Raw genomic sequence first — 52,854 nt, 5'->3', positions numbered from 1 at the left:
GACCGCCGCCCCACCCGCGTCCACGCACTCTGCACCCAACACGGCATCACAGCAACGGCCTGACCCAGATCAAATACTTCGCCAGCAGAGTCGGCCGGCCGACTTCCTGCGCGGTCGGGCGTCGGGCGGGCTGAGCCGACTCCTCTCGGAGGCGAGGGGTTCAGTTGACCGGCAGTCCGTCGTTCTCCCGCCGGGAGGCCGCGCCGAGCAGTGTGCGTGCGACGTCTGCCAGCTGTCCGAGCAGCGGGTTGGGGTCGTCGGCGCGCGTGACGAGCACGACCTCGCAGGGGTCGATGTCGATGACGGGCACCAGGGCGATGTCCTCGCGCACAGCGGCGCGTCGATCGCCGGCAGGGAAGATCGCGACACAGTGGCCGGTGGCGACGAGTTCCAGCTTGTCCTCGAAGCTGTCGTCGACCGCGGGCGGGGGTGGTGCCGGGCGGTCGCCGACGGGCCTGGGCGTGCTCCAGAGGACCGGGGTGCTGGCGCAGGCGATCAGTTCCTCGTCCGACAGGGCCCGCAGGCTGACGGTCCTCTCGTTCGCCAGGTGGTGACTCGTCGACGTGACCAGGACCCGCGGCTCCTCGCGCAGTTCGGTCACCCGGAAGCCGTCCGTGGGCAGGGGCAGGGGCCTGTACGCGACGAGGGCGTCGACCCGCCCCTCGGCGAGGGCGTGCGTGTCCCGCCAGTCGAGGTGCCTGGTACGGACCCGGTCGTCAGGGTGCCGGCGGCGCAGTTCCTGCACACAGGCGGTGATGACCAGTCCTTCGGCGTAGCCGACGGTGATGGTTCGGGGCTGGACGGCGGCTCTGGCCGTGTGAGCGGCCTGCTCGGCCTCCTGGAGCAGTATCCGGGCCCTGAAAAGGAAGGCCTGGCCGGCGTCGGTGAGGCTGCTGCCCTGCGGCGAGCGGTCGAACAGCCGGACACCGAGCTGGGTCTCCAGCCGCTGGATCTGACGGCTCAGCGACGGCTGCGCCAGGTGGAGCCTGGTGGCGGCCCGGCCGAAGTTGCCGTACTCCGCCACGACCGTGAAGTAGCGCACGAGCCGCAGGTCGAGGTCCATCCGCCCAGGGTACGCCGCGCGCCGTCATGCGCCTGGGGCATGGCGGCATGCGGAACAGGTCTTGGACGGGGTGTGCGGGTGGGCGTTTGGCTTGGGGCATGACCACTTATGACGGCAAGACGTATGACGGCAAGAAGATCGTGATCACGGGCGGAAGCAGCGGCATCGGCCTGGCCGCGGCCCGGTTGTTCGCGGACGGTGGGGCGCACGTACTGATCACCGGCCGTACCCGAGCCACCCTGGACGCCGCGCTGGAGTACTTGGGGGACAGGGCGATCGCCGTCCGCAGCGACACCGCGTCCCTGAGGGACATCAAGGCGCTGGCCGGCACGGTCCAGGAGCGGTTCGGCGCGGTGGACGCGCTGTTCGTCAACGCCGGCGTCACCGCCTCCGCGCCGTTCGACTCGACGACGGAGGAGATGTACGACGCGCTGTTCGGCGTCAACGCCAAGGGCCCGTACTTCACGGTGCAGGCGTTGGCGCCGCTGTTGCGCGAGGGAAGCGGCGTGGTCCTCACCACGTCGGTGGTGAACGTCCTGGGCCTCGACGCGCTCAGTGTCTACTCGGCGAGCAAGGCGGCCCTGCGGTCGATGACGCGCACCCTGGCCCGTGAGCTGCTGCCGCGCAAGGTGCGCGTCAACGCCGTGAGCCCCGGACCGATCGACACGGGCATCCTGGACCGCTCCGTGCCCGCCGACGCCATCGAGACGACGAAGGACGCCTACCGGAGCGCGAACCCGATGCAGCGGCTGGGGGCGCCCGAGGAAGTGGCCGCCGCGGTGGCGTACTTGGCGTTCGGCGCGACCTTCTCGACGGGAGCGGAGTTCCCCGTCGACGGAGGGGCCTCGCAACTCTAGGCGCTCCGGGAGCGGGCGGCCCCGCGCGGAGTCGGAACCCGGGCCGGGAAGAGACCGACATGGGTCGAACTCGCCTTCCAGTGCCGCAGCAGGCAACGGTTGCCCTGTCGTGACATCCCGTCCGGCTGTCGTGCCGGCCGGGTGTGCGGGCGCCGGGGCGGGAGGCGGGCCGGAAGTGGGGGCCGGGGCCTCCCTGCCCGGGGCGGGCCGAGGATCGGGACGAGGTCGTCCTCGGCGGTCGTCTTTGTGATCAGCCGCCCGGGTCCGGGTTCACGTGGGCCGGAGTGGACACGGTGGAGCGCACCGGGGGAGGGTCGTACGGGTTCGCTGCTCTGATGCGGTGATCTGCCCAGGGTGGTGCGGTTGCGGCCGGGGACTGTGTCAGTGCCACTGCGGGCGGACGTGCGGTTGACGGGCGCGACCGGTGCCCTACGGCCGTGCCGCCTGGGCGGGTACGCGATCCTGCGGTGGTCACGGCGCGCTCCGGCGGATGTGCCGGGAAGTGGCGGCCCTCGTTCGCAATTCACTCGAAAGGGCTACTGTCGGACATCTGGCTCCGTGACGGATCGGCCACTTAACGTGGTCCTGGCCGACTTCCCGGCCTCGTTCGAAAGGCTCAGCCATGCGTCGTTCCACCGCGCGTCTTCGCCTTGCCACGATCGCCGCCGTCAGCGCCGGCGCCCTCCTCTTCGCCGTCCCCACCTCCGCCCAGGCCGCCGTCGGCGAGTTCATCTACCACATCCCCGGCACCGGGCAGCACGCTCTCACGAACCCGCGGAGCGAGGAGTGTCTGAACCTGCCCGGCACCTCGGACACCGTGGTGGCCGATTCGCCGAGGAACCTCACCCTCTCCATGGCCACCGTCTTCGCGGACTCCGACTGCGGAGGCGACATCTTCTTCACCATGTTCCCCGGACAGGTCATCGACCAGCGCTTGAAGTTCCGCTCGGTCGTCTTCTCCTGAGACCGGAGCCCGCCGGGCAGCGAGCCCGCCCGGCGATCCGGAAGTCTCCGACGGTCCCACCAGGTCGCCTGTTGTCCGGGCCGCGGTGAGTTCGACCGGACGCCCGGCCGGGGTTTCCCCGGCCGGGCGTTCTGCGTGGGCGGCCGGGAAAGCCCCGGGCCGCGCCCCGCGGGCCGTCACCGGGTCGCGACGTCGGAGCGGGCCCTGCGCGACCGTTCACCCGAGGGCGCGGCAGCGGGCGTCCTGGCCGGAATCGCCTTGAGCGACGACGGCCGGGAGTTCGTCGAGCACTGGGCATCAGGCAACGTTCGCACTGGTGACGACTTCGCGTAGGCGTTCGTCGGCGGCGTGCTTGTTCCGCCGGATGATGTAGCGGCGGATCGTGCTGCCCTGGGCCTTGTGACTGGGGTGGTCGGTGCCGTCGAGGGCGAAGTAGCGAAGGGCGGTGAACTGGGCCTCGATCCGGTTGAGCCAGGAACTGTTCGTCGGGGTGTCGGCGATCTCGACGTTGTTCGCCGCCGCCCACGACCCGACCCGCTGGCACCGCTTCGTGCTCAGGTGCGGCGAGTAGTTGTCGCAGACGATCGCGATCCGCACGTCCAGTGGGTGCAGCGAGCGCAGGTAGCGGCAGAACTCCAGGAACTTGGACCGGTTCTTGGTCTTCTTGACGTGCCCGTAGAGCTGGTCCTTGGCCAGGTCGTAGGCGGCGAACAGGTGCCGCACCCCGTGCGGGCGGCTGTAGGTGGCCCGCCGCCGGGAGCGGGGTTCGCGGTCGGGGTCCTTGGGCCGGCCGCCGCGCTCGGCCCACTGTCGGCCGGGGTGGGGCTGGAGGTTGAGCGGTCCGAACTCGTCGAGGCAGAAGACGACTCCGGGCTCGCCCTCCTCGGGTACGACCTCGCGGTCGGCGATCGCGTAGAGGTGCTCGACGCGGGCCTTCTTGGCGGCGTAGTCGGGGTCGCGGGAGGCCTTCCAGGGTCTTCACGCGTTGAAACGACACTCCCTCCTCGCGGAGCAGGACCCGAAGGCCCTCGTGGCCGATGTCGTCGACCACCCTCTCGGCGACCAGGAAGTCGGCCAGCTTGGCCAGGCTCCAGGTCGAGAACGACAGGCCGGGCTCGACCGGCTTCGACCTCGCGATCTTCTTGATCTCACGGCGCGCTCGGGCAGCGTGAACGTCCTGGGCCGCCCGCCCCGGTACTTCGGGTAGGGGGAGTCGAAGCCGTCGGCGTTGAAGTCGTGGATCACGTCCAGTGACGCCCAGCACAGCAACTGAACGACACGTCATGACGGGGCGAACGTTGCCTGATGCGGCACTAGATTTCCGATCGTTCGTGCAACAGGCTGAAGTCGACGTCAAGGGGCGGGAACGGTTCGGGCATGGCAGAGATCGTCTTGTTTCACCACGCGCAGGGGCTGACCACCGGTGTCGTCGGCTTCGCCGACGAACTGCGTGCGGCCGGGTATGCCGTGCACACCCCCGACCTGTTCGACGGGCGCACGTTCGACTCGGTCGAGGAGGGCGTCGGCTACGCGCAGCAGGTCGGCTTCGGCGAGATCATCGAGCGCGGCGTCCGCGCGGCCGGGGACCTGCCTCGGCAGGTCGTCTACGGGGGCTTCTCCCTCGGGGTGCTCCCCGCCCAGAAGCTGGCGCAGACCCGGCCGGGCGCCCGGGGCGCCCGCGACGGCTGGTGCAAGAGGCCATCCGGGCGGGGAAAACGCAACTTCGACAGGGGGTGCGGAGGCGGCTATCTTCCACCTGGTCCTCGGCGATCGCCCACGCTCGTAAGGAAGTTGCCTCGGGTCGAGCCGCCCGCGGCCGGGCCCACACCAGGCACCCTCAACCAGGGAGAGACGCATGCCTCATCTCGCGTTGTACACGTTCGGCGTCCTGAAGTCACCCGTCGCCGATCCCGCACCTCTCACGCGCGAATTCCAGGACACCGGCGGGCCCGTCTACCAGAAGATCAGCCAGCACCCCGGGTACCTCGCTCATGCCGAAGCGGCGGACGACGGCCAGGGCGCGCATTTCGACTTGGACTGGGGCGCATGGGGGGAGTTCGTCGTCCCGGCCTGGTACGGCAAGGGCCGTACGGCGGAAACCATCGCGCTGGCCGCGACCCTCTCCCTCTGGACCGACCTGCACTCCGCCTTCGACGCCATCTACACCGGTCTGCACCGTGAGGCGCTGAACAGGCGTTACGTGTTTTCGGCGGGGGTGAAGTAGAGCCACTGGGACGGTGGTTTCGGGAGCCACGTTGGTCCATTTGTGAAGGCGTCGGACTGTGCCACAGGTTCATGATCGTCGGCGAGAATGGGAGCCACCCCTATCGGGTGACTTCTGATCGGGGGGCGACCGCGGTGGCGGTCCCTGCCCTGGGTAGCTTGAGGGCGCCGGGCCCTCCTGCCCCGTGTCCCTGACAGGTGCGGTTGAAGGGCGCGGCGCCGTCTCCCCGGACAGCCCAGCCTGGCCGTCCTCGACGAGAGCACTGGCCCCTGTCGTAATCGGCATTCCCTAGTTGTCGCAGGGCGGCGATCCCGGGAGACACCGTCTCGTCCGCCATGGCCACCTTCACCGACAGGGACACCTGCCCGGTGCCACTCACGGGTCAGGGCGATCTCGTCGTCGAACGGGGCAGCCCGCTGGGCCGGTGAACGGTCAGCCGGTAGTCGTCAAGGGCGGCCAGGCGGGCTTGGGGCCGGCGGCCAGCGGGAAGCTGTCGCGGTTGGCCAAGCCGCCTTCGAGGAGCAGCAGACGGCAGGGACGGCCAGGAGCGGCCGGCAATCGGGCATCAGTCCCGGCCAACGACGACGATGCAGGCCGGTGCTACCGACCGTCTCAAGCACGGCCCCTTCCCCACCGTTCGCCGTGTCGAGCTACCAGACGCCACCTGATTGGCCTTCACGGCTATCGGGGCAAGGGCGCTCTGTACACGCTTGACTCGCGGCGGTGACACCACCGGCCTGGCACGACGCCCGAGGTGTCCGGAGCACTGGCCGCACGACCGCAGCAGGTTCATCGAAGGAGAGAAATCCGTGCGTACACCGTTCATAGTCACCGGGCCGGGCCGAGCGCGCCGGCTGCCCGCCGTCTCCGCGGCCTTCGTGGCCCTGGCCGCCACGACGGGCGCCCTCGCCGCGCCGTTCCCCGCGGGCGCGAGCGACACCCGGGTACCGCAGGCCGTCGCCCCGGCAGCTCAGCCGACCCATCAGATGGCGTTCACCGGAAGCGGGTCGTTCACGGTGCCGGCGGGGGTGACGTCGGTGACCGTGTACGCCTGGGCGCCCGGGGCGCCCGGTGGCGGAGGCGGTGGGGCCGGCGGGGCCGGCGGTGGAGGTGGTGGCGGCGGTTCGAATCTGGGAATCCCGGACACCCTGGGTGGTGGCGGTGGCGGTGGAGGGGCCGGCGGCAGCGGCGGTGGCGGCGGTGGCGCGGGTCAGGCCGGAAGCTACGTCGCGTGCACGCTCGCCGTTGACCCCGGAGACGTTCTGGAGGTCACGATCGACACTATGCGTTCGGCGGGCGGCGGTGGCGGCGCGGCCGGTGGCGGTGGCGGTGGCGGTGGAATCGTGACCGCCGACGGGAAGAGCGGGGGAACCGGACGTCCGGGCGGCGAGGGTGGACGCGTGGACGCCGGCGCCGATGGCGGCAGGTTCTCCACTGGCGTGGAGAACCAGCGGACGTTCGACGAAGCTAAGGCGTACAACGGCGACTCGGGGCTCCCGGGTGGCGGGGGTCCGGGCGGTGGCGGCGGCAGCGGCGGTGACGGCGGCGGGATCGGCGCGGCGACCGCGCCCGGTGGCGCGGGTGGCTCGCCGGGTGGGGCGTCCAGCGGAGGCGGCGCGGCCTCCTTCATTCGTCTGGGTATCTGCGATGGCACGGCCGTCGCGAAAGTGCTCGGCGCGAGCGGATCCGCCGGCCAGGGCGGCAGCCCCGGCAATGCCGGTGTCACCGGCGGCGAGGGCAGGCGCGGAGCTGTCGCCGGCCCGGGTGAGGCCGGAGGCACCGGTGGCGCGGGCGGCGCGGGTGCTCCCGTCGCCGCCGCGCCCGTCGGCGCGGTCACCCCGCCCGCCGGGACCGGCGTCGGTGGCGCGGGCGGCAACGGCGGCAACGCCGCCACGGGAGGCAAGGGCGGCAACGGAGCCAGCAGCCTCACCGCAGGCAGCGCCGACGGCGCAGGCGGTGCCGACGGCGCAGGCGGCGCGGGCAGCGCAGGCGGCCCGGGCTATGCGCTGATCACCTGGTGAGTGTCGGGCCGGAGCGACCACGCTGCTCCCCGCAGCCGTGCCGGCGCCGCTCTGGCCGTCCGGCGTGAACCAGCGCCGACATGTGCCGGGCTTGCCACCGTGTGCGGTGGCAAGCCCGGTACACGTGCGGTCAGCGCGGCGGCTTGGCCTGGCGTTCGGCCTCGGTGGCCTGGAAACGGTAGGACTCGGTGCCGGTCTGGATGAGTGTGCAGCGGAAGGTGATCCGGTCGGCGATGGCCGCGCAGAGCCGGGGGTCGGCGAAGATCCTGTCCCATTCGGCGAACGGCGAGTTGGTGGCCACTGCAAGCGTGCTGTTCTCGATCGGCTTGCGGGCCTCGATCGCGACCAGGTCCGTGCTGACCGAGCCGACCTTGAGCACCGTCTCCATCCCCGCCACGACTGCGGCGGCGGGCAGCTGACGGTGCAGCAGCAGGACCTCGATCAGCATCCGGGTGCCCTCCCTGTCCCCGGCCTTTTGTTTGGCCGCGGCCCAGAACGCCTCGTGCACCCTGGTGAATCCGCCCTCCGCCCGGGCCTGCGCCAAGGCGGCGGCTCCGGCGAACGCGCCCGGTTTGACCAGCAGAATCTCCAGGCTCTTCGGCGCGGCCAGGTCCGCGCGCAGCATCGCGTCGATGAAGCCCTTCACCGGCTCCAGCACGCTCGTGCGCGGCGGAGGCTTCTTCCGCTTCGCTGGCACCGGACACACCAGCGCCATCGCCACGGTGTTCCGCGACACCTTGTACCGCTGAGCCAACGCCCGCCCCGAGACCGTCGGATCCAACCGGCGGTCCCGCCGGATCCGCTCAAAGATCCACTCGCGCGACCTGTACACCCACGGGCTCCTGACACGACCGTGATCAACTCGCACAGCCTGCCCGGCCAAACAGCCCAAAGCCCCCATTATTCCAAAGGCGGCATGTCACACACCTTCAGACCCGGTGGCTCCCAAACTCACCGCCGAAGCAACGGCTCCCGAAACCACCGCCCCAGTGGCTCTACTTCACCCCGCTAGAAACACGTTACGACTGGTTCGAGAGGACAGGACGCCCGGGTTACGTGTTCTGGTGGGTCGCCGACGGCGAGATACCCGTCTGGCAGGACGGGGTTTCGAGGCTGGAACACCTCCACGACCACGGCTCCGCGCCGCACGCCTTCACCTTCCACCAAGCGTTCGCCCCGGACGGAACTCCGGCCAGGGCCGAAGGCATCGGGCCGAAGAGCGACCAGGTTCGCTGACAAGGAAGCCTGAACGACCGGGTTCGCTGTCAGACGCCTCGACCGAATGACGGCGAACAGATGTCTCTGCGCTACTTCTCCTCCGGCTCCCAGGCGCGGAGCAGGTCGAGCAGCCCTGCGTCTCCGTCAACGTGCAAGGTGTCGGCCTGGATCCGGTCGTACAGGTAGAGGACCAGCTCACTGGCCGTGCCGTGGACGGAGGCGCCGGCCGCGTCCGAGTCCTCGCCGGTCGCGGCGGTGGGCGCGGAGACGCGGGTGGTGCGTGCGCCGTCGCCGTCGACGGTGAGGCGCCAGGAGCGGCCCTCGGCGGCGTGGAAGTCGAAGGCCGTGGGCTTGTGCGGCCAGGCACTCGGCGTTGCGCAGACGGTGAACAGGAACTCCTCCACACCGTCGAGTGCCAGCTCGACCGGCAGCTGCTGCGGGGCGCCCCCGGCGAGCTGGGCGTCGTAGGTGTGCACCGCGGTCTCCTGGACCCGGTGCCGGGCGACACCGCCGGCGGTCCGCGGTGACTGCGACGCGGGCCACCACGTCCAGCAACCGCTCTCCGGTCCCGCCGCGCTCAGGGCGCCCAGCAGAAGCTGCGTCGACGCGTCCAGCCAGGCCAGCAGGGCCTCACGCTCCTGCGGCACTTCCAGCGCGGCGCGCGCGGCGACGGCCTCGGCCGGGGGCGCGTCGGCGGGCTCCGCGCCGACGATGGCGGCCCAGAAGCGGTCTCCCCCGCCCAGGTGCTTCACCAGATCGAACAGCGTCCACCCGGGGCAGGTCGGCACCTGCGCGTCGAGACCGGGCGCGGCGGCGACCGCGGCGCGGAAGGCGGTCGACCGTTCATCGATCAGTCGCAACAGGTCGGGGAATTCAAGATTCTTTTCCACGCCGGATGTCTACCACCGTGCTCCGGTGGTCGGACAGCGATTTTCACAGTCGCCGCCGGTCGGCCATTGCGGACGTCCTCGCCTCGCACCGCTCGGGTGACAAGCTGCGCACTGCTGCGAGGACGCTGGTTGTGGCGGTACGTCAGGCGTCGTGCCTGTGGGTGCTCTGGCCCGCCGTGCGGCCGGGCCCCTCGGCGACGTGACCTCCGCCCGGTGCGCGCGGTCATGCTGCCGCTCGATGTGATGGACGCGGAGGTCACGACGGCGGGGGAGGACCGGCCGGGTCGGGAGTTCGGGTGGCTCCCGTTCGACCAGCACTCCTCAAGTTCGGGACAGAACAACAGCCGCTTGGGCGTGGTGGTCGAACTCGCCGGCTTTGGCGGCCTGGAGGAAGGCGGCGAAGTGGGCGGGGGTGGTGGGGATGATGAGGTGGCCCTGGTCGGACTCGCGGAGTTCGACCGTCCCGTTGGCCGTTCGGACCTCCACGCAGTCGCCACCGGATCCGCTGAAGGACGACTTCTGCCACTCGATGTTGGTCATCTGGGGTCCCGTTGGTTGTTTGGCACAGGAAGTCGGGCTGGCCGACTTCCTGCGCTGTGGGGTGTCTAGGCGTGGTGGTCGAACTCGCCGGCTTGGGCGGCCTGGAGGAAGGCGGCGAAGTGGGCGGGGGTGGTGGGGATGATGAGGTGACCCTGGTCGGACTCGCGGAGTTCGACCAGCCCGTCGACCGTTCGGACTTCGACGCACTCATTGCTTGAGGCGCTGAAGCTGGATTTTTGCCATGTCGACTCAGGCATACGTTTGTTCCAGTTCCTTCTTGATGGATCGGATGAAGCTTCGAGACCCATCTTCGGGGAGAGCCGTGGAGGCCAGGCGGGCGAAGATCGCCCGGTACCGGGCAAGGTCCGCAGGAGAGTCGAAGAACAGGGCTCCTTGGGAGACGTCCAGCTGAATGGTGTCGAGCTCGGGGACCGACCCTTCTGCGAATGTGAGGTTCTCACCGGCTCCGGGAAAGGTGTCGACTGCGAAGGGAACTACGCGAACGGAGATACCGGGCTGCTGGGAATCTTCGAGCAGAGCGTCAAGCTGGTCCACGAGCACCTTCGGCCCGCCGAACTGCATCCGCAGTGCAGCCTCGTGGATGAACGCTCGGAACGGCGCTCGGCCGGATCGGATGACCTGCTGCCTCTGGACGCGGAACGCCGTTCGGATGTCGACATCCTTGCGAGGCAGTGGTGGATAGATTCGCTTGAACACAGCGGAGGCGTAGGTGGCGGTCTGGAGTAGCCCCGGAATGTAGGTGGTCGTGCACATGGAGAGCTTTTCGGCGTACCCCTCGATCTCGGCTACCTCAAGGAAGTCCGACGTGAGGACTTCGCCGTACTCCTCCCACCAGCCCTTTCCCCTCTCCGCGATTATGGCGGCGAGCGCATCGATCAAGGGCCGGTTTGCGCAGTTACATGCGGCGGCGATGGTGTGAAGACGTTCGACGCTGATGCCGATCCGGCCTGACTCCATCTGCGTCACTTGGGCAGGGCTCATGCCGACGACGCGGCCGAGTTGTGAGCCGCCAAACCCGGCTTGCTCGCGCATTCTCCGCAGCTCGGTTCCGAGTCGGCGTTGACGGAGCGTTGGGTTCGAGCGTGGCGGCATGGCTTCCTTCCTGGCGTGCAGTGTGGCCAAGTCTGCCGCGCTCGTCGAGCGCTGGTCCACCAGTTACCACCATAGGGGGAACTTCCCGGGAGCGTAGAAATTTGGATACTCATCTGCGCTATGTTCGGTGTCGTGGCGATCCGACGGATCGTCAATAAAGCCCACTCGTAGGGCTCTCGGCGGCATGCCCGCCGGTTCTTCCCTCACCATCACGCCTCGGGAGAACTCCCATGCGTCACCTCAACACGCCCTCCCTCGCCATCTCCCGCCAGTCGCTCCGCGACGCGATGGGTCGTTGCGGGTACCCGACCTCGGTCACCGACGACGCCGAACTCGCGCTCGTGGAACTGCTCGTGAACGCCTGGCGGCACGGCGGCACCCCCGCGCCGCTCGTCCTCATCCTCGCCGTCGGCCTCACGCTCCGGGTGTCCGTCAGCGACGAGAGCCCGATCCTCCCGCAAAAGCAGGAGCCGGCGCCCCTCGCCCAGTCCGGCCGGGGCCTCCAGCTCATCGAAGGCCTCACCCACCGCTGGGGCGTGGACCCCCAGGAACGCGGCAAAATGGTGTGGTTCGAGCTGGACGCCGCCTGATGTCCTACCCCCTCCCGCGCCGTCGCCCCATGATGCCGACCGACCCCCGGATCCGGCTCTACACCGACGACCACATCCGTACGCTGCTCGCCGAAGTCGACGAGCGCGGCCGCAAGTTCGGCCTCATCTGGCCCTCCGCCACCACGGACAAGACCATCGACGGCCGCATCCTCGTCCGCTTCAACGCGGCCCCCGCCTCCACCCTCCTGAACCTCCTCTCCCTCCTCCTCGCCGCCGAGCGAGGCGACGACTCGTGCGTTTCCTGATCGCCACCGCTTTCGCGGTCCTCCTCGCCCTGGCGATCGCCACCGTCGTCCTGGGCGTCATCACCGCCCTCCGCGCGACCCCGCCCGACGAGGACACCTAACCCCCACCCCCCACCCCCCAGCCCCCGCCGCTCAGCCGTCGGGGGCTGAGGGACGATGGAGCACGTGGCACAGCGGAGATACGAGTACGCCCCGGCAGGCACCCTGCCCGGGCTGTTGCAGCGCGGCCGGGGCCTGGGCGCGCAGATGGCGGCGGAGGATCCGGCCTCGGCCGCCGAGCTGGTCTACGGCTGCATCCGCTGGGACTGGCGCTGGGACCGGCAGGTGGACGACCGGCACCTCTACCTGGCGCGGCTCGTCCGGGACCTGGAACTGCCGGTCGGACCGGTCGTCGAACTGCTGTCCGGGGACGAGGACACCTGCCTGCGGGCCACCGGAGTCCTGGAGCTGCTGGCGCTCGCCGGCTCCGCCGAGGCCCGGGAAGCACTCCGTGCCCACGTCCGCGAGGACGAGCACCTGGTGGCCGGGCAGGACGTACGCCGGCGGCGTGGCCCCCACGGCTCGACGGACCCGGCTCCCGAGCGGCACAGCGCGAGCCCGCACGCCCTGCCGCCGGAGCACGGCGGCGGCGCGAGTGATCTCGATCTGCCCACGGCGACGGGCGAGCTGGAACGGCAGTGGACGTCCCAGGAGTGGTGCGGCCCGATGCACACCGCCCGGGGCCTGGCCCGGTTCGGCCCCGACGCCGCCGGGGCCGCGTCGCTGCTGCGCCGCTTCTGGCTGTGGACGCCGCACTCCTCCGAGCGCCTCGCCTACCTGGAGGCACTGGCCGCCGTCGCCCCCGCCGGGCTGGCCGAGGTGTACACCGAGTGCCTGTGGGACTGCGAGGCCGACGCCCGCCTGCTGGCCGTCGCGCACGCCCCCGACCGCCCCCACGTCCGGGAACGCCTCGCCCACCTGCGGGACGACCCGATGGAGGTGCCGGAGGTCCGCGAGGCCGCCGGGACGCGACTCGCCGGGCTGAGCTCGGGAGGCGCCGAGCGGGAGGAGGGCGCCTGCGAAGGGGAGCTAGAGTAGACGCGTGAACGCGTGAGTGATGGTCCGGACCCCGTGAGGTGGTTCGGGCCACATCTGTTTCCAGGCACCCTGTGTGACCTGCGCGTTCGCCGGCCCACCAGACCCGCACCCGCCTCCGGAGGCCCCGCCTTGAGCGATCAGCCGTTCGCGCATCTGCACGTCCACACCGAGTACTCGATGCTGGACGGTGCCGCCCGGCTGAAGCAGATGTTCAAGGAGGTCGAGCGGCTGGGCCAGACCCACGTCGCGATGACCGACCACGGGAACATGTACGGCGCCGCCGAGTTCCACAAGCAGGCGACCGCCGCCGGGATCACCCCGGTGATCGGCATCGAGGCGTACGTCGCGCCGGAGTCCCGCTCCAACACCAAGCGCATCCTGTGGGGCCAGCCGCACCAGAAGCGGGACGACGTCTCCGCCTCCGGCGCCTACACCCACAAGACCATCTGGGCCCGTAACAAGGAGGGCCTGCACAACCTCTTCAAGCTGACCTCGCGCTCCTACGCCGAGGGCTGGCTGGTGAAGTGGCCCCGGATGGACAAGGAGCTGATCTCCGACCTGTCCGGCGGCCTGATGGCCACCACCGGCTGCCCGTCCGGCGAGGTGCAGACCCGGCTGCGGCTGGGCCAGTTCGACGAGGCGGTGAAGTCGGCCGCCGACTACCAGGACATCTTCGGCAAGGAGAACTACTTCCTGGAGCTGATGGACCACGGCCTCGACATCGAGAAGCGGGTCCGCGACGGGCTGCTGGAGATCAGCAAGAAGCTGAACATCCCCCCGGTCGTCACCAACGACTCGCACTACACCACCGAGGCCGACGCCGGGGCGCACGACCTGCTGCTCTGCGTGCAGACCGGCAAGAACCTCTCCGACCCGGACCGCTTCCGCTTCGACGGCACCGGCTACTACATCAAGTCGGCCGCCGAGATGTACGCCCTGGACTCCTCGGACGCCTGGCAGGAGGGCTGCCGCAACAGCCAGCTCCTCGTCGCCTCCCGGGTCGACACCGAGGGCATGTTCAAGTTCAAGAACCTCATGCCGCGCTTCCCGATCCCGGAGGGCTTCGAGTCCGAGGCGGACTTCTTCAAGTCCCAGGTGTGGAAGGGCATGGACTGGCGCTTCCCGGGCGGGTACGACGAGGAGCACAAGAAGCTCGCCGAGTACGAGATGGACACCATCATCCAGATGGGGTTCCCGGCGTACTTCCTCGTGGTCGCCGACTTCATCATGTGGGCCAAGGAGCAGGGCATCGCGGTGGGCCCCGGCCGTGGTTCGGCGGCGGGCTCGCTGGTCGCGTACGCGATGGGCATCACCGACCTCGACCCCATCCCGCACGGGCTGATCTTCGAGCGCTTCCTCAACCCCGAGCGCATCTCGATGCCCGATGTCGACATCGACTTCGACGAGCGCCGGCGCGGTGACGTGATCCGGTACGTGACCGAGAAGTGGGGATCCGACAAGGTCGCCATGATCGTCACGTACGGCACCATCAAGGCGAAGGCCGCCATCAAGGACTCCTCGCGCGTCCTCGGCTACCCGTACGCGATGGGCGACCGGATCACCAAGGCGATGCCGCCGGACGTGATGGGCAAGGGCATCCCACTGTCCGGCATCACGGACAACAGCCACCCGCGCTACAGCGAGGCCGGCGAGATCCGGGGGCTGTACGAGACCGACCCGGACGTGAAGAAGGTCATCGACACCGCGCGCGGCATCGAGGGCCTGATCCGCCAGCCCGGCGTGCACGCGGCCGGCGTCATCATGTCCGCCGAGCCGCTGACCGACCACATCCCGGTCTGGACCCGGCACACCGACGGCGTCACCATCACGCAGTTCGACTATCCCACCTGCGAGGGCCTCGGCCTTCTCAAGATGGACTTCCTCGGCCTGCGCAACCTGACGATCATGGACGACGCCGTCAAGGCGATCGAGAAGAACAAGGGCATCAAGATCAACCTGCTTGATCTGCCCCTGGACGACAAGCCGACCTACGAACTGCTGGCGCGCGGCGACACGCTCGGCGTCTTCCAGCTCGACGGCGGCCCCATGCGCTCGCTGCTGCGGCTGATGAAGCCCGACAACTTCGAAGACATCTCCGCCGTCCTCGCGCTGTACCGACCGGGCCCGATGGGCGTCAACTCGCACACCAACTACGCGCTGCGCAAGAACGGCCAGCAGGACATCACCCCGATCCACCCGGAGCTGGAGAAGCCCCTGGAGGAGATCCTCAAGCCGACGTACGGCCTGATCGTCTACCAGGAGCAGGTGCAGAAGGCCGCCCAGATCCTCGCCGGCTACTCGCTCGGCCAGGCCGACCTGCTGCGCCGGGCCATGGGCAAGAAGAAGAAGGAGATCCTGGAGGCCGAGTTCGTGCCCTTCCAGAAGGGCTGCCGGGACCACGGCTACTCGGACGCGGCGATCCAGGCGGTGTGGGACGTCCTGGTCCCCTTCTCCGGCTACGCGTTCAACAAGGCGCACACCGCCGGTTACGGGCTGGTCTCGTACTGGACGGCCTACCTCAAGGCGAACTACCCGGCCGAGTACATGTCCGGCCTGCTGACGTCCGTCAAGGACGACAAGGACAAGTCGGCGATCTACCTCAACGAGTGCCGCAAGATGGGCATCCAGGTGCTGCCGCCGGACGTCAACGAGTCGGACTCGGACTTCACCCCGCACGGTGACACGCTCGTCCGGTTCGGCCTCACCGCGATCCGCAACGTCGGCGGCCCCGTCGTCGACTCGATGATCCGCACCCGCAAGTCGAAGGGGAAGTTCAGCTCCTTCCCGGACTTCCTCGACAAGGTGGAGTCGGTGGTCTGCAACAAGCGGACCGTCGAATCGCTGATCAAGGCGGGCTCCTTCGACTCGCTCGGGCACACCCGCAAGGGCCTCAGCGCGCAGTTCGAGCCGATGATCGACAACGTCGTCGGGGTCAAGCGCAAGGAGGCCGAGGGCCAGTTCGACCTGTTCGGCGGGGACGCCGTCTCCGACGAGCCCAGCTTCGGCCTCGACGTCGTCTTCTCCGAGGAGGAGTGGGAGAAGTCCTTCCTGCTCACCCAGGAGCGCGAGATGCTCGGCCTGTACGTCTCCTCGCACCCGCTGCACGGCATCGAGCACGTGCTCGCCGACAAGGCGGACTGCGCGGTGGCCGACCTCGCCGAACGGCCCGACGGCACCATCGTCACCATCGGCGGCATCATCTCGGGCCTCCAGCGCAAGATGACCAAGCAGGGCAACGCCTGGGCGATCGCGACCGTCGAGGACCTCGCGGGCTCGATCGACTGCATGTTCTTCCCCGCCAGCTACCAGCTGGTCTCGGCCCAACTCGTCGAGGACGCCGTGGTGTTCGTGCGCGGCAAGCTGGACAAGCGGGAGGACGTGCCGCGGCTGATGGGGATGGAGCTGTCCGTCCCGGACCTGTCGAACGCGCACGCCGAGGCGCCGATCATCATCAACATCCCGAGCGTGAAGATCACCCCGCCGCTGATCGCCCGGCTCGGCGAGGTGCTGGGCAGCCACCGGGGCACCACGGAGGTCCGGGTGCGGCTGGAGGGCCGCAACAAGACGACCGTGCTGCGGCTGGACCGGCACCGGGTGAAGTCGGACCCGGCGCTGTTCGGGGACCTCAAGCAGCTGCTCGGGCCGAGCTGCCTGGCGGGCTGAGCCGGTGACCGATCCCCCGGGGTGCGCCCCGGGGGATCAGCCGTGCCCGCCCAGGCCCGGGGGATCAGCCGTGCCCGCCCAGGCCCGGGGGATCAGCCGTGCCCGCCCAGGCCCGGGGGGACGGCCGTGTGCAGGGCGGAGACGAAGGCCGAGATGGCCGGGTGGGAGCCGGCGCCCGCGCGGAAGGCGGCCCGGGTGCGGCGGTACATCGGCAGCCGGGTGAGGACCACGCCGGGCGGCGGCTGCGCGGCGCCCAGCTGCGGGACCAGGGCCACGCCCTGGCCGGCCGCCACCAGGGCCAGGACGGTCGCGAAGTCGTCGATCTGGTGCCGGATCCGGGGCGCGAACCCGGCGGACTCGCAGGCCCGGACGGCCATGCTGTGGCAGAGCGTGCCCGGCGGGGCCATGATCCACGGCGCGCCGCGCTGCTCGGCGACGGTGCCCGGGGCGCGGGCCGCCAGGTACATCGGCTCGGTGAACACCGGACGGGTCACCGCCAGGCCCGGCTCCGGATCGGCCGGGACCAGGTCGTACTCGTGGACCAGGGCGACGTCCAGCTCGCCCGCGCGCAGCGCCGCCGCGACGCCCGCCGGATCCACCTCCGTCACCATCGGCTCCAGGCCCGGATGCCACGCGGCCAGCTCGCCCAGCACCGCCGGGATGATCGCGCGGGCCGCCGACGGATAGGTGCCGATCCGCAACGGGCCGGCCAGGCCCCGCCGGGCGTGGGCGAGTTCGGCGCCCGCCTGCTCCAGCAGGGCGAGCACCGCCTCGGCGTGCCGGACGAGGTTGCGCCCGGCCGGGGTGAGCGCGACCCGCCGCCCGGTGCGCTCCAGCAGCGGGACGCCCGCCTCCTTCTCCAGGACGGACAGTTGCTGGGACACCGCCGAAGGGCTGAAGGAGAGCGCCTCGGCGACGGCGGCGATGGTGCCGAGGTGGGCGAGTTCGCGCAGCAGGCGCAGGCGTCGGACGTCGAGCATCGGCTCAGCTTACGAGAAGCATCACGAATGTGAACTGGACCTGGGTGATCGGCGGGCCGCAGGATCGTGGCCATGGAACTCACCGGCATCCACGTCCCCCTGATCACGCCCTTCGCCGCGGACGGCACGGTCGCGCTGGACGCCCTCGCCGTGCTCGCCGCCGAGCTGCTGGAGGCCGGCGCGGCCGGGCTGGTCGCCCTCGGGACCACCGGCGAGCCCGCCGCGCTGAGCGAGGACGAGCGGTGGGCCGTGGTCGAGACCGCCGCGGCCGCCTGCGCCGGCCGCGGGGCCCTCCTGACCGTCGGCGCGCACGGCGGCGACACCCGCTCCACCGCCGAGTCGCTGGCCGCGCTCGGCAAGCGGGTGCCGCAGGCCGCGGCCGCGCTGGTCACCGTCCCGGCGTTCCTGCGGCCGGGCGAGGCCGGGACGGTCGCGCACTTCCGGGCGCTCGCCGCGAGCAGCCCGCTGCCGCTGGTCGCCTACCACATCCCGTACCGCACCGGGCAGCAGCTGTCCGCCGCCGCGCTGCTCGAACTCGCCGCGCTGGACGGCGTGGTGGGCGTCAAGTACGCGACCGGGGGAGTGGACCAGACGGCGGTGGAACTGCTCGCCGCCGCCCCCGCCGACTTCGCGGTGCTGACCGGGGAGGACGCCTTCCTGTCGCCGCTGCTGGCGCTCGGCGCGGCCGGCGGCATCCTGGCCTCGGCCCATCTGGCCACCGCCCGGTTCGTCGAGCTGACGCAGGCCTGGCAGGCCGGGGACGCCGCCCGGGCCCGGGCGCTCGGGCACCGGCTCACCGGGCTGGCGCTGGCCGCCTTCGCCGCACCGAACCCGACGGTGATCAAGGGCGTGCTGCACGCCCAGGGCCGGATCCCCACCCCGGACGTCCGGCTGCCGCTGCTGCCGGCCGGCGGGGCGGAGGTCGAGGCGGCGCTGAAGCTGGTGAGTGGTCTGGACCACTAGTCGCTCTCACACCGTGGAACACCAGGCCGCCGCACCCTCGTGACAAGGCATGATGGGCAGAGTGCGGCTGTAGACAGCACCATCCAGAGGAGTAGTCGGAATGAAGATCGGCATTGTCGGGGCCACCGGCCAGGTCGGCACCGTGGTCCGCGAGATCCTGGCGGAGCGCGCCGGCCGTGAAGGCGGACTGGGCCCCGTCGAGCAGCTGCGGCTGTTCGCCTCGGCCCGCTCGGCCGGACGCACCCTGCCGTGGCAGGGCACCGAGGTCACCGTCGAGGACGCGGCCACGGCCGACTACACGGGCCTGGACATCGTGATCTTCTCGGCCGGCGGCTCCACCTCCAAGGCCCTCGCCCCCAAGGCCGCCGCGGCCGGCGCCGTCGTCATCGACAACTCCTCCGCCTGGCGCCGCGACCCCGACGTCCCGCTCGTCGTCTCCGAGGTCAACCCCGGTGCCATCGCCGACCGGCCCAAGGGCATCATCGCCAACCCGAACTGCACCACCATGGCCGCCATGCCCGTGCTGCGCCCGCTGCACGAGGAGGCCGGCCTCGCCGCGCTCGTCGTCTCCACCTACCAGGCCGTCTCCGGCAGCGGCGTGGCCGGCGTGGCCGAACTCCAGGACCAGGCCGCCAAGGTCGTCGACGGCGCCGCCGCGCTCGCCCACGACGGCTCCGCCGTCGAGTTCCCCGAGCCCAAGGTCTACCAGCGCCCGATCGCCTTCAACGTGGTGCCGCTGGCCGGCTCCATCGTCGAGGACGGCTCCAACGAGACCGACGAGGAGCAGAAGCTCCGCCACGAGAGCCGCAAGATCCTCGGCATCCCGGACCTCAAGGTCGCCGGCACCTGCGTGCGCGTCCCGGTCTTCTCCGGCCACTCGCTCCAGATCAACGCCCGCTTCGAGCGCCCGATCAGCCCCGAGCGCGCCGCCGAACTGCTCGCCGCCGCCCCCGGCGTCGAGCTGTCCGACATCCCCACCCCGCTCCAGGCCGCCGGCCGGGACCCGAGCTACGTCGGCCGCATCCGGGCCGACGAGACCGTCGAGCACGGCCTGTCGCTGTTCGTGTCCAACGACAACCTGCGCAAGGGCGCCGCGCTCAACGCCGTCCAGCTGGCCGAGCTGGTCGCCGCCGAGCTCAAGGGCTGACACCCGGCCCCGCCGGGCCGCAGGCGCTCGCACGCAGGGCGTGCGCCCGCTCGCACCACCCGGCGTGACCAAGGGCGGGCCCCGTCGTTGAACGGGGCCCGCCTTTGCGTTCCGTTGGGCTTGCCGTTGCGGTACCGCGACATCCGTCGAGGTTCGGCGCGCGAACCAGGGGGAAAAGGTGACCCAACGATCGGGCGGCCACGGGGGCCCCTCACCCCACCACGCCCGGACGACGGGCGGATCCGCGCCCACCCGGCCCGACCCCCCACACGAGGGCGAGTGGAAAGAGGTGCGCGATGGACCGCTGTGTCGTCCTGGTGGATGCCGGATACCTGCTGGGCGCCGCCGCCAGCCTGCTCGCCGGTGACCCATCCCGTTCCAGAGTCACCGTCGACCACACCGCGCTGATCACCGCGCTGCGCGAACGCGCCGAAGCCGAGACCGGACTGCCGCTGCTGCGCATCTACTGGTTCGACGCCGCCCCCGACCGGCGCCCGATGCCCGAACACCGCCGGCTGCGCGTCCTGCCCCGCGTCACCGTGCGGCTCGGCGCCCTCACCCGCGCCGAAGGGCGCTGGGTGCAGAAGGGCGTGGACGCCGCCATGCACGCCGAACTCTCCGAGCTCGCCCGCAACCGGGCCTGCGCCGACGTCGTCCTGATCACCGGCGACGGCGACCTGCTGCCCGGCATGATGACCGCCAAGGAACACGGCGTGGCCGTCCACCTGTGGGCGCTCCAGGCCGCCGACGGCGACTTCAACCAGTCCGAGGACCTGGTCGGCGAGGCCGACGAGCGAAGAGTGCTCGACCGCGAGTGGATCGAGGGCTCCTTCAGCCTCCGGGACAACGCCAACGTCTTCCCGGCGCCCGGCGCCCGCCAGGAGATCGCCAAGATCCTCGCCGCCCCGCCCGTCGGCCCGCCCGTGGTGGCACCCGCCGCGGCGCCGGTCGTGGCGCCCCCGGTCGTCCGGCCGGCCGCCGTCGCCCCGGCCGCCGTGCCCGCCGCCGTCGGGGCCTCCGCCCTCGGCGCCGTCCCGGGCGCTGTCCCAGGGGCGGTTCCAGCGGCGGGGCGGCCCCAGCCGGCCGCCGCGCTCAAGGTCGTCCCCACCCCCAAGGACCTCGCCGGGCGCACCCCCGCCGTCACCCCGGCGGTCAACGGCCACGGCGGCACCGGACTCGCGAACGGCCACGGCGGCAACGGGCTCGTCAACGGGCACGGCGCCAACGGACATGGCGCCAACGGGCTCCTGAACGGGCAGGCGAACGGGCAGGCGAACGGGCACGGCACCAACGGACAGGCCGTCGGCTCGACGGGCGCCGCCGGACAGGCCGGCCCCGTCCTGCGCTGGTCCTCCGACCGCGGCTGGGTCGACCGCCCCGCCCCCGAACCCGCCGTCACCGCCGGCGACACCCTCCCCACCCTCGCCCACCTCACCACCGCCGAACAGCGCTGGGCCGACCGCGAGGAGGACATCACCTCCATCGGCGGCGACGCCCACGAAGTCGGCCAGGTCTTCGCCCGCCGCTGGAGCGACCGGCTGGGCGACGTTGAACGGCTCACCGTGCTCTGGCCCGACTACCCCCGCATCCCGCACCGGGTCGACGGCGAACTCCTCCGCTACGCCGCCCGCTTCGGACTGCTCGCGCACAAGGACGACCAGATCGACGAACACGACCGCTACGCCATCCGGGCCGGATTCTGGAAGGAACTGGCGGTGCGGGTGCCCGGCGGATCGATGGTGGTCGTGGACGACTGACGGGCGAACGGGCCGGGTCGGACCCGGCGTACCGCGCGCCGGTTTTCGGTGATCAGGCCCCCTTGTCCGGTTCGCCCGTGCGAACGCGTAAAGTCTTCGGTCGTGACCGAGTCGGCAGGGCGAGTACCCCAGAACACCCCGCCGTGCGTCGCCGTGCGCGACCTCGTCAGGACCTACCGCACCGGGCGCGGAGCCGCCGCGGGCGAGATCCGGGCCAACGACGGGATCAGCCTCACCGTCCGCCAGGGCGAGATCTTCGGGCTGCTCGGACCCAACGGAGCCGGCAAGTCCACCCTCGTCCGCCAGCTCACCGGCCTGCTGCGCCCGGACTCCGGATCCGTCGAACTCCTCGGCCACGACATCGTCCGCCACCCCGAACGGGCCGCCCGGCTGCTCGGCTACCTCGGCCAGGAATCCAGCGCCCTCGACGAACTGACCGTCGCGCTCGCCGCCGAGACCACCGGACGGCTGCGCGGCCTCACCCGGGCCCGGGCCCGCGCCGAAGCCGCCGACGTCCTCACCGAACTCGGGCTCGAACCCCTCGCCCAGCGGCCGCTCGCCAAGCTCTCCGGCGGCCAGCGCCGACTCGCCTGCGTCGCCGCCGCCCTCGTCGGGGAACGGCCGCTGCTCGTCCTCGACGAACCCACCACCGGCATGGACCCCGTCGCCCGGCGGGCCGTCTGGACCGCCGTCGACCGGCGCCGCACCGAACGCGGCGCCACCGTCCTGCTCGTCACCCACAACGTCATCGAGGCCGAGACCGTGCTCGACCGGGTCGCCGTCATCGACGAGGGGCGGGTCATCGCCTGCGACACCCCCGGCGGGCTCAAGGCCCTCGTCGACGGCGACGTCCGGCTCGACCTGGTCTGGCGGGACGAGGCGCCGCTCGCCGTCCCCGCCGTCGCCGCACTCGCCGAACGGGCCGAACGCACCGGCCGCCGCTGGACCGTCCGCACCACCCCCGAACAGGCCCGCGAACTGGTCGCCGCCGTCACCACCGGCCCGGCCTTCGCCGCCCTCGACGACTTCACCCTCGCCACCCCGAGCCTTGAGGACGCCTACCTCAAGCTCGGGGGCCGCCACGGAGGACTGGCCAAGTGACGCTGCTCTCGGTGCCGCCGCAGGCCACCGCCCCCGCGACCGGCGGCACCCCCGCCCCGCTCGCCCCCGCGGCCCGGCTGCTGCCCGCCCTCGCCGCCGTCTACCGGGCGCAGCTCGCCCGGGCCCGGGTGGCGCGGATCCCGCTGCTGTTCGTCGCCACCTTCCAGTCCGTCGGCATCCTCGTGATGATGCGGGGCGTGGTGGACGCCGGGCAGACCTCGGCCGCGCGGTCCGTGGTCGCCGGGTCCAGCGTCCTGGTGGTGGCGTTCGTCGCCCTCAACCTGCTCGCCCAGTACTTCGGGAAGCTGCGGGCCACCGGCGGACTCGACCACTACGCGACGCTGCCCGTACCCGCCGCCTCCGTGGTGCTCGGGGCGGCCGCCGCCTACGCCTCGTTCACGCTGCCCGGGACGGTCCTCACCGCGGCCTTCGGCGCCGTGATGTTCGGGCTGCCGCTCGGGCAGCTGTGGGTGCTGCTGGCCGTCGTCCCGCTCGCCGGAGCCGCCCTGTCCGGGCTCGGGGCCGCCTGCGGGCTGCTCGCGCCCCGCCAGGAGATCGCCACCATGCTCGGGCAGCTCGGCATGTCGGCGGCGCTGCTGCTCGGCGTGCTGCCCGTCGACCACCTCCCGCAGCCCGTCCTGTGGCTGCGCGACCTGCTGCCCTCCACGTACGGCGTCGAGGCCTTCGCCCGGACCTTCGAACCCGACCCGGACTGGGCGCTGATCGCGGGCGACCTCGCCGTCTGCGCGGGCGTCGGCGTGGTGTCGCTGGCGATCGCCACCTGGGCCTACCGGCGGGCCGTCTCCCGGTAGGGGGCGTCCTGACGTGCCGGCTCCGGGAGGCACGGGGTTCGGGTTCCGGGAGGCACGGGGTTCGGGTTCCGGGAGGCACGGGCGACGGCTCGTCCCGGCCGCGATCGTGAAACGATGGGGTCCGTGACCGTACCGAACACGCCTCCGGACCCCACCCGCGCCGACGCGGACGCGGTGCCGGACATCACCCCCGATCCGTACGCGCCGCCGCCCGCCCCCGCCGCCGGGACCCCGCCGCCGGCCGGCCTCGCGGTCGCCCAGTCGCCGGGCCCCACGCTCAAGGAGCGGCTGCTGCCCGAGCTGCGGCTCGGCGCGGGCACGGTACTGGCCTGCATCGCGGTCGGACTGGTGATGGCGGGGCTGTGGGTCTGGCTCGCGCCCAAGGTGCCGCTGGTCGTCGACGGCGACCGCATCCTCTACGCCGACCCCGAAGGCGAACAGCGGGCGGGGGCCGACGCGGTCTTCGCCCTGATCGCGCTCGGCGCCGGCCTGCTGACCGCGCTCGGGGCCTTCCTGGCCACCCGGCAGCGCGGCGGCGGCATCGCGGTCGCGCTCGGACTGATGGTCGGCGGACTGCTCGGCTCGCTCGGCGCCTGGCGGCTCGGGCGCTGGCTCGGCCCCAGCAACGACCTGATCGCCGAAGCCCGGCGGGTCGGCAACGGTGGGCACTTCGACGCGAGCATCGACCTCGGCGCGCTGGGGGCGCTGCTGGTGTGGCCGATGGCGGCGATGGTGGTGCTGCTGGCGCTGTCGGCGGCGTTCGGCAAGCGCGAGGAGGACCCGCCGCCGTACTGGGCCGGGCCGTACGGGGCGGCTGCGCCGCAGGCCCCTGCGGAGGGCGCTGTGCGGCCGGAGGACGCCGTGCGGGCGGACGGGGGTGCTCGGGCGGACGGCGTCGCGTGGCCGAACGACGGTGCTCGGGCGGACGGCGTCGCGCGGCCGAACGACGGTGCTCGGGCGGACGGCGTCGCGCGGCCGAACGACGGTGCGAGGCCGGAGGACGCCGCGCGGCCGGGGGAGCGCGGGCAGGGCTGACCGCCCAGGCCCGGGCCCACCCGCGGGTGGGCCCGTCGGCCGGGGTCAGCGGGCGATCGGTGCGGTGCGGGCGCCGGTCAGGGTGACCAGGTCGGCCGGGGCGAGTTCGACCTCCAGGCCGCGGCGCCCGCCGGAGACGTAGACGGTGGGGTGGGTGAGCGCGCTCGCGTCGACCACGGTCCGCAGCGGGCGGCGCTGGCCGAGCGGGGAGATGCCGCCGAGGACGTAGCCGCTGCTTCGCTCGGCGGCCGCCGGGTCGGCCATGGCGGCGCGCTTGCCGCCGACGGCGGCGGCGAGGGCCTTGAGGTCGAGCTGCCCGGCGACCGGGACCACGCCGACGGTGAGCACGCCGTCCACGTCGGCGACCAGGGTCTTGAAGACCCGCTCGGCGGCGACGCCCAGGACCTCGGCGGCCTCGCCGCCGTAGGAGGCGGCGGCCGGGTCGTGCTCGTAGGCGTGCACGGTGAACGGGACGGCGGCGGTCTCCAGGGCGACGGTGGCGGGGGTGCCCTGCCCGCCCTTCTTCGGCTTCTTCGCCATGTGCGGCTCCTTCTTCGCCGTGCGGGTCTTCCGGATCCTCGCCGTGCGGGTTTTCCGGATTAGTTGGGGCTGAACGACTGGCGGGTGAGGTCGACGGCGGGCAGCGACGGCAGCCAGCTGAGTACGGAGCTCTCGCGGCGCAGCAGGTCGAGTTCGGTGCGCAGCCGCTCGGCGGTGTCGGGGCAGGCCAGCAGCTGCTGCTTGACCGGGGTCTCGAACACCGAGGCGGCGGCGACCAGGTAGGAGAGCACCTGCGGGTCGTCCGGGAGCTCCTGGCGCCCGACGGTGCTGGCCTCGCGGGCCCCGGCGAGGCGCTTCTGGTAGACCCGGAACGCCCGCTCGACCTCGGCGGCGAGGGCGCCGGAGCCCTCGCCGGGCTGTTCCTCGACGAGTTCGGCCTCGCCGGTCAGGTACGGGCCGGAGACGTCCGCCGAGCGGAGCCGGAACCGCGTGGTGCCGGTGACCAGCAGCTCGTAGCGGCCGTCGGGCTGCTCCTGGACGGAGGCGACGTCGGCGACGCAGCCGATGTGGAACATCGCCTCCAGCGGGTCCCCGGTAGCGGTGCCGAGGCCGTCGAGCGGCCCGGCCGGGCCCTCGTCGGGGCGGACCGGGGAGACCTCGCGGCCGTCCTTGATGGCGAGCACGCCGAAGCGGCGCGGTGTGTCGGCCGGTAGTTGGAGCAGGTCGGCGACGAGACGGCGGTAACGCTCCTCGAAGACGTTCAGGGGCAGCACGAGGCCCGGGTAGAGCACGTTGTTCAGCGGGAAGAGCGGCAGCCGTTCTGTCACGGCGGACAGCGTAGTTCCCCGCGCGGTCGCGGCGCGTCGGGGTTGTGCCCGAGGGCGGGCCCCAGGGCGGTCCTCGGGGCGGCCCTCGGGGTGGTCAGCCCCGTTGCAGCATGCGGGTGGCGCCGGCCACGACGGTGGTGGCGAGCAGCCAGCCGACGATCACCAGCCCGGCGGAGACGTACTGGCTGAGGCCCCCGGGGTTCCAGCCCTGCTGGCCGAGCTCGACGACCGGGACGAGCTGGCTGAACGTGTACAGCACCGGGTTCCAGTGCGGGTGCTCGTCGGCCTTCAGCGGCTCCAGCGGGTGGGTGGCGAACCACACGCTGCCCAGGGCCCAGGCGAGCAGCAGCCACAGGCCGGCCCGGCCGGGGCGGTAGCCGTAGCCGACGGTGGCGTCCTGGACCCGGCCCCAGATCCGGGCGGGCAGCGGGAGGGTCCGGTGGCGGCGGCGCTGCTTGGCGTACAGCACCTCGCGGGCGTCGTCGTCGGCGCCGTCGCGGCGCAGGGCGGCGGCGAGCTGCTCGTAGGACTCGGGCTGGAAGTCCACCGAGGAGCCCTCCAGCCAGGCGATCCGCTGCTGGACGCTGAAGGGCCCGACCGGGCGCAGCACCTCGTAGACGAAGCCGGTCAGGCCCAGGTGGCGGCCGCGCGGCCAGGCGTCCGGGCTGTCGACGAGGTTGCCGACCCGGGCGCGGGAGAGCGAGACGGTGCCGGTGGGGCGGACCCGGCAGGTGAACCGCAGCTCGGGGGTGTGGATGCGGCGCAGCGAGAGCTCGTCGTCGCCCTCCAGGTGGAACTCGCCGGAGATCAGGCAGGCGCTCTCGAAGCGGGCGTCGGAGAGCCGGACCCGGCCGAAGGCGCGGAACGGGGTGCTGGGGGCGCCGGGCGGCGGGTTCTGGCCGTAGCCGGAGCCGTAGTAGCTGCGGGAGCCGAACCAGCCGCCGTCGGCGGAGCTGGTCAGGTAGAGGGTGTGGCCGACGGTGAGCCGGACGGCGTTGAGACAGGTGCGGTTCTGCGGGACGGCGCGCAGCTGGGCGCCGCGCAGCGACAGCCGCCCGCCTATCCGGGCCGTACGGAGGCTCAACTCGCCCTCCACGTCCACGCGTTCGGCCTCGAAGTCCTGGTGGACGGCCAGGCCGTCGGCGGACAGCGCGCGGCCGTAGCGGTCGCCGCCCAGGACGGTCTGGTTGAGCAGCAGGTCGGTGCCGACCTTGGCGTCGGTGAGCCGTACGCCCTCGGGTATCCGGCAGCGGGCCAGGTGGAGGTCGCCGGTGGTGGTGAGCCGGGAGGCCTCCAGGCGGGGGATCAGGCAGGTGACGAAGCGCAGCGTCGAGGCCGAGGCCTCCGAGATGAGGATCTTGCGCTCGAAACGGCACTCGCGGAGCTCGACGTAGTGGCCGATGGCGCCGCCGGCCAGGTTGAGCGCGCCGGTGACCAGCACGCCGTTGAGCCGCAGCGAGGCGACCCGCCCGGTGGTGGCGGCCGGGCCGGCCAGCAGCAGATGGGCGAGGACCCGGGCCCGGACGGTGCGCCCGGGGCCCCAGACGGCGTCCCCGAAGGGGTCGTCGGTGGGGGCGTCGCCACTGCGCCGGTCGAAGACGTTGCCGCGACGGAAGGCCTCCCAGAGCTCACGCTCCGTGTCGGTCCAGCCCTCCGGGGCGTGCTCCAGCATGGTTTTCCCCGTCCCCCCGGTCGTCTCGCCTTTCGTATCACGGACTGAAATGCGGGACCAGGGGTTCCGGCCACTCCTTACACTGGGTGGCGTGATCTCTCGAATCGACCTCCGCGGCTCGCTGGACGACCCGCGTGACCTGCTGCCCCGTGCCGAGTTCGACGTGGCGGCCGCCCTGGAGAAGGTGCGGCCGATCGCCGAGGACGTACGCCATCGCGGGGTCGCGGCCGTGATCGAGATCACCGAGCGCTTCGACGGCGTCCGGCTGGAGTCGACCCGCGTCCCGGCCGAGCAGCTGACCGAGGCCCTGGAGACGCTGGACCCGAAGGTGCGGGCCGCGCTGGAGGAGTCGATCCGCCGGGCCCGCGCCGTGCACGCCGACCAGCGCCGCACCGAGCACACCACCCGGGTGGTGCCGGGCGGCACCGTCACCCAGCGCTGGGTGCCCGTGGAGCGCGTCGGCCTGTACGTACCGGGCGGGCTGGCGGTCTACCCGTCCTCCGTGGTGATGAACGTGGTGCCGGCCCAGGAGGCGGGCGTCCAGGGCATCGCGGTGACCTCGCCGCCGCAGAAGGAGTTCGACGGCCGCGTCCACCCGACCATCCTGGCGGCCTGCGCGCTGCTCGGCGTGGACGAGGTGTACTCCGTCGGGGGCGCCCAGGCCGTGGCGATGTTCGCGCTGGGCACCGAGGAGTGCGCGCCGGTCACCATGGTCACCGGCCCCGGCAACATCTACGTGGCCGCCGCCAAGCGCTTCTTCGCCGGCCGGATCGGCATCGACTCGGAGGCCGGCCCGACCGAGATCGCCGTCCTCGCCGACGACAGCGCGCTGCCCTCCGACGTGGCCGCCGACCTGATCAGCCAGGCCGAGCACGGACCGACCTCCGGCTCGGTGCTCGTCACCGACTCGCCGGCGCTGGCCGACGCGGTCGAGGCGGAACTCGCCGTCCAGGTCGCCAGGACCAAGCACAGCGAGCGGGTCGCCGAGGCGCTGGGCGGCCGGCAGTCCGGGATCATCCTGGTCGACGACCTGGAGCAGGGCCTCGCCGTGGTCAACGCCTACGCGGCCGAGCACCTGGAGATCCAGACCCGGGACCCGCACGCGGCGGCCGCCAAGGTCGTCAACGCGGGCGCCGTCTTCATCGGCCGCTGGACGCCGGTCTCGCTGGGCGACTACGCGGCCGGCTCCAACCACGTGCTGCCCACCGGCGGCTGCGCCTGCCACTCCTCCGGCCTGTCCGTGCAGACCTTCCTGCGCGGCGTCCAGGTCGTCGAGTACGACCGGGACGCGCTCGCGGACGTCGCCGCGCACGTGGTCAACCTCGCCAACGCGGAGGACCTGCCCGGGCACGGCGACGCGATCAAGGCGCGCTTCGACTGGACGGTGCCGGGATCGTGACTGCTGTGAATCCTGTGACTCCTGCTACTTCTGAGGCTGGTGCGACTCCGGTGGCTGGTGCGACTCGGGTGACCCGGATCGACGACCTCCCCATCCGCGACGAGCTGCGCGGCCAGTCCCCGTACGGCGCGCCGCAGCTGGACGTGCCCGTCCAGCTGAACACCAACGAGAACCCGTACCCGCTCCCCGAGGAGCTGGTCGCCCGGATCGCCGAGCGCGTCGCCGAGGCCGCCCGCAACCTCAACCGCTACCCCGACCGGGACGCCGTCGAACTGCGCGAAGGCCTCGCCGCGTACCTCGGCCGGACCACCGGCTTCGCCGTCACCCGGCAGCAGGTCTGGGCCGCCAACGGCTCCAACGAGGTGCTCCAGCAGCTGCTGCAGACCTTCGGCGGCCCCGGCCGCAGCGCGCTCGGCTTCGAGCCCTCCTACTCGATGCACGCGCTGATCTCCCGGGGCACCGGCACCGAGTGGATCTCCGGCCCGCGGCGCGACGACTTCACCATCGACCTGGACGCCGCCCTCGGCGCGATCGCCGAGCACCGGCCGAACGTGGTCTTCATCTGCTCGCCGAACAACCCGACCGGCACCGCCGTCGCCGCCGACACCGTGCTGCGGCTCTACGAGGCCGCGCAGGCCGCCGGGCCCAGCCTGGTCGTCGTCGACGAGGCCTACGTCGAGTTCTCGCACCGGGCCTCGCTGCTGCCGCTCATCGAGGGCCGCCCCAACCTGGTGGTCTCCCGCACCATGTCCAAGGCCTTCGGCGCGGCCGGACTGCGCCTGGGCTACCTGGCCGCCGACCCGGCCGTGGTGGACGCGGTGCAGCTGGTCCGCCTGCCGTACCACCTGTCGTCCGTCACCCAGGCCACCGCGCTGGCCTGCCTGGAGCACACCGACACCCTGCTCGGGTACGTCGGCCGGCTCAAGGAGGAGCGCGACCGGCTGGTCGACGCGCTGCGCGGGCTCGGCCTGGAGGTCACCGACTCGGACGCCAACTTCGTCCAGTTCGGCCGCTTCGCCGACACCCACGCCGTCTGGCAGGCCATCCTCGACCAGGGCGTCCTGGTCCGTGACAACGGCGTCCCCGGGTGGCTGCGCGTCACCGCCGGCACGCCCGCAGAGAACGACGCCTTCCTGGACGCCGTTCGAACCGTGATCAAGGAGCTGTAACCCGTATGTCCCGCATCGGACGCGTCGAACGCACCACCAAGGAGACCGCGGTCCTGGTCGAGATCGACCTCGACGGCACCGGGAAGACCGACATCTCCACGGGCGTCGGGTTCTACGACCACATGCTCGACCAGCTCGGCCGCCACGGTCTCTTCGACCTCACCGTCAAGACCGACGGCGACCTGCACATCGACACCCACCACACCATCGAGGACACCGCGCTCGCGCTCGGCGCCGCCTTCAAGCAGGCGCTCGGCGACAAGGTCGGCATCTACCGCTTCGGCAACTGCACGGTGCCGCTGGACGAGTCGCTCGCCCAGGTCACCGTCGACCTCTCCGGCCGGCCGTACCTGGTGCACACCGAGCCCGAGCGCATGGCGCCGATGATCGGCTCGTACGACACCACGATGACCCGGCACATCCTGGAGTCCTTCGTGGCCCAGGCACAGATCGCCCTGCACGTCCACGTGCCGTACGGGCGCAACGCCCACCACATCGTGGAATGCCAGTTCAAGGCGCTCGCCCGAGCCCTGCGCTACGCCGCCGAGCGCGACCCGCGCGCGGCCGGAATCCTCCCCTCGACCAAGGGTGCACTGTGAGCAAGGCGGCCCTCGCCCTCATCTTCGTCGGCCTCTTCCTGGCCGGCGGCGTGATCTCGTTCTGGAAGCAGAAGCTGCCCAAGGGCGTCATCCTGGTGCTCGCGTTCGGCTCGGTCATGTGCCTGGCCTCCGGCATCATGCGTCTGTAGACCCGCAGCAGAGAGACTGGACACCTGAACATGGGCAAGAACGTCGTCGTCCTCGACTACGGGTCGGGCAACCTCCGCTCCGCGCAGCGCGCGCTCGAACGGACCGGGGCGGACGTCACCGTCACCTCCGACTACGACACCGCGATGAACGCGGACGGCCTGCTCGTCCCCGGCGTCGGCGCCTTCGAGGCCTGCATGCGCGGCCTGAAGTCCGTCCGGGGCGACTGGATCATCGGCCGCCGGCTCGCCGGGGGCCGCCCCGTCATGGGCATCTGCGTCGGCATGCAGATCCTCTTCGAGAAGGGGGTCGAGCACGGGGTGGAGACGGCCGGCTGCGACGAGTGGCCCGGCGTCGTCGAGCCGCTGGACGCCCCCGTCATCCCGCACATGGGCTGGAACACCGTGGACGTGCCCGAGGGCAGCCGGATGTTCGCCGGCCTCGACCCGCAGACCCGCTTCTACTTCGTGCACTCCTACGGTGTGCGGCACTGGGAGCTGGAGACCCACAGCGCACGGATCCACGCCCCGCTCGTCACCTGGGCCACCCACGGGCAGCCCTTCGTCGCCGCCATCGAGAACGGCCCGCTCTGGGCCACCCAGTTCCACCCCGAGAAGTCCGGCGACGCCGGCGCCGCCCTCCTGACCAACTGGGTCAACACCCTCTGAGCTTGGAAGAGTTGTGACTATGAGCCGCCTCGAACTGCTTCCCGCCGTCGACGTCCGGGACGGCCAGGCCGTCCGCCTGGTCAAGGGCGCGTCCGGCACCGAGACCTCCTTCGGCGAACCCCTCGCCGCCGCCCTCGCCTGGCAGAACGCCGGCGCCGAATGGCTGCACCTGGTCGACCTCGACGCCGCCTTCGGCACCGGCACCAACTACGAGCTGCTGCGCGAGGTCACCGGCCGCCTCGACATCAAGGTCGAGCTGTCCGGCGGCATCCGCGACGACGAGTCGCTCGCCAACGCGCTCGCCACCGGCTGCACCCGGGTCAACCTCGGCACCGCCGCCCTGGAAGCCCCCGAGTGGGTCGCCAAGGCCATCGCCGAGCACGGCGACAAGATCGCCGTCGGCCTGGACGTCGTCGGCACCACCCTGCGCGGCCGCGGCTGGACCCGCGACGGCGGCCAGCTCTTCGAGGTGCTGGAGCGGCTCAACCAGGAGGGCTGCGCCCGCTACGTCGTCACCGACGTCAACCGGGACGGCACCCTGACCGGCCCCAACCTGCAGCTGCTGCGCGACGTCTGCGCCGCCACCGACCGCCCCGTCGTCGCCTCCGGCGGCGTCTCCTCGCTCGACGACCTGCGCGCCATCGCCGGCCTGGTCGGTGCGGGTGTCGAGGGCGCCATCGTGGGCAAGGCACTCTACGAGCAGAAGTTCACCCTCGAAGAGGCCCTGGAGGCGGTTTCAGGATGACGGAACGTCGGATCGTACGTGGCAGGGTCGGCGGATTCTCCCCCTGGGAGGACCAGTTCGGCTACTCGCGGGCGGTCGCCGCGGGAGACCACGTGCACGTGGCCGGCTCCACCGCCTGGGTGAACGGCCGGATCGAGCACGAGGGCGACCCCTACCGGCAGACCCTCGCCGCGTTCGGCGTCGGGCTCAACGCCCTCGCCGCGTACGGTCTGACGGCGGACGACGTGGTCCGCACCCGGATGTACATCACCCACGCCCGCGACGCCGAGGAGGTGGGCCGCGCCCACCACCAACTCTTCGACGCCGCCCGCCCGGTGGCCACCATGGTGGTGGTCGACGGGCTGATCGACTCCCGGATGATGGTCGAGGTCGAGCTCGACGCCTATCGTGCCGGGCTGGCAAAGACCCTGGAAGGCAACCAGCCGTGACCCTCGCCGTACGTGTCATCCCCTGCCTGGACGTCGACGCCGGGCGGGTGGTCAAGGGCGTCAACTTCCAGAACCTGCGCGACGCCGGCGACCCGGTCGAGATGGCCAAGCTCTACGACGCCGAGGGCGCCGACGAATTGACCTTCCTCGACATCACCGCCTCCTCCGGCGACCGGGAAACCACCTACGACGTGGTCCGCCGCACCGCCGAACAGGTCTTCATCCCGCTCACCGTCGGCGGCGGCATCCGCGCCGTCGAGGACGTCGACAAGCTGCTGCGGGCCGGCGCCGACAAGGTCGGCGTCAACACCGCCGCCATCGCCCGGCCGGAGCTGGTCCGCGAGATCGCCCAGCGGTTCGGGCGGCAGGTTCTGGTGCTGTCCGTGGACGCCCGGCGCTGCCCTCCCGGCACCGAGACGCCGTCCGGCTACGAGGTCACCACCCACGGCGGGCGCAAGGGCACCGGCCTCGACGCCGTCGAATGGGCCGGGCGCGCGGCCGAACTCGGGGCCGGCGAGATCCTGCTCAACTCGATGGACGCCGACGGCACCAAGGACGGCTACGACCTGGAGATGATCCGCGCCGTCCGCAAGACCGTCTCCGTGCCCGTCATCGCCTCCGGTGGCGCCGGCAAGCTCGCCGACTTCGCGCCGGCCGTCGAGGCGGGTGCGGACGCGGTGCTCGCCGCGAGCGTCTTCCACTTCGGGGACCTGCGGATCGGGCAGGTCAAGGACGCGCTGCGGGAGGCCGGGCACCCGGTGCGGTGACCGTCCGTACGGCTTGAGGGCCCGCCGTCCCGGCTTCGGAACGGCGGGCCCTCCCGCGTTCTCAGGCCTGCGGCGGCTCGCCCTTGATCAGCGCGAACGGCGTGCCGTGCGGATCCGCCAGCCAGGCCAGCCGGCCGACGTTCGGCACGCTCTCCGCGGGCATCAGCACCGTGCCGCCGGCCGCCGTCGCCTTCGCGATCACCGCGTCCACGTCGCCGGCGGCGAAGTACGGCGTCCAGGCGGAGGGCTGGCCCGGCTGCATGGTCGGGGCGATGCCACCGAAGGCCGTGGCCCGCTGGTCACCCTCGGAGGTCGAGACCACCCGGTAGCTCATGCCCGGGGCCGGCTCGAAGTTCTCCACCCGCCAGCCGAACAGCGCCTGGTAGAAGCCGAACCCGGCGCCCGGGTCAGCGGTGTGCAACTCGGCCCAGACCAGGGTGCCGTCCTCCGACACCACGTCCAGGCCGGTGGTCCGGCCCGGCTGCCAGACCGCGAACCTGGCCCCCTGCGGGTCGGCGAACTGGGCGAACCACCCCTCGCCCATGACGTCCATCGGCGGGACCAGGACCGAACCGCCCGCCTGCTCGGCGGCCTGCGCGGTGGCGTTCACATCGGCCGCACGGAAGTACGTCGTCCAGGTCGGCTCGTCACCCTCGTCGAGCGGGCCGACGGCGCCGACCGTCCTGCCGTCCGACTGGAAGAAGCCGTAGCCGCCCGCCTCCGGGCCGCCGGACCGGAACGTCCAGCCGAAGACCTTGCCGTAGAACTCGGCCGTGGCGGGGATGTCCGGGCTGCCGAGATCGATCCAGCAGGGCGCGCCGGCCGGAAAGTCGGTGGTGAGCATGAGGTGGTGCCCCTTCGACGGAAGACGTGACCAGGACGGGTCCCGTCGGGCGCGCACACGCACCCTCCCCGACCCTCTGCGAGTCTGCACCCACCCACTGACATCCGCAGCCGGGGAGCGCGGCCGGGAGACCTCAGCCGCGCCCCCGGAAACGGGCCCACAGCTGAGCCGCCCGGTTCAGGCCGCAGACCGACGGCAGTACAGCCGTCGGTCATCTCGACAGGAGCGGACCGGGCCCATCGGGAAATCCGAGAGCCCGGCCCACCTGCGCCACCTCAGCGTGCGATCAGGTCGCGAACCGCGTCGCTCACCTCCGGCAGCTCACTGGGGTGGGCCCACTGGTAGGCGTCGTGCTCGGCGAGGACGACCGGTTCGGTCTTCCCCACGGTGACGGCGAAGTTGAACTGGCGGGTGGTGCCGCCACGGCTGTTCTGGTAGTCGAAGTGGCCGATGTAACCGGTGACCTGGTCGATGGCCAGGCCGGTTTCCTCGGAGGTCTCCCGGTGCAGGGCGTCCAGGATGGTCTCGCCGGTCTCGACAGTCCCGGAGGGGATCTCCCACAGTCCGCCCAGGTAGTCGTCGGGGTGACGACGAACGAGCAGGACCCGGCCATCGTGGTTGATCACGGCGGCGGCGACAAGGCCGGTGATGCCAGCGGCTTCGGCGTCGGCCGCCAGGCGGGCCGCGAACTCGGGGGAGGTGATGGTCACAGCAGTTCCTTGTGATGGTCGCTGATCTTGATGGCCGCGCGGACGTACTGCTCGGCCAGTTCGAGATCCTGTTCACGATGCCAGACCGGGAGCTTGATCGTGTGGGCATGAGCGTGCTCGGCGACGGGGAAGTCCCCTGGCTTGTACTGGCGGTGCGAGTGCGGGTGGCCAGGGAAGAGGGTGCTGGGCTGCTGGTACAGCGGCAGCTGGTTCATGGGGCAGGTGGAGCCAGGCCGGTCGAACTCGGTGGCGCCCTCAGCGACCAGCGCCTGATGGAACCGCTCGATCGACAGGCCGCCGAGGCCGTCCGGCCGGTAGGTGAGCGTCAACCCGTACCAGGACGGGACCACCCCTTCGGGCATGCCGGTGACCTCCAGGCCGGGCACCCCGGCGAGTTCACCGGTGAGGTACCGGGCGATCTCCGCCCGTCCGGCGAGGTAGCCGTCGAGGCGGGTGAGCTGGTCGTGGGCGATGGCGGCGGCGAGCGGGTGGATGCGGAGCTTGAGGCCGGCCCCGGTTGCCGCGTACCGCGCGAGCGGATGGCCTTCCGGGATCTCGGTCTTGGCCCGCTTGTTGTAGTGCGCGAGCGTGATGACCTGGTGGTAGGTGTCGTCGTCGTCCGTGAGGACGAATCCGCCTTCGCCGCCGGACAGCGGCTTGGGGCCGTTGAGGGAGAAGGCCGAGGCGAGGCCGAACGTGCCGACCTTCTGCCCCGCGATGCTGGCGCCGTGGGCGTGAGAGCCGTCCTCCAGTACGACCAGGTCGTGCGCGTTCGCCACGGCGACGATGTCGGTCATGTCGGCGGGCTTGCCCCACAGGTGGGTGACCATGATGGCTCGGGTGCGCGGGGTGATCAGCTCCTCGATCCGGTTCGGGTCGATGTTGCCGTCCGGCGTGGTCTCGCACAGCACCGGCACCGCGCGGAGGTGGAACAGCGGGGAGGCGGTGGCGTGGAAGGTCCAGGCCGGGACGATGACCTCGTCGCCGGGCTTGATCCTCGCGGCCCAGTAGGTGGCGTGCAGGGCGGCGGTGCCGGAGCTGGTGGTGACCGCATGCCGGATGCCGAAGTACTCCTGGAGGCCGTCCTCCAGCTCGGCGACGATGCCGGACCGGCCGGGGATGGAGATCGCGGTGTCGAGCTGGGAGGCGACCTTCGCGCGGGTGGTGTCGTCGATCGGCGGCCACTCGAAGTGCGGGCCTCTGGCAGTCACCACGGCGTCGCCGCCGAGCAAGGCGAGGGTGTTGGTCACAGCATCTCCTTCGGGTCGATGTAGCGCCCGGCCGTCTTGGACCGGTAGCAGGAGGCGATGAAGGCGGCGTGGGCGAGGTGCTGCTCGGGGCCGGAGGTGTTGGGGCGTTCGCCATCCAGGACCCGGCAGAAGTAGTCGATCTGGGCAGTGGCCGCACTCGCGGGCGCCTGCGGGCGGGTCAGCTCCTCGACCACCGAGCCATCCAGAGCGAGCCGCTGGACCTTGCTCTTCGTCAGTAGCACGGAGCCTCGCGTGCCGACGACGTGCAGTTTCTCGGTCTTCGGGGCCATCCAGCGCGACAGCAGCACCGTGCCGTAGAGGTCGGAGTCGTAGCCGAGCTGGATGACGGCGGTGTCCTCGGCGTCGTAGCCGCCGTCGGGCAGCGCGGCCGTGGAGAAGTCGGCCATGACGCGGTTGGGCATGCCGAAGTACCACAGCAGGAGGTCGACGAGGTGGTAGCCCATGTCGATGATGCAGCCGCCGCCGGCCTGCTTCACGTCCCCGCGCCATCCGGCGCCGGGGTCGTCGGTGTGGAAGGTGTACTGGCCGTCGATCAGGAACGGGGTGCCGATCTGGTCCAGCAGCCCGGCGACGCTGGCGTGGATCGGGTTGAAGCGCCGCTGGAGGGTGACCATCAGCTCGACCTGGCCGGCCTGGCAGATCTGGGCGAGCTCCCGAGCCTCCGACACGGATGTGGCGAACGGCTTCTCCTTGAGGACGTGGACGCCCCGGGCGGCGCACTCCTGGACGACCTCCCGACCAGCGTGATGCGGGACGGCGACGACCACGAAGTCCGGGGACACGGTGTCCAGAAGCTCACCGGTGCGGGTGAATCCGGGGACCTGGAGGACTTCCTGCCGCTCTCGCAGGGTGTCGGGGCTGCTGTCGCAGATGGCGACGAGCTCGGCCCTGCTGGAGCCGAGCAGGCCGGGCAGGTGGTCTTCGAGCGCCTGGTGGCCGAGGCCGATGACCGCAGCGCGTCGTTTCATACGCGGACTCCTTCCGCTTCGCGAAGGAACTTCTTCGGTGTACGACGAGTAGAGCCCAACTCACCCTCACCAAGTAGGCGTTGTCTGTAGTCCCGGAGTGGTCCCGCTGTCGCCGGCAGTAGGCTCTCGGTCACCGTCGATGATGGGATTGGCCCCGTGGACGACCAGATCCGGCATCCCCTCGCGTACGCCCGCGCGCTTCGCGGCTGGTCCCAGACCGACCTCGCGGCCCGCATCCACCACGCCGCCAGGAACAGGCCCGAGGGCCTTCGCTCAGGCACCGACAAGGCCGCCGTCAGCAAGTGGGAGAACGGGCGCAAGACGCCGAGCATCGAGTCCCAGCTTCTGATCGCCGAAGCCTTCGACGTACCCATCGCCGACCTGGACGCCTTCGAGTGGCCGCACTGGCTGCCCGGCCAGGAACAACCGGTGCCGCTCGGATCGGCGTTCACCGTCCACGCACTTCGAGACGCACAGAGAGCCGCAATGGACCATCGCCGCCGCACCTTCATGACCTTCAGCGCGCTCGCACTGGCCGGGCTCTCAGCCCAGTGGGCCACCCTCGAACCCGACCGGCTCTCCACCGCCCTGAACGGCAAGCACGTCGATGCCGAACTGGTCGACTGGCTGGAGGACACCAGCGCCAAACTGACCGCCCAGCCCACCGAACAGCGCCAGCACACTGCGAAGTTGATGAACGCCCAACTGGACACGGTCACCGACCTGCTGGAACAGGGCCGGTACACCGAACCCATCGGCCGGCGGCTCCACCTACTGGCCGCCTCCCTGGCGAGCACCTGCGGATGGCACCGGTTCGATCAGGGCCGGCACTACGCGGCGGGCAAGCTCTGGAACGCGGCCCTCACCAACGCGCACGCCGCCCGCGACCGTGATCTCGGCGCCGGCGTCCTCTCTGACTTCGCCTACCAGTCGGTCTGGCTCACCCAGTCGGACGCCGCTGTCGAACCGCTCAGCCAGGCCCTCCTCCACACCCGGCACCCCACCGCCCGATCCCTGCTTCACCTCCGCCGGGCCCGCGCGCATGCCGCCCTCGGAGCCGCCGCCGACTGCCACCGCGACCTGGCCGCCGCCGAGGCCGCCCTGCTGACCGACAGCCCCCACCAGGCCCCCGCATGGTGCCGGTGGATGAGCACTGCGGACCTGGCCGTCGACTCCGGCCAGTGCATGCTCGACCTCGGGCGCACCGACGAGGCCCGCGCCCGGATCGACGAGGGTATGGGCCTGCTGCCACGCTCCCGCGACAAGACCCGCGGGATCTTCCTCACCTACGAGGCCCGCAGTCTCCTACGGGCCCGGGAGGTCGAGCAGGCCCTCGCCGTCACTCACCAGTCCCTCGACCTCGCCACCCGGATCGGCGCCGAACGGTGCGTCACCCTGGTACGCGAGCTCGCTCCGGCGTTCAAGCCCTACCGGCAGGTCGATGGAGTCGCCGACCTCATGGACCGCCTCAAAGCGAGCTGACGTCACGGGTCCAAAGCCGACACCTTCGAACCCGACACACGACTTGCCTAATGACCACAGTCCAGGTCGCAGCCGAGGTTGATCTCCCAGCTCGCCCGGCTGTGCCCGTACACGGGGGCGTCGCGGACCAGGACGGCTTCACTCGCCGGCCGGATCGCCAGTTCGGAGCCCCAGCGGGCGCGGGCGGCGTGCGCGAGCCAGAACGGGAGGTTGGCCCCGGAGCCGTGGGCATGCTCCAGCTCCCGGAACCGCCGTTCGGGCGGCTTGATGCGTCTACCGCAGCCGTGGTGTTCCTGGAGCCGTAGATCTGGAACGCCGAACACGTGAGGCACTGACATGACAGCCGCACCGCAGGAAGGACCCGACCGAGTGGCCCAGCCGACCGCTGATCAGACGACTGCTCTCAAGCCCGCCACGGAGTCGATGACCCTGTTGGTCGCCGCCGTCATCGTCCATGACCTTGAAGCTCAACATGTCGTTCTTCTCCGGCGGGGGCCCCGGGCCAAGTTCGCGCAGGGCCTGTGGGATCTGCCGGTCGGCAAGAACGAACCAGGCGAGCCGATCACGGAGACGGCGGTTCGCGAACTCAGGGAGGAGACCGGGCTCGTCGTCGCTGCCGCGGACTTGCAACTCGCCCACGTCATCCACGGTGCTCGCGGCGTCGAGGCTCCCAACGGCTTCCTGACCGTAGTTTTCGCCGCCCACCGGTGGTCCGGTGAACTCGCGAACGGGGAACCCGCCAAGCACTCGGACGTTGCCTGGGTCGGCGTCGGTGCCGTACCGGAGGAATTCGTCTCCACTACCAGGGATGCCCTGATCAGTTATCTGACCAATGGACCGAGCGTCTCCCTCGACTCGTGGCGGAGCTGATAGCCGCGGGGAGTTTCCGATCTCCTCCCATTCCTCTTGGTCTTGGGTCGTCGAGCGCTGCCCCTCGGTGTTCCGAGGGGCAGCGCATCATTTTTTCTCTCTTTAAGGCAGCGGCAGGACGTGGCGGAGGGCTTCCAGGGCGTCCGGGGCGCCGTCGACGGTGAGGGTGGTGTGGGCGCCGCGGCCGTAGGTGAAGAGGACCAGGTCGCCCGGTTCGCCGGTGAGGTGGACGGTGGGGGAGCCGGCGGGGCCGATGGTGAGGGACTGGCCGTCGGGGCGGTTCAGGGTCAGGCGGACGGGGGAGCGGCGGCCGGCTTCCAGGCGGGCCAGCAGCGGCAGTCGGCGCCACAGGGCTTCGGCGCGGCCGGCGGGCACCGGGGAGGGCGTCCAGTCGTCGGCGGCCCGCAGGACGTCCTCGGCGTGCACGTAGTACTCGACGGTGTTCGCGGCCTCGTCCGCGCCGGGCAGGGCGAACAGGGAGAACACCGGCGGGCCGGAGCGGAAGAGCTTCAGCAGTTCCTCGTACGGGCGCTCGGCGTACGCCGACTGCACCCGGTGGGTCCAGTCGGCGAGGGCGCCGACCCGGATGCCGGCCGCCGCGTCGGCGCGGCGCTCGCGGATCACCAGGTGGGCGGCGAGGTCGCGGGTGGTCCACCCGGCGCAGAGGGTGGGGGCGTCCGGCCCGGCGGCGGCCAGGAGTTCGGCGAGACGGTGACGCTCGGCGAGGGCGTGGTTCGACATGGCGCCACGATAGAGGCTGTCAGCGCAGGTTGCCGGTGAGCTTGGGGCCGCCCTGCTTGCTGGAGGCCGTCAGGGTGCAGGTGTAGTCCCGCCAGCCCTGCTGGTAGTTGGCCTGGGCGGGGCCGAACTGGCGGCCGTAGTACGTCTTCCCGTCGTTCTGGCGGGCCTTGGCGGCGGCCTCGGCCTCCTTGCAGCCCTCGCGCATGGCGAGTGCGATCGGGATCTCGCCGGTGAGGCCGTCGGCCAGTTTCAGGTCGGCGATCACCTGGCCGTCGTGCTCGCCGGTGCAGGGGCGCTCCTCGGCCTTGGTGATCACCGGGCTGAGCTGGGGGTGGTCGAAGCAGGCGCCGACCGGGAAGAAGGCGTACGGCGGGGCCTTGGTCGGGGTGGGTGTCGGCGTGGGCGTGGGCGTCGGGGTGGCCGTGGGGGTGGGCGGGGGCGGCGCTGCGGCGGGCTTGCGCTCCTCGGGCCAGAGCAGGACGGTGGCCACCACCGCGAGCAGCACGGCCAGGACGGCCACGACGGCGAGGACCAGGCCCCGGGACGGGCGGGAGTCGGCGGCTGCGGGCGGCTGCTGCTCGGAGGTCATGGGCATGAGGATGGCCCAAGCGGGGCCCGCACGGCAGGCGGTTGGCCGAAATCGCCCCTTTACGGCGATGTTCGGGGTGGGGTGCGGCAGACTCCCGGGCGGCGCGGATCCGGCCCGGAGGTGGTGAGCGCACCGAGTAGGGGCACACGGCACGGGGACGCAGGGCGCATCCGGGGCGGTGGGCCGGACTGCAACAATGGCCCCATGTCCACCACACCCGCCACCCCCGGCACCACCGCCCTGGCCCCCGAGATCGCCGCGCGCCTCAAGCGCACCGAGGACGGCCTGCTCCCGGCGATCGCGCAGCAGTACGACACCGGCGAGGTGCTGATGCTGGGCTGGATGGACGACGAGGCGCTGCACCGCACGCTCACCACCGGCCGCTGCACCTACTGGAGCCGCAGCCGCCGCGAGTACTGGGTGAAGGGCGACACCTCCGGCCACGCCCAGGCGGTCAAGTCGGTGGCGCTGGACTGCGACGGCGACACCCTGCTGGTGAAGGTCGACCAGACCGGTGCCGCCTGCCACACCGGCGACCGCACCTGCTTCGACGCCGACGTGCTCCCGCTCGCCTGACCCCTCCCCCCCACTCCTCCTGCCGGAACTCCAGAAGGTGCCGCTCGCCATGGATCTCGAAGCCTTCCGCAAGCTCGCCGTCGACACCCGGGTCATCCCGGTCACCCGCAGGCTCCTCGCGGACGGTCTCACCCCGATCGGCCTCTACCGCAGCCTCGCCGAGGAGCGGCCCGGCACCTTCCTGCTGGAGTCCGCCGAGCAGGGCCGCAGCTGGTCGCGCTACTCCTTCGTCGGCGTCCGCAGCGCCGCCGTCCTCACCGTCGGGGAGGACGGCGAGGCCCGCTGGCTGGGTACCCCGCCGGTCGGCATCCCGACCGGCGGCGACCCCTTGCAGGTGCTGCGCGCCGCGCTGGAGGCGCTGCACACCCCGCGCCGCGACGACGACGGCCTGCCGCCGCTCACCGGCGGCCTGGTCGGCTACCTGGGCTACGACGTCGTCCGCCGGCTGGAGAAGCTGCCCGACCTCAACCCGGACGACCTGCGGCTGCCCGAGCTGACCATGCTGCTCGCCACCGACCTCGCCGTGCTCGACCACGTCGACGGCACGGTGCTGCTGATCGCCAACGCCGTCAACCACAACGACCTCGCCAGCGGCGTGGACGAGGCGTACGCGGACGCGGTGGCCCGGCTGGACGCCATGGAGGCCGACCTGCTCAAGCCGGTCGACCCGGGCCTGGCCACCTTCACCCCGGCCGGGCCGGGCGAGGCCCGCTCCCCGTTCGGCGGCGCGCCGTACCGGGCGGCGGTGGAGGTGGTCAAGGAGCGGATCCGGGCCGGCGAGGCCTTCCAGGTCGTCCCCTCGCAGCGCTTCGAGGCGCCCTGCCCGGCCTCCGCGCTGGACGTCTACCGCGTGCTGCGCACCACCAACCCCAGCCCGTACATGTACCTGTTCCGCTTCCCGGGGCCGGACGGCACCGCCGAGGGCGGCTTCGACGTGGTCGGCTCCAGCCCGGAGGCGCTGGTCAAGGTGACCGGCGGCGAGGCGATGGTGCACCCGATCGCCGGGACGAGGCACCGCGGCGCCACCCCGCACGAGGACGCGGCGCTGGCCGCCGAGCTGCTCGCGGACCCCAAGGAGCGGGCCGAGCACCTGATGCTGGTCGACCTGGGCCGCAACGACCTGGGCCGGGTCTGCGAGCCGGGCAGCGTGGAGGTGATCGACTTCATGCACATCGAGCGCTACAGCCACGTGATGCACATCGTCTCCACCGTCACCGGCCGGGTGGCGCCCGGGCGGACCGCCTTCGACGTGCTGACCGCCTGCTTCCCGGCCGGCACCCTGTCCGGCGCGCCCAAGCCCCGCGCGATGCGGATCATCGAGGAGCTGGAGCCCACCCGCCGCGGCCTGTACGGCGGCTGCGTCGGCTATCTGGACTTCGCCGGGGACTCCGACACCGCGATCGCGATCCGCACCGCCGTGCTGCGCGACGGCACCGCCTTCGTGCAGGCCGGCGCGGGCGTGGTCGCGGACTCCGACCCGCACGGGGAGGACACCGAGTGCCGCAACAAGGCGGCCGCCGTGCTGCGGGCCGTCGCCACCGCCAATACGCTGCGGACGCCGGAACTGTCGTGAGTCGGCAGTCGTGAGTCGCCAGTCGTGAGCTGTGAGCCGTAAGTCGTCGAGGGAGGCGGCCGGGATGTCCGAGGTGTCGCCCGACGAACTGCGGCGGGTGGTCGTGCTCGATGCGGCCGCCCAGATCGAGGACCAGCTGGGCGGGCACGGACGGGCGCTGGCCGGCGCGGTGGTCGACGCCGGGATCGGTGCTCCGGCCGGGGTGCCCGACCTGATCCCCGACCTGGTGGTGACCGCTCCGGGGGCGGAGCCCGACGGCCGGGGCCGGTACGCCGGGGGCGATGTCGAGGCCGTCCTGGAGGTGGCCCGGCCGCACCTCGCCGAGGCGGCGCCGGCGTACGCGCGCAGCGGGATCCCGCTGTACGTGGTGGTGGATCCGGCGGCGGCGGCCTGCACCGTGCACACCGCGCCGTCCGCCGACGGCGGGTACCGGGAGGCGGAGCGGGTGCCGTTCGGCAATGATCTCTTCCTGCCGCTCGCCGGGCGGACGCTGGTGCTGCGGACGGACGAGTTCCCGGCCGGGCCGCCCACCCCGGGTGCGGGGCCGGACGCCGGTCGGGGGATAGTGGACGGGTGAGCGCACCTGACCAGACCCCCGTACCCGCCCCGCCGGCCCCCGCGTCGGGGCGCCGGACGCTCGGCGTGATGCTCCTGCTGACCGTGCTGAGCGCCGTGCTGGTGCTGACCGCCGTCGGCCGGGTCTGGGCCGAGGGCCGGGCCGGCACCCTGGCGGTGTCCGTCTCCGGCGGCACGATCTCCGAACTCCCGGGCGGGCTGGCCCTGGTGGGGCTCGCGGCGGCCGTCGCGGTGTTCGCGGTGCGCGGCGCGGGCCGGCTCGCGGTCGGCGCGCTGACCCTGCTGGCGGGCCTCGGCGCGGCCGTCGCCTCGGCCGCCGGCGCCGGGGACACCGCCGCGCTGGACGCCGAGGCGGCCCGCAAGCTGGCGCTGTCCGGCTCGGCGGCCACCGAGGTCGGCCACACCGGCTGGCCCTGGGTGGCGCTGGCCGGTGGACTGCTGCTGGCCGTCGCCGGGCTGCTCACCCTCCGCTACGGCCGGAGCTGGCCGGCCATGGGCAGCCGCTACGAGGCGCCCACCCGCAAGGCCCCGGCGAAGAGCGAGACCCCGGCAGACCTGTGGAAGGCGCTGGACCGGGGCGAGGACCCGACCACGGTCTGAGCGCCGGGCCGGGGCTTCCGGCCTGAGCAGGCCTGAGCAGGTCTGAGCGGCCCTGAGAGGCCCTGAGCGGCCCTCGGTGGGCCCCGACGCCGGTGTGACGCGATAGACCCGCCACCCGCTTTGGGTCGCCGGTGTGTGGCCCGGCACAATGGAACCCGTCAACCCGCCGGCGGCCCCGCAGGCCCGGCCGGGCCCCGAGAGGCTAGGAGCACCACTCAGATGGCAGCAGCAGCACACGGTCACACCACCGCCGCCTGGACCGGCGTGACCATCACGTTCATCGGTTTCGGGATCGCGGGGGTCGCGATGATCCTCCCGTCGGTGATGCTGGTCTGGGCCGGCATCGCGGTCATCCTGGCCGGCGGTGTGGTCGGCAAGGCCATGTCGATGGCGGGCATGGGCAAGCAGCCGAGCGCCAACGTGTACACCTCGCACGAGGAGCAGCGCGCGGCCCGGGCCGCCGTCGCCGCCTGACGACGGACTCCTCGCAGCAGTACGACTCGCAGGAGTACGACTCGCGGCAGTACCGACTCGTGGCAGTACCGGCGTCGTAGCAGTACCGACGTCGTAGCAGTACCGAACGGCGGGCGCGCCACGCCCGCCGTTTCGTTCTGTCCGGGCCCGGCCCGGGCAGAATCGGGGCGTGACCTCCGCCTCCACCACCTCCGCCCTGCCGCCCGTCCTGCGCCGGCTCGGCCCGCCGCTGGCCGCGCTGGCGGCGGTGGCCGTCCCCGCCGTCTACGTCGCCGCGGTGGACCCGAACACCCCCGGGCACTACCCCGACTGCCCCTTCCTGGCCGCCACCGGCTGGTGGTGCCCCGGCTGCGGGGGGCTGCGCTGCGTCCACGCGCTGGCCCACGGGGACTTCACCGGCGCGCTGCACGACAACGCCGCGGCCGTCCTGCTGTTCGGCGTCCTGGCGCTGCTGTGGCTGCGCTGGGCCTGGGTCGCGCTGACCGGCGGCGGGCCGCGGCCCAGGGCCCCGCTCGGGGCCCGGCGCTGGGTGCTGGTCCTCCTGCTGTTGCTGGTGTTCACGGTGGTGCGCAACCTGCCCGTCGGGGCGGGGCTGGCGCCCCTGCTGGTTTGATCGCCCGCGCCGACGGGTAGCGACCCGCGCGGGCCGGCGCACCGGTCCACAGCGGGGCCCGTACATCGGTCCACTTGGTCCGCGCCGCACGTCCGGGCGGTGCCGGAGAACCGGTGAAACCGCAGCTGGGAGCCGCCCAGGGGGGCGTCCGGCACGCGAGACGCACACCGGGCGGATGCGCCCCGCGCCCCCGGGTGCCGATACCATCGAAGTGCCGCCGGGCCACCGCCCGGACGGCTCGTCGCCGGCGAACGAACAGAAATGTTGGGGGCACTTCGCGTGAGCGAGCGAACCATTGACAGGTGCGTGTTGCGCGCAGCGCCTGCTGAGCGAAGCGAGGTGTGCGCATGAGTGTGCTCGACACGATCATCGACGGGGTCCGCGAGGACCTCGCCGAACGGCAGGCCCGGGTCTCCCTGGACCAGCTGAAGGAACTCGCCGCCAAGGCCCCCGAGGCCAAGGACGGCGTCGCCGCGCTCAAGGGCGACGGGGTCCGGGTGATCTGCGAGGTGAAGCGCTCCAGCCCGTCCAAGGGCGCGCTGGCCGCGATCGCCGACCCGGCCGCCCTGGCGAGCGACTACGCGGCCGGCGGCGCCGCCGCGATCAGCGTGCTCACCGAGCAGCGCCGCTTCGGCGGCTCGCTGGCCGACCTGGACGCCGTCCGCGCGGCGGTGGACACCCCGCTGCTGCGCAAGGACTTCATCGTCACCGCCTACCAGCTGTGGGAGGCCCGCGCGCACGGCGCCGACCTCGCGCTGCTGATCGTCGCCGCCCTCGACCAGTCGGCCCTGGTGTCGCTGATCGAGCGGGCCGAGTCGATCGGCCTCACCCCGCTGGTCGAGGTGCACGACGAGGAGGAGATCAAGCGCGCGGTGGACGCCGGGGCGCGGATCATCGGCGTCAACGCCCGCAACCTCAAGACCCTTGAGGTGGACCGCAACACCTTCGGCAACGTCGTCCACGCCATCCCGGACAGCGTCGTCAAGATCGCCGAGTCCGGCGTGCGAGGCCCGCTGGACGTGATCTCCTACGCCAACCTGGGCGCCGACGCAGTCCTGGTCGGCGAGTCCCTGGTGACCGGCAGGGACCCGCGCGCCGCGGTCGCCGACCTGGTCGCGGCCGGCGCCCACCCCGCCGTCCGGCACAAGGACTGACCCGCCGACATGAAGATCGCCACCCGCCTCGCCCCCGGTTGCCGCCCGCGCGGCTGCCGCGCGCCCGCACGCCGGGTGCTGGGGCGGCGGGTGCGGTACGTGATCGGCTGCGAGCCCGGGCAGGTGCCGGGCCGCCGATGGCGACGGACATCCGGCTGAGCCCAGCCACGAGACGTCCCTGTCGTCATCTCCCAAAGGACTCCACCATGTCCGACAAGTCCGCGAAGGACTACCTGCCCGGCGCCCAGGTGCCGGACGCCCGAGGCTACTTCGGTGCCTATGGCGGCCGCTTCATCCCCGAGGCGCTGGTCGCCGCCGTCGAGCAGGTCGCCGAGGAGTACGAGAAGGCCAAGGCCGATCCGGCCTTCGCCGCCGAACTCGACGGCCTGCTCAAGGACTACACCGGCCGCCCGAGCCCGCTGACCGACGTGCACCGCTTCTCCGCCGAGGCGGGCGGCGCGCGCGTCCTGCTCAAGCGCGAGGACCTCAACCACACCGGCTCGCACAAGATCAACAACGTGCTGGGCCAGGCCCTGCTCACCCGGCGGATGGGCAAGACCCGGATCATCGCCGAGACCGGCGCCGGCCAGCACGGCGTGGCCACCGCCACCGCCTGCGCCCTGTTCGGCTTCGACTGCACCATCTACATGGGCGAGGTCGACACCCAGCGCCAGGCGCTGAACGTCGCCCGGATGCGGATGCTCGGCGCCGAGGTGGTGTCCGTCACCTCCGGCAGCCGCACCCTCAAGGACGCCATCAACGAGGCGTTCCGCGACTGGGTCGCCAACGTGGACTCCACCCACTACCTGTTCGGCACGGTGGCCGGCCCGCACCCCTTCCCGATGATGGTCCGCGACTTCCACCGGGTCATCGGCGTCGAGGCCCGCCAGCAGGTGCTCGACCGCACCGGGCGGCTGCCCGACGCCGTCGTCGCCTGCGTCGGCGGCGGCTCCAACGCGATGGGCATCTTCCACGAGTTCATCCCCGACGCCGGCGTGCGCCTGATCGGCTGCGAGGCCGCCGGCGAGGGCGCCGACACCCCCAAGCACGCCGCCACCCTCACCAAGGGCGACCCCGGCGTGCTGCACGGCTCGCGCACCTACGTCCTCCAGGACGAGGACGGCCAGACCATCGAGTCGCACTCCATCTCCGCCGGCCTCGACTACCCGGGCGTCGGCCCGGAGCACGCCTGGCTGAAGGACACCGGACGGGCCGAGTACCGCCCCGTCACCGACGACGCCGCCATGCAGGCGCTGCGGCTGCTGTCCCGCACCGAGGGCATCATCCCGGCCATCGAGAGCGCCCACGCGCTGGCCGGCGCCCTGGAACTGGGCCGCGAGCTCGGGCCCGAGGCCACCATCCTGGTCTCGCTCTCCGGGCGCGGCGACAAGGACATGCACACCGCGGCCGAGTACTTCGGCCTGTACGACGAGCCGGCCGGCGGTTCGGCCCACGACGCGGCCCACGGGGGTAAGTGACCATGGCATCGAAGCTCAGTGGCATCCTGGCGGCCGCCAAGGCCGAGGACCGCGCCGCGCTGATCGGCTACCTGCCGGGCGGCTTCCCGACCGTCGACGGCGGCATCCGGGCGATCAACGCCCTGATCGAGGGCGGCTGCGACATCGTCGAGGTCGGCCTGCCGCACTCCGACCCGGTGCTGGACGGCGCCGTCATCCAGACCGCCGACGACATCGCGCTGCGCGGCGGCGTGCGGATCAAGGACGTGCTGCGCACCGTCCAGGAGGTCGCCGCCGCGCACCCCGAGGCGGCGGTGCTGGTGATGACGTACTGGAACCCGGTCGACCGCTACGGCACCGCGCGCTTCGCCGCCGACCTCGCCGCCGCGGGCGGCGCCGGCTGCATCCTGCCGGACCTGCCGGTCGAGGAGTCCGAGGAGTGGCGCAAGGCGGCGGACGAGCACGGTCTGGACACCGTGTTCGTGGTCGCCCCCAGCAGCAAGGACCCGCGCCTGGCCGAGGTCACCGCGGCCGGCAGCGGCTTCGTCTACGCGGCCGCCGTGATGGGCGTGACCGGGACCCGCGCCCAGGTCGGCTCGCTCGCCGAGGACCTGGTCGCCCGCACCCGGGCCACCACCGACCTGCCGGTCTGCGTCGGCCTCGGCGTCTCCACCCCCGAGCAGGCCGCCGAGGTGGCGGGCTTCGCCGACGGCGTGATCGTGGGCTCCGCGTTCGTCAAGCGGATCCTGGAGGCCGGCGACGACGAGGCGGCCGCGCTGGACGCGGTGCGCGCCCTGGCCGGCGAGCTGGCGGCGGGCGTCCGCCGGCGCTGACCCGGTACCACCTGACGGCCCGCCACCCTTCGTGGGTGGCGGGCCGTCGCGCTTGCGTGCGCCCGGCTCGCCGGGCGGCGGCGCTCGCGCGGCCCCGAACGGGTGAACAGCGACGGGCACACGCATCAGCCGGGGTTGACCGGCGTTGAGTGGAGGGACGAGTGCACGAACGAGGTGCACGGGGGTTGCCGAGCGAGCGAAGGAGTGAGCCGGTGCCGGGTCTCCATCGGGCCGTTCTGCTGCGGGCGGCCGCCGCCGCACTGGCGCTCGGCGCCGCCGTCGGAGCGCACACCGAGGTGGGGCAGGCGCTGGCCAAGCGCGGTGCCGAGCGGGCCGTGCGGGACGCGTACGCCTGCGCCGAGGCGGCCCGCTGGGACGCCGCCGAACGGGCCGCCCACCCGCACCACGAGGGCCGCGCCGACCTGTTCGACCCCGGCCGCCCGCCCGGCTGCCGCTCCTGAGAGCCGGGCGGACCTGATCGACCACGGCCACCCACCCCTGAACGGACGTTCGCCGGATTCGGACACACCATCACCAGACGTCACCCATCCGGCTTAATTCCTGAATATGGAGGAACCGTCCTTCATCCCTTACGGTTCATCAGGAAGTGAACGAGTTTCCCGAGGGGGGTTCCCTGATGGCCGGCCCGGCAGCGCAGCCCGGTGACCCGGCGCCCGCGCCGCCCGCCCGGCGGCCGGTGCCGGCCTGGAGTCCGTGGCTGGGCACCGTCGTCCGGCTCGGCCTCGCGGTGGTCTGGGGCTGGGCCGGCCTGGCCAAGATCGCCGACCCGGCGGAGGCCGCCCAGGCCGTCCGCGCCTACGAGATCCTGCCCGAGGGCCTGGTCAAGCCGGTCGGCTACGCCCTGCCCTTCCTGGAGCTGGCGCTCGCCCTGCTGCTGGTGATCGGCCTCGGCGTCCGGATCGTCGCCGGCGTCTCGGCGCTGCTGCTGCTCACCTTCATCGCCGGGATCGCCGCCGCCTGGGCGCGCGGCATCTCGATCGACTGCGGCTGCTTCGGCGGCGGCGGGCACGTCGACGCCTCGCAGACCGAGTACCTCCAGGAGATCCTGCGCGACACCGGGTTCCTCTTGCTGGCCGGGTGGCTGCTGTGGCGGCCCCGCACCAGGTTCTCGGCGGACGGCTGGCTGGCGAGCTGACCGGCCGGCCCCGCCGCACCCCCACCCCACCCCACGAAGGCCCTCCCCGATTGTGGATGTCAAGGCAATGAGCGAGAAGAACCGAGAAGGCAAGCGCACCGCCCGCGAGCGGATGCTGGAGCAGCGGGCGGCCGACGAGGCCACGTCCAGGCGCAGGAAGAAGCTGTTGGTGGGCGGCGCGGTGCTCGTGGTGATCGCCGCCGCCGTGGTCACCGGCGTCGTGGTGCAGAACCAGCGCTCCAAGCCGGAGACCCCGGTCGCCGCCCCCGCCGGGACGATCGGCGACAAGAACCTGGTCATCCCGGCCGGATCGGCCAACGCCCCGGCCGTCCTCACCGTCTACGAGGACCCGCGCTGCCCGGCCTGCGGGATCTTCGAGCGCGAGTTCTCCTCGACCGTCGACCAGCTGGAAGACGCCGGCAAGATCTACACCAACTACCACATCGTGTCGTTCATCGACCGGGCCGTCCCGGGCAAGGGCTCCAAGGCCGGCGCCAACGCGCTGGCCTGCGCCCAGGACGCCGGGCACTTCCGGGACTTCCACGACGTGCTGTACCGCAACCAGCCGGACGAGACCAGCGACGCCTTCGGCGACAAGGCCGTCCTGATCAACCTCGCCAAGCAGGTCAACGGCCTCGACACGCCCACGTTCGAGGCCTGCGTCAACGACAACAAGTACGGCGGATGGGTGTCGTCCGTGCAGCAGGACTTCGACAAGTCCAGCTACAAGTCCACCCCGACCGTGCTGCTCAACGGCCAGCCGATCTACCCCAAGAACGGCGCCGAGGAGATCACCCCGGCGAACCTGGTGAAGTGGGTCGACGCCGCCAACCAGGGCAAGCAGCTGGGCACGGCGGGCTCCAACGGGCAGACCCCGGCGCCCACCAGCACCGCCTCGGAGGCCAACAACCCGTCGCCGACCGCGGGCTGAGCCCCGCACACCGCCGGGTGACCGCCGCCGCCTCCTCCCCGTCCGGAGGGGGCGGCGGCGCCGTTCCCGGTGCCCGTTGTTCGGTATCTGTGACCCCGGGGGTGCCCAGCGGGGGCCGCAGACCCTGTAGCGTCGGAACCGCCATGGATATCGCCTACATTCCCAGCCCGTCGCGGGGCGTCCTGAACCTCGGACCGATCCCGCTGCGCGCCTATGCCTTCTGCATCATCCTCGGTGTCGTCGTGGCCGTCTGGCTCGGCAGCAAGCGCTGGGTCGCCCGGGGCGGTGCCAAGCACACGGTCGGCGACATCGCCGTCTGGGCCGTGCCCTTCGGCCTGGTCGGCGGCCGGCTGTACCACGTGATCACCGACCACCAGCTGTACTTCGGGGCCGGCAGGAACCCCTGGAACGCCTTCAAGATCTGGGAGGGCGGCCTCGGCATCTGGGGCGCCGTCGCGCTCGGCGCGGTCGGGGCCTGGATCGGCTGCCGCCGCCGGGGCGTGCCGCTGCCCGCGTACGCGGACGCCATCGCGCCGGGCATCGCGCTCGCGCAGGCGATGGGCCGCTGGGGCAACTACTTCAACCAGGAGCTGTACGGCCGGCCGACCACGCTGCCGTGGGGCCTGGAGATCGACAAGACGCTGCCGGGCGGCGAGGTCGTCAAGGGCGTCTACCACCCGACCTTCCTGTACGAGTCGATCTGGTGCGTCGGGGTCGCGCTGCTGGTCATCTGGGCCGACCGCCGCTTCAAGCTGGGGCACGGCCGGGCCTTCGCGCTGTACGTGGCCGCGTACACGGTGGGCCGGTTCTGGACCGAGTGGCTGCGGATCGACGAGGCGCACGTCTACTTCGGCCTGCGGCTGAACGACTGGACGTCGATCGTGGTGTTCATCGGTGCCGTGGTCTACCTGGTGGTCGTCGGCAAGAAGCGGCCCGGCCGGGAGGACCCGGCGAGCATCGACCCGCTGGCCGACGAGGAGGGCGAGGCGCAGGGCCCGTCCGACAAGGCGGCGGCGTCCGAGAAGGCCGCGGTGTCCGGCAAGGCCGCGCCGTCCGAGAAGTCCGGCAAGGCCGAGAAGGCCGGCAAGGCCGCTTCGGCGGAGAAGGCCGCCGGGAGGCCCGCGCCGTCCGAGAAGGTCGCCGGGGCCGGTGAGACCGCCGAACTGTCTCAGCCCACGGACGAAAAGGCGGACGCGGAGGCGGTCTCCGAAGCCGTCGAGAGCGCCGACAAGAATGCCAAGAACCTGACCTGACCTGGGAGTTACCCCCGCTTCGGCCGCCCGCGCGATGCTCGCGCAGGGCGGCCGAAGCGCTGTTCGGACAGCCTTACTTTGCTGGAAATGCGCAGGTCAGGCGGTCTACGGTCGGGGCAGACGAATCGAACGGAGGGGAACTGCCGTGAGCGCGACCACCCTGGAGCCCGAGGCCGGGAACCACCCCCGCATACCCGCTGCCGGGCACCACCGGGACGTGAACGGAGGCTGGCTGCGGCCCGCCGTGTTCGGGGCGATGGACGGCCTGGTCTCCAACTTCGCGCTGATGACCGGCGTGGTCGGCGGCTCGGCGTCCAGCGGCACGGTGGTGCTGACCGGGCTCGCCGGGCTGGTGGCCGGCGCCTGCTCGATGGCGGCGGGGGAGTACACCTCGGTGGCCTCGCAGGCCGAGCTGGTGCAGGCCGAGATCGAGGCCGAGCGGCTGGAGCTGAGCCGCAACCCGCACGGAGAGCTGGCCGAGCTGGCGCAGCTGTACATCGCCCGCGGGGTGGAACCGGACCTCGCCCACGAGGTGGCCCGGCAGCTGTCCGCCAACCCGGACCAGGCCCTGGAGATCCACGCCCGGGAGGAACTGGGCATCGACCCGAACGACCTGCCGTCACCGTGGGTGGCCGCCGGGTCGTCCTTCGTCTGCTTCGCGGTGGGCGCGCTGCTGCCGCTCCTGCCGTACCTGCTGGGGGCGACCTCGCTGGTGCCGGCGCTGCTGCTGTCGGTGGTGGGGCTGTTCCTGTGCGGCGCGGTGGTGGCCCGGGTGACGGCGCGCAGCTGGTGGTTCAGCGGGCTTCGGCAGCTGGTGCTGGGCGGGGCGGCGGCCGGGGTGACGTACCTGCTGGGGTGGCTGATCGGCGGGCACGTCGGCTAGGTCCAATGCCGGTGACTTTAGGTTGTTGCCGGCTGGGTGATCGTGACGGTTGCCGGTATTGGTGGTGGCCAGTTGCGGTGCTGGGCGCGTTTGAGGG

Annotated in this window: 54 protein-coding genes and 4 pseudogenes; 41 read left to right on the top strand and 17 right to left on the bottom strand. The window is 72.2% G+C overall.

Going from position 1 to position 52,854, the window contains the following annotated elements; genetic code table 11:
• Window positions 1-160: 160 nt before the first annotated feature.
• The gene (locus ABT015_RS33065) at window positions 161-1,063 is read right to left on the bottom strand and encodes a LysR family transcriptional regulator (protein WP_350885788.1); all 903 of its coding nucleotides are present in this window, start codon (window positions 1,061-1,063) and stop codon (window positions 161-163) included.
• Window positions 1,064-1,161: 98 nt separating this feature from the next.
• Between ABT015_RS33065 and ABT015_RS33060 the strand changes: the two genes are divergently transcribed.
• Window positions 1,162-1,920, top strand: a complete 759-nt coding sequence (locus tag ABT015_RS33060; protein ID WP_350885786.1) for an SDR family oxidoreductase — start codon at window positions 1,162-1,164, stop codon at window positions 1,918-1,920.
• Window positions 1,921-2,542: 622 nt separating this feature from the next.
• Window positions 2,543-2,884 carry a hypothetical protein gene (locus tag ABT015_RS33055; RefSeq protein WP_350885784.1) on the top strand — a complete coding sequence of 114 codons (342 nt, stop codon included), beginning with the start codon at window positions 2,543-2,545 and terminating at the stop codon, window positions 2,882-2,884.
• A gap of 297 nt (window positions 2,885-3,181) precedes the next feature.
• On the opposite strand, the pseudogene ABT015_RS33050 reads toward ABT015_RS33055, so the two are convergent.
• Window positions 3,182-4,132 (bottom strand): annotated as a pseudogene (locus ABT015_RS33050) (IS630 family transposase); the annotation flags it as partial.
• A gap of 129 nt (window positions 4,133-4,261) precedes the next feature.
• Here ABT015_RS33050 and ABT015_RS33045 point away from each other — a divergent pair.
• The 3 genes and pseudogenes from ABT015_RS33045 to ABT015_RS33035 all read left to right on the top strand — a co-directional run.
• Window positions 4,262-4,561 (top strand): annotated as a pseudogene (locus ABT015_RS33045) (dienelactone hydrolase family protein); the annotation flags it as partial.
• A 178-nt stretch (window positions 4,562-4,739) separates the two neighbouring features.
• Window positions 4,740-5,084 (top strand): annotated as a pseudogene (locus ABT015_RS33040) (DUF3291 domain-containing protein); the annotation flags it as partial.
• An 833-nt stretch (window positions 5,085-5,917) separates the two neighbouring features.
• A complete protein-coding gene (locus ABT015_RS33035) occupies window positions 5,918-7,129 on the top strand; it encodes a hypothetical protein (protein ID WP_350885782.1) in 1,212 nt (403 codons plus the stop codon).
• A gap of 130 nt (window positions 7,130-7,259) precedes the next feature.
• Here the strand turns inward: ABT015_RS33035 and ABT015_RS33030 are convergent, their stop codons facing one another.
• Window positions 7,260-7,826: an ATP-binding protein gene (locus tag ABT015_RS33030; protein WP_350885780.1), complete on the bottom strand. Its 567-nt coding sequence runs from the start codon at window positions 7,824-7,826 to the stop codon at window positions 7,260-7,262.
• Window positions 7,827-8,137: 311 nt separating this feature from the next.
• Here ABT015_RS33030 and ABT015_RS33025 point away from each other — a divergent pair.
• Window positions 8,138-8,365: pseudogene (locus ABT015_RS33025) on the top strand (DUF3291 domain-containing protein); the annotation flags it as partial.
• Window positions 8,366-8,436: 71 nt separating this feature from the next.
• Here the strand turns inward: ABT015_RS33025 and ABT015_RS33020 are convergent.
• The 4 genes from ABT015_RS33020 to ABT015_RS33005 form a co-directional block, all read right to left on the bottom strand.
• Window positions 8,437-9,237, bottom strand: coding sequence for a maleylpyruvate isomerase family mycothiol-dependent enzyme (locus tag ABT015_RS33020; RefSeq protein WP_350885778.1), 801 nt, complete (start codon window positions 9,235-9,237; stop codon window positions 8,437-8,439).
• Between the two features lie 321 nt (window positions 9,238-9,558).
• Complete coding sequence (locus tag ABT015_RS33015; RefSeq protein WP_350885776.1) at window positions 9,559-9,777, bottom strand: DUF397 domain-containing protein; 219 nt, start codon at window positions 9,775-9,777, stop codon at window positions 9,559-9,561.
• A 65-nt stretch (window positions 9,778-9,842) separates the two neighbouring features.
• Entirely contained in the window at window positions 9,843-10,034 is a 192-nt protein-coding gene (locus ABT015_RS33010; protein WP_350885774.1) for a DUF397 domain-containing protein, read from the bottom strand.
• Window positions 10,027-10,950 carry a helix-turn-helix domain-containing protein gene (locus tag ABT015_RS33005; protein ID WP_350885772.1) on the bottom strand — a complete coding sequence of 308 codons (924 nt, stop codon included), beginning with the start codon at window positions 10,948-10,950 and terminating at the stop codon, window positions 10,027-10,029. Before ABT015_RS33005 ends, ABT015_RS33010 begins: the two co-directional genes overlap by 8 nt.
• Window positions 10,951-11,120: 170 nt before the next feature.
• Here ABT015_RS33005 and ABT015_RS33000 point away from each other — a divergent pair, with 170 nt between their 5' ends.
• From ABT015_RS33000 to dnaE, 4 genes are all read left to right on the top strand, one after another.
• Entirely contained in the window at window positions 11,121-11,480 is a 360-nt protein-coding gene (locus ABT015_RS33000; RefSeq protein WP_350885770.1) for an ATP-binding protein, read from the top strand.
• On the top strand, window positions 11,480-11,746 hold the full coding sequence (locus tag ABT015_RS32995) for a hypothetical protein (protein ID WP_350885768.1): 267 nt from the start codon (window positions 11,480-11,482) through the stop codon (window positions 11,744-11,746). Before ABT015_RS33000 ends, ABT015_RS32995 begins: the two co-directional genes overlap by 1 nt.
• A gap of 165 nt (window positions 11,747-11,911) precedes the next feature.
• Window positions 11,912-12,823 carry a hypothetical protein gene (locus ABT015_RS32990; RefSeq protein WP_350885766.1) on the top strand — a complete coding sequence of 304 codons (912 nt, stop codon included), beginning with the start codon at window positions 11,912-11,914 and terminating at the stop codon, window positions 12,821-12,823.
• Window positions 12,824-12,952: 129 nt separating this feature from the next.
• Window positions 12,953-16,486 carry a DNA polymerase III subunit alpha gene (gene dnaE / locus ABT015_RS32985; protein WP_350885764.1) on the top strand — a complete coding sequence of 1,178 codons (3,534 nt, stop codon included), beginning with the start codon at window positions 12,953-12,955 and terminating at the stop codon, window positions 16,484-16,486.
• A gap of 92 nt (window positions 16,487-16,578) precedes the next feature.
• Here dnaE and ABT015_RS32980 read toward each other — a convergent pair whose 3' ends face one another.
• The gene (locus tag ABT015_RS32980; RefSeq protein ID WP_350885762.1) at window positions 16,579-17,466 is read right to left on the bottom strand and encodes a LysR family transcriptional regulator; all 888 of its coding nucleotides are present in this window, start codon (window positions 17,464-17,466) and stop codon (window positions 16,579-16,581) included.
• 72 nt (window positions 17,467-17,538) lie between these two features.
• Here ABT015_RS32980 and ABT015_RS32975 point away from each other — a divergent pair, with 72 nt between their 5' ends.
• The 6 genes from ABT015_RS32975 (at window position 17,539) to ABT015_RS32950 (ending at window position 24,281) form a co-directional block, all read left to right on the top strand.
• Window positions 17,539-18,429, top strand: coding sequence for a dihydrodipicolinate synthase family protein (locus ABT015_RS32975; protein WP_350885760.1), 891 nt, complete (start codon window positions 17,539-17,541; stop codon window positions 18,427-18,429).
• Window positions 18,430-18,529: 100 nt separating this feature from the next.
• Window positions 18,530-19,576 carry an aspartate-semialdehyde dehydrogenase gene (locus ABT015_RS32970; protein ID WP_350885758.1) on the top strand — a complete coding sequence of 349 codons (1,047 nt, stop codon included), beginning with the start codon at window positions 18,530-18,532 and terminating at the stop codon, window positions 19,574-19,576.
• A gap of 296 nt (window positions 19,577-19,872) precedes the next feature.
• Window positions 19,873-21,333, top strand: coding sequence for an NYN domain-containing protein (locus tag ABT015_RS32965; RefSeq protein ID WP_350885756.1), 1,461 nt, complete (start codon window positions 19,873-19,875; stop codon window positions 21,331-21,333).
• A 102-nt stretch (window positions 21,334-21,435) separates the two neighbouring features.
• Window positions 21,436-22,434, top strand: coding sequence for an ABC transporter ATP-binding protein (locus ABT015_RS32960; RefSeq protein WP_350885754.1), 999 nt, complete (start codon window positions 21,436-21,438; stop codon window positions 22,432-22,434).
• Window positions 22,431-23,246: an ABC transporter permease gene (locus ABT015_RS32955; protein ID WP_063347189.1), complete on the top strand. Its 816-nt coding sequence runs from the start codon at window positions 22,431-22,433 to the stop codon at window positions 23,244-23,246. Before ABT015_RS32960 ends, ABT015_RS32955 begins: the two co-directional genes overlap by 4 nt.
• A gap of 123 nt (window positions 23,247-23,369) precedes the next feature.
• A complete protein-coding gene (locus ABT015_RS32950; protein ID WP_350885752.1) occupies window positions 23,370-24,281 on the top strand; it encodes a hypothetical protein in 912 nt (303 codons plus the stop codon).
• 45 nt (window positions 24,282-24,326) lie between these two features.
• On the opposite strand, the gene ybaK is transcribed toward ABT015_RS32950, so the two are convergent.
• The 3 genes from ybaK to ABT015_RS32935 form a co-directional block, all read right to left on the bottom strand.
• Entirely contained in the window at window positions 24,327-24,821 is a 495-nt protein-coding gene (gene ybaK / locus ABT015_RS32945) for a Cys-tRNA(Pro) deacylase (protein WP_063347187.1), read from the bottom strand.
• 59 nt (window positions 24,822-24,880) lie between these two features.
• A complete protein-coding gene (locus ABT015_RS32940; RefSeq protein ID WP_350885750.1) occupies window positions 24,881-25,609 on the bottom strand; it encodes an LON peptidase substrate-binding domain-containing protein in 729 nt (242 codons plus the stop codon).
• Between the two features lie 94 nt (window positions 25,610-25,703).
• On the bottom strand, window positions 25,704-27,281 hold the full coding sequence (locus ABT015_RS32935) for an oxidoreductase (RefSeq protein WP_350885748.1): 1,578 nt from the start codon (window positions 27,279-27,281) through the stop codon (window positions 25,704-25,706).
• A gap of 91 nt (window positions 27,282-27,372) precedes the next feature.
• Here ABT015_RS32935 and hisD point away from each other — a divergent pair, with 91 nt between their 5' ends.
• The 8 genes from hisD to hisF all read left to right on the top strand — a co-directional run bounded on the left by hisD (window position 27,373) and on the right by hisF (window position 33,203).
• Window positions 27,373-28,680 (top strand): histidinol dehydrogenase, encoded by a 1,308-nt coding sequence (hisD, locus tag ABT015_RS32930; protein ID WP_350885746.1) that lies wholly within the window; start codon window positions 27,373-27,375, stop codon window positions 28,678-28,680.
• 68 nt (window positions 28,681-28,748) lie between these two features.
• The gene (locus ABT015_RS32925; RefSeq protein WP_350885744.1) at window positions 28,749-29,849 is read left to right on the top strand and encodes a histidinol-phosphate transaminase; all 1,101 of its coding nucleotides are present in this window, start codon (window positions 28,749-28,751) and stop codon (window positions 29,847-29,849) included.
• Between the two features lie 5 nt (window positions 29,850-29,854).
• A complete protein-coding gene (gene hisB, locus ABT015_RS32920) occupies window positions 29,855-30,448 on the top strand; it encodes an imidazoleglycerol-phosphate dehydratase HisB (RefSeq protein ID WP_350885742.1) in 594 nt (197 codons plus the stop codon).
• The gene (locus ABT015_RS32915; RefSeq protein ID WP_350885740.1) at window positions 30,445-30,597 is read left to right on the top strand and encodes a CG2302 family histidine operon protein; all 153 of its coding nucleotides are present in this window, start codon (window positions 30,445-30,447) and stop codon (window positions 30,595-30,597) included. Before hisB ends, ABT015_RS32915 begins: the two co-directional genes overlap by 4 nt.
• Before the next feature lie 30 nt (window positions 30,598-30,627).
• On the top strand, window positions 30,628-31,263 hold the full coding sequence (gene hisH, locus ABT015_RS32910) for an imidazole glycerol phosphate synthase subunit HisH (protein WP_350885738.1): 636 nt from the start codon (window positions 30,628-30,630) through the stop codon (window positions 31,261-31,263).
• Between the two features lie 19 nt (window positions 31,264-31,282).
• Entirely contained in the window at window positions 31,283-32,008 is a 726-nt protein-coding gene (priA, locus tag ABT015_RS32905) for a bifunctional 1-(5-phosphoribosyl)-5-((5-phosphoribosylamino)methylideneamino)imidazole-4-carboxamide isomerase/phosphoribosylanthranilate isomerase PriA (protein ID WP_350885736.1), read from the top strand.
• Window positions 32,005-32,436 carry a RidA family protein gene (locus ABT015_RS32900; protein ID WP_350885734.1) on the top strand — a complete coding sequence of 144 codons (432 nt, stop codon included), beginning with the start codon at window positions 32,005-32,007 and terminating at the stop codon, window positions 32,434-32,436. The genes priA and ABT015_RS32900 overlap by 4 nt, the downstream gene beginning before the upstream one ends.
• Window positions 32,433-33,203 carry an imidazole glycerol phosphate synthase subunit HisF gene (gene hisF, locus ABT015_RS32895; RefSeq protein ID WP_350885732.1) on the top strand — a complete coding sequence of 257 codons (771 nt, stop codon included), beginning with the start codon at window positions 32,433-32,435 and terminating at the stop codon, window positions 33,201-33,203. Before ABT015_RS32900 ends, hisF begins: the two co-directional genes overlap by 4 nt.
• Window positions 33,204-33,264: 61 nt before the next feature.
• On the opposite strand, the gene ABT015_RS32890 is transcribed toward hisF, so the two are convergent.
• The 4 genes from ABT015_RS32890 to ABT015_RS32875 all read right to left on the bottom strand — a co-directional run bounded on the left by ABT015_RS32890 (window position 33,265) and on the right by ABT015_RS32875 (window position 36,996).
• A complete protein-coding gene (locus tag ABT015_RS32890) occupies window positions 33,265-34,047 on the bottom strand; it encodes a VOC family protein (protein ID WP_350885730.1) in 783 nt (260 codons plus the stop codon).
• A gap of 275 nt (window positions 34,048-34,322) precedes the next feature.
• Entirely contained in the window at window positions 34,323-34,757 is a 435-nt protein-coding gene (locus ABT015_RS32885; protein WP_350885728.1) for an NUDIX hydrolase, read from the bottom strand.
• Entirely contained in the window at window positions 34,754-36,007 is a 1,254-nt protein-coding gene (locus ABT015_RS32880; protein ID WP_350885726.1) for a DegT/DnrJ/EryC1/StrS family aminotransferase, read from the bottom strand. Before ABT015_RS32880 ends, ABT015_RS32885 begins: the two co-directional genes overlap by 4 nt.
• The gene (locus tag ABT015_RS32875) at window positions 36,004-36,996 is read right to left on the bottom strand and encodes a Gfo/Idh/MocA family protein (RefSeq protein WP_350885724.1); all 993 of its coding nucleotides are present in this window, start codon (window positions 36,994-36,996) and stop codon (window positions 36,004-36,006) included. The genes ABT015_RS32880 and ABT015_RS32875 overlap by 4 nt, the downstream gene beginning before the upstream one ends.
• Window positions 36,997-37,152: 156 nt before the next feature.
• On the opposite strand from ABT015_RS32875, the gene ABT015_RS32870 reads away from it, so the two are divergent.
• Window positions 37,153-38,478: a helix-turn-helix transcriptional regulator gene (locus tag ABT015_RS32870; RefSeq protein WP_350885722.1), complete on the top strand. Its 1,326-nt coding sequence runs from the start codon at window positions 37,153-37,155 to the stop codon at window positions 38,476-38,478.
• 369 nt (window positions 38,479-38,847) lie between these two features.
• Window positions 38,848-39,348 (top strand): NUDIX domain-containing protein, encoded by a 501-nt coding sequence (locus tag ABT015_RS32865; protein ID WP_350885720.1) that lies wholly within the window; start codon window positions 38,848-38,850, stop codon window positions 39,346-39,348.
• A gap of 102 nt (window positions 39,349-39,450) precedes the next feature.
• Here ABT015_RS32865 and ABT015_RS32860 read toward each other — a convergent pair whose 3' ends face one another.
• Window positions 39,451-40,089: a TIGR03085 family metal-binding protein gene (locus ABT015_RS32860; RefSeq protein ID WP_350885718.1), complete on the bottom strand. Its 639-nt coding sequence runs from the start codon at window positions 40,087-40,089 to the stop codon at window positions 39,451-39,453.
• A 19-nt stretch (window positions 40,090-40,108) separates the two neighbouring features.
• On the bottom strand, window positions 40,109-40,678 hold the full coding sequence (locus tag ABT015_RS32855; protein ID WP_350885716.1) for a hypothetical protein: 570 nt from the start codon (window positions 40,676-40,678) through the stop codon (window positions 40,109-40,111).
• Between the two features lie 204 nt (window positions 40,679-40,882).
• Here ABT015_RS32855 and hisI point away from each other — a divergent pair, with 204 nt between their 5' ends.
• The 15 genes from hisI to ABT015_RS32785 all read left to right on the top strand — a co-directional run bounded on the left by hisI (window position 40,883) and on the right by ABT015_RS32785 (window position 52,757).
• Window positions 40,883-41,254: a phosphoribosyl-AMP cyclohydrolase gene (gene hisI / locus ABT015_RS32850; RefSeq protein ID WP_063347172.1), complete on the top strand. Its 372-nt coding sequence runs from the start codon at window positions 40,883-40,885 to the stop codon at window positions 41,252-41,254.
• Between the two features lie 49 nt (window positions 41,255-41,303).
• On the top strand, window positions 41,304-42,827 hold the full coding sequence (locus tag ABT015_RS32845) for an anthranilate synthase component I (protein WP_350885713.1): 1,524 nt from the start codon (window positions 41,304-41,306) through the stop codon (window positions 42,825-42,827).
• A 64-nt stretch (window positions 42,828-42,891) separates the two neighbouring features.
• Window positions 42,892-43,404, top strand: a complete 513-nt coding sequence (locus ABT015_RS32840; RefSeq protein WP_350885711.1) for a Uma2 family endonuclease — start codon at window positions 42,892-42,894, stop codon at window positions 43,402-43,404.
• 68 nt (window positions 43,405-43,472) lie between these two features.
• Window positions 43,473-44,003 carry a TIGR02234 family membrane protein gene (locus tag ABT015_RS32835; RefSeq protein WP_402451031.1) on the top strand — a complete coding sequence of 177 codons (531 nt, stop codon included), beginning with the start codon at window positions 43,473-43,475 and terminating at the stop codon, window positions 44,001-44,003.
• 219 nt (window positions 44,004-44,222) lie between these two features.
• Entirely contained in the window at window positions 44,223-44,477 is a 255-nt protein-coding gene (locus ABT015_RS32830; protein ID WP_350885707.1) for an HGxxPAAW family protein, read from the top strand.
• Window positions 44,478-44,646: 169 nt separating this feature from the next.
• Entirely contained in the window at window positions 44,647-45,090 is a 444-nt protein-coding gene (locus ABT015_RS32825; RefSeq protein WP_350885705.1) for a DUF2752 domain-containing protein, read from the top strand.
• 347 nt (window positions 45,091-45,437) lie between these two features.
• Window positions 45,438-46,244, top strand: a complete 807-nt coding sequence (gene trpC, locus ABT015_RS32820; RefSeq protein ID WP_350885703.1) for an indole-3-glycerol phosphate synthase TrpC — start codon at window positions 45,438-45,440, stop codon at window positions 46,242-46,244.
• Window positions 46,245-46,253: 9 nt separating this feature from the next.
• A complete protein-coding gene (gene trpM, locus ABT015_RS38060) occupies window positions 46,254-46,403 on the top strand; it encodes a tryptophan biosynthesis modulator TrpM (RefSeq protein ID WP_167745855.1) in 150 nt (49 codons plus the stop codon).
• Between the two features lie 47 nt (window positions 46,404-46,450).
• On the top strand, window positions 46,451-47,722 hold the full coding sequence (trpB, locus tag ABT015_RS32815; RefSeq protein ID WP_350885701.1) for a tryptophan synthase subunit beta: 1,272 nt from the start codon (window positions 46,451-46,453) through the stop codon (window positions 47,720-47,722).
• Window positions 47,723-47,724: 2 nt separating this feature from the next.
• Window positions 47,725-48,534 carry a tryptophan synthase subunit alpha gene (trpA, locus tag ABT015_RS32810; protein ID WP_350885699.1) on the top strand — a complete coding sequence of 270 codons (810 nt, stop codon included), beginning with the start codon at window positions 47,725-47,727 and terminating at the stop codon, window positions 48,532-48,534.
• 212 nt (window positions 48,535-48,746) lie between these two features.
• Window positions 48,747-48,995: a hypothetical protein gene (locus tag ABT015_RS32805; RefSeq protein ID WP_350885697.1), complete on the top strand. Its 249-nt coding sequence runs from the start codon at window positions 48,747-48,749 to the stop codon at window positions 48,993-48,995.
• A gap of 176 nt (window positions 48,996-49,171) precedes the next feature.
• Window positions 49,172-49,690 (top strand): MauE/DoxX family redox-associated membrane protein, encoded by a 519-nt coding sequence (locus tag ABT015_RS32800; protein WP_350885695.1) that lies wholly within the window; start codon window positions 49,172-49,174, stop codon window positions 49,688-49,690.
• 67 nt (window positions 49,691-49,757) lie between these two features.
• The gene (locus ABT015_RS32795) at window positions 49,758-50,621 is read left to right on the top strand and encodes a DsbA family protein (RefSeq protein WP_350885693.1); all 864 of its coding nucleotides are present in this window, start codon (window positions 49,758-49,760) and stop codon (window positions 50,619-50,621) included.
• A 143-nt stretch (window positions 50,622-50,764) separates the two neighbouring features.
• Window positions 50,765-51,874, top strand: coding sequence for a prolipoprotein diacylglyceryl transferase (lgt, locus tag ABT015_RS32790; RefSeq protein ID WP_350885691.1), 1,110 nt, complete (start codon window positions 50,765-50,767; stop codon window positions 51,872-51,874).
• A 160-nt stretch (window positions 51,875-52,034) separates the two neighbouring features.
• The gene (locus ABT015_RS32785) at window positions 52,035-52,757 is read left to right on the top strand and encodes a VIT1/CCC1 transporter family protein (RefSeq protein WP_350885790.1); all 723 of its coding nucleotides are present in this window, start codon (window positions 52,035-52,037) and stop codon (window positions 52,755-52,757) included.
• Window positions 52,758-52,854: the final 97 nt, after the last annotated feature.

Origin of the sequence: Kitasatospora sp. NPDC094016 (assembly GCF_040304045.1) — a bacterium.
Classification (GTDB): Bacteria; Actinomycetota; Actinomycetes; order Streptomycetales; family Streptomycetaceae; genus Kitasatospora.
This window is presented reverse-complemented; position numbering and strand designations above follow the sequence as displayed.

Bases quoted from the DNA above. Each gene is read 5' to 3' on its own strand.
- ABT015_RS32970 (WP_350885758.1), top strand. From the start codon at position 18,530: ATGAAGATCGGCATTGTCGGGGCCACCGGCCAGGTCGGCACCGTGGTC.
- ABT015_RS32830 (WP_350885707.1), top strand. From the start codon at position 44,223: ATGGCAGCAGCAGCACACGGTCACACCACCGCCGCCTGGACCGGCGTG.
- ABT015_RS33065 (WP_350885788.1), bottom strand. From the start codon at position 1,063: ATGGACCTCGACCTGCGGCTCGTGCGCTACTTCACGGTCGTGGCGGAG.
- ABT015_RS33015 (WP_350885776.1), bottom strand. From the start codon at position 9,777: ATGACCAACATCGAGTGGCAGAAGTCGTCCTTCAGCGGATCCGGTGGC.
- ABT015_RS32935 (WP_350885748.1), bottom strand. From the start codon at position 27,281: ATGCTGGAGCACGCCCCGGAGGGCTGGACCGACACGGAGCGTGAGCTC.
- ABT015_RS32965 (WP_350885756.1), top strand. From the start codon at position 19,873: ATGGACCGCTGTGTCGTCCTGGTGGATGCCGGATACCTGCTGGGCGCC.
- ABT015_RS32845 (WP_350885713.1), top strand. From the start codon at position 41,304: ATGGATCTCGAAGCCTTCCGCAAGCTCGCCGTCGACACCCGGGTCATC.
- ABT015_RS32800 (WP_350885695.1), top strand. From the start codon at position 49,172: ATGGCCGGCCCGGCAGCGCAGCCCGGTGACCCGGCGCCCGCGCCGCCC.
- ABT015_RS32855 (WP_350885716.1), bottom strand. From the start codon at position 40,678: ATGACCTCCGAGCAGCAGCCGCCCGCAGCCGCCGACTCCCGCCCGTCC.
- trpM (WP_167745855.1), top strand. From the start codon at position 46,254: ATGAAGATCGCCACCCGCCTCGCCCCCGGTTGCCGCCCGCGCGGCTGC.
- ABT015_RS32840 (WP_350885711.1), top strand. From the start codon at position 42,892: ATGTCCGAGGTGTCGCCCGACGAACTGCGGCGGGTGGTCGTGCTCGAT.
- ABT015_RS33010 (WP_350885774.1), bottom strand. From the start codon at position 10,034: ATGCCTGAGTCGACATGGCAAAAATCCAGCTTCAGCGCCTCAAGCAAT.
- ABT015_RS32835 (WP_402451031.1), top strand. From the start codon at position 43,473: ATGCTCCTGCTGACCGTGCTGAGCGCCGTGCTGGTGCTGACCGCCGTC.
- ABT015_RS32875 (WP_350885724.1), bottom strand. From the start codon at position 36,996: ATGAAACGACGCGCTGCGGTCATCGGCCTCGGCCACCAGGCGCTCGAA.
- ABT015_RS32795 (WP_350885693.1), top strand. From the start codon at position 49,758: ATGAGCGAGAAGAACCGAGAAGGCAAGCGCACCGCCCGCGAGCGGATG.
- hisB (WP_350885742.1), top strand. From the start codon at position 29,855: ATGTCCCGCATCGGACGCGTCGAACGCACCACCAAGGAGACCGCGGTC.
- ABT015_RS32995 (WP_350885768.1), top strand. From the start codon at position 11,480: ATGTCCTACCCCCTCCCGCGCCGTCGCCCCATGATGCCGACCGACCCC.
- ABT015_RS33055 (WP_350885784.1), top strand. From the start codon at position 2,543: ATGCGTCGTTCCACCGCGCGTCTTCGCCTTGCCACGATCGCCGCCGTC.
- hisH (WP_350885738.1), top strand. From the start codon at position 30,628: ATGGGCAAGAACGTCGTCGTCCTCGACTACGGGTCGGGCAACCTCCGC.
- ABT015_RS33000 (WP_350885770.1), top strand. From the start codon at position 11,121: ATGCGTCACCTCAACACGCCCTCCCTCGCCATCTCCCGCCAGTCGCTC.
- ybaK (WP_063347187.1), bottom strand. From the start codon at position 24,821: ATGGCGAAGAAGCCGAAGAAGGGCGGGCAGGGCACCCCCGCCACCGTC.
- trpB (WP_350885701.1), top strand. From the start codon at position 46,451: ATGTCCGACAAGTCCGCGAAGGACTACCTGCCCGGCGCCCAGGTGCCG.
- trpA (WP_350885699.1), top strand. From the start codon at position 47,725: ATGGCATCGAAGCTCAGTGGCATCCTGGCGGCCGCCAAGGCCGAGGAC.
- trpC (WP_350885703.1), top strand. From the start codon at position 45,438: ATGAGTGTGCTCGACACGATCATCGACGGGGTCCGCGAGGACCTCGCC.
- ABT015_RS32890 (WP_350885730.1), bottom strand. From the start codon at position 34,047: ATGCTCACCACCGACTTTCCGGCCGGCGCGCCCTGCTGGATCGATCTC.
- ABT015_RS32900 (WP_350885734.1), top strand. From the start codon at position 32,005: ATGACGGAACGTCGGATCGTACGTGGCAGGGTCGGCGGATTCTCCCCC.
- ABT015_RS32860 (WP_350885718.1), bottom strand. From the start codon at position 40,089: ATGTCGAACCACGCCCTCGCCGAGCGTCACCGTCTCGCCGAACTCCTG.
- priA (WP_350885736.1), top strand. From the start codon at position 31,283: ATGAGCCGCCTCGAACTGCTTCCCGCCGTCGACGTCCGGGACGGCCAG.
- ABT015_RS33060 (WP_350885786.1), top strand. From the start codon at position 1,162: ATGACCACTTATGACGGCAAGACGTATGACGGCAAGAAGATCGTGATC.
- ABT015_RS32975 (WP_350885760.1), top strand. From the start codon at position 17,539: ATGGAACTCACCGGCATCCACGTCCCCCTGATCACGCCCTTCGCCGCG.
- hisI (WP_063347172.1), top strand. From the start codon at position 40,883: ATGTCCACCACACCCGCCACCCCCGGCACCACCGCCCTGGCCCCCGAG.
- lgt (WP_350885691.1), top strand. From the start codon at position 50,765: ATGGATATCGCCTACATTCCCAGCCCGTCGCGGGGCGTCCTGAACCTC.
- ABT015_RS32980 (WP_350885762.1), bottom strand. From the start codon at position 17,466: ATGCTCGACGTCCGACGCCTGCGCCTGCTGCGCGAACTCGCCCACCTC.